The sequence below is a fragment of the Flavobacterium notoginsengisoli genome, assembly GCF_014207905.1.
GTDB lineage: Bacteria > Bacteroidota > Bacteroidia > Flavobacteriales > Flavobacteriaceae > Flavobacterium > Flavobacterium notoginsengisoli_A.
The window spans coordinates 173,015-230,685 of the sequence record NZ_JACHLB010000002.1 but is presented as its reverse complement, the minus strand read 5'-3'; the positions used below and the strand labels follow the sequence as shown (position 1 = coordinate 230,685).

The following is a 57,671-nucleotide window of genomic DNA, read 5'->3' as shown; positions in this document are numbered from 1 at the left end:
TAAATACGATTCTAAAAAAGAAAAAGACGAAAACGAAAAGCTTCGTTTAGAAAAAGCGGAGAATCAATTATCATTACAAAGAGCTAGCTATATGCGTATCGTATTTGCGATTGTTTTTGTTTTCTTGGTTATTTTAATTGCTATTCTAATTCGTTACTTTAAAAACAAAAACAAGGCAATAGAGTTAAAAACTTCATACGATACTGAAACCAGAATTGCCAAAAAAATTCATGACGAATTGGCTAACGACGTCTTTCAAGTAATTGCTTTCGCAGAATCACAGCCTTTGTCTACAGAAAACACTAAAGAAAACCTGCTTCAAAAATTAGATGATATTTACGGGCGTGTAAGAGGAATTTCGAGAGAAAACAATAGTATTGATACCGGAATAAATTTTACCCGTACGATAAAAGAAATGCTTTCTGCTTATAATACCAAAGAAAGAAACATTATGGTAACCAATTTAGAGCAAATAAATTGGGAAACTATTGATGATATGAAGAAGATAACGATCAGCCGTATTTTGCAGGAATTAATGGTTAATATGAAAAAACACAGTGGCGCCAATCTTGTCGTTATAAAATTTGAAAGCGATCAAAAATCAATCTTAATCAATTATATGGATAATGGCGTGGGTTGCGAAAAAAGTACGATTGTAAAAAATGGTCTTCAAAACATGTCAAACCGTATTCTCGCCGTCAACGGAACTTTTGATATTGAAACAGAAATCGGCAAAGGATTTAAAGTCAAAATAACAATGCCAGAACAGACACAAATTAAGGCTTAGAATTTTTCTTTTAATTATAAAAATTTAAAAAGCCTTTCAGGATTACTCCCGAAAGGCTTTTTCACTACAAATTAATTGGCAAAATTATTTCCATCCGCCGCCCAAGTCTCTGTAAACATGAACCGCAGCATTCAATTGCTCTTTTTTAGTATCTACTAATTCTAATTTCGCTTCTAATGCATCTCTTTGTGTCATTAAAACCTCGAAATAGTCAACTCTTGCCGATTTAAACAAATCGTTTGAAACATCTATAGAAGTATTTAACGCATCAACTTGTTTCGATTTCAAATCGTAACCTTTTTGCAAATTATCAATTTTAGACAATTGGTTTGAAACTTCTAAATACGCATTTAAAACCGTACGATCGTAATTGTATAATGCTTGCAATTGTCTCGCATTGGCACTTGCAAATTCTGCTTTGATTGCATTTCTGTTAATCAAAGGAGCAACAAGATCTCCAGCCAATGAATATAAAAGCGATTCTGGCATTGTAAACAAATAAGATGGTTTAAAAGCTTGTACTCCAATTGCAGCTGTAATATCCAATGACGGATAAAACTCTGCACGAGCTACTTTTACATCTAATTTTGCTGCTACTAACTCTAATTCAGCTTGTTTTATATCTGGACGATTCTCTAATAATTGAGAAGGAATTCCAGAACTAACAGCCGCTGGTAATAAGCTTAAGAAATTATTATTGTTTGTTCTTTTAATTTCCTGAGGATATCTACCCAACAAAAAGTTGATTTTATTCTCAGTTTCTTTTATTTGCTGTAAAATATCAAACTCCATGCTTTGTGAAGTTAGAACTTCAGCTTCAAACTTTTTAACTCCCAATTCGGTTGCTCTTGCAGCTTGTTTTTGAACTTTTACAATTTCTAAAGCGTTAGTTTGCAATTTGATTGTTTGTTTTACAATATCCAATTGATTATCTAAAGCTATTAATTCGTAATAAGAATCGGCAACTTCTGCGATGAGGTTTGTAATTACAAAGTTTTTACCTTCAACTGTAGCTAAATATCTGTTTAAAGCCGCTTTTTTAGAATTACGCAGTTTTTTCCATATATCTACTTCCCAATTTGCGTAAGCAGAAATAGTAAAATCTCCTAGTGGATCTGGAGTTTCTACACCAGGTTTAATTTCTGTCGTAGCATCACCAGCACCTTGACTCGTGTATCTTCCCACTTTTTCTACTCCAGCGCCAGCGCGTAAGCCTGCAGTTGGCAATAAAAGTCCTTTTTTTACACGAATATCATTCTTTGCAATTTCGATTTCCTGCAAAGTAATATTCAGTTCCTGATTATTTTTAAGAGCAATATCTATTAAATCTACAAGATTTTGATCTTTAAAGTAATCTTTCCAGTTTAATGCTGCTGTATTATTGTTTGCATCCTGAGTCTGAGTCATTCCAAACGAATCTGGAACTGGCGCAGTTGGCGTTATTGCTGCCTCAGGTGCAGGGGTTTTACACCCTGCAACTGTAAGACATACAGCCAATGCAATACTATATTGATATGTTTTGAATTTATACATGATTGTTGTCAATTTCTTCTGTTAATGGATTTTCTTCTTCATGTTTTACCAATTTGTATCGCTCAGCAATTTTGGCAAAAATGTAATACAATCCCGGAATTACAAATACTCCACAAATAGTTCCGATAAGCATACCTCCTGCTGCAGCAGTTCCGATTGTTCTGTTACCAATTTTACCAGGACCACTTGCAAAAACAAGCGGAATTAATCCGGCGATAAAGGCAAACGAAGTCATCAAGATAGGACGGAACCTTGCTTTTGCACCTTCCATTGCTGCCTCTAAAACAGTTCTTCCAGCTGCGTGCCTTTGTATCGCAAACTCTACAATCAGTACGGCATTTTTACCTAATAATCCAATAAGCATTACCATGGCAACCTGTGCGTAAATATTGTTTTCTAATCCTGCGATTTTCAATAAAAGGAACGCTCCGAAAATACCCGCTGGCAACGAAAAGATTACTGACAATGGCAAAATAAAACTTTCGTATTGCGCTGCTAAAACTAGATATACAAATCCTAAACAGATTAAGAATACCCAAATAGCTTGATTCCCTTGTGCTACCTCATCGGCAGAAATACCTGCCCAGTCAATGTCATAACCTCTTGGTAATTTTTTTGCTGCAATATCCTGAATCACTTTAATCGCTGTTCCAGAACTGTATCCTGCTGCTGGCGAACCACTAATTTGCGTTGAGGTATACATGTTGTGACGTGTAATCTCCGAAAGTCCGTATACTTTTTCTAATCTCATAAAAGCAGAGTAAGGTACCATTTCATCACGATCGTTTTTCACATACAATTTCAAAATATCGTCTGGCTGTGCACGATACTCTGGCGAAGCCTGCACAATTACTTTATAGTTGATACCGAATTTGATAAAACTAATTTCATAATTACTACCCACAAGAGTTGACAACGTATTCATCGCATTTTCGATAGAAACTCCTTTTTGCTGAGCCAAATCATTGTCTACTTTCATCATATACTGAGGGAAACTAGAGCTATAGAAACTAAATACGTTAGATAATTCTGGCTGTTTGTTTAATTCAGCAACAAAATCATTATTTACTTGCTCCATTCTCTTATAATCTCCAGAACCTGTTTTATCTAACAAACGAAGCTCAAATCCTCCAGCTGCTCCATATCCAGGTACCGCAGGCGGTTGGAAAAATTCGATATTTGCACCAGTGATATCTTTACATTTTTCCTCCATTTCATGCATGATCTCCACAACAGATTCTTTTCTGTCATTCCAATCTTTAAGGTTCACCAAACAAGTTCCTGAGTTTGCACCAGTTCCTTCAGACAGAATTTCGTAACCTGCCAACGAAGAAACAGATTTTACTCCATCAATCTCTTCAGCAATTTTTTGAACTCTCTCTGCAATATTATTTGTTCTTTCTAAAGACGAACCTGGAGGCGTCTGAATAACGGCATAAAACATTCCCTGATCCTCATTCGGAATAAATCCAGAAGGAACATTACTACTTATAATCCAAGTTCCTGCACAGAAAACTAAAAGCGCTACAATAGTAACAACTCTTCTGTTTACAATTTTACCTAATAGATTTTGGTATTTTCCTTGTGCTAAATTGAATTTTTCGTTGAAAGCATCAATAAATCTATTCGCAGGTGTAGTTTTTTTAGGTTGTCCGTGATTATTTTTTAACATCATTGCACAAAGCGCTGGTGTCAATGTTAAAGCCACAATACCAGAAAGAATAATCGCAGTTGCCATTGTTACAGAAAATTGTCTGTAGAATACTCCAACTGGACCAGACATAAAGGCTACTGGAATAAATACTGCCGCCATAAGAAAGGTAATTGCAATAATTGCCCCCGCGATTTCATGCATTGCTTTCTTAGTTGCTTTGAATGGCGACAGATGTTCTTCTTCCATCTTGGCGTGAACGGCCTCGATAACTACAATCGCGTCATCGACGACGACCCCAATGGCTAATACTAACGCAAATAGTGTAATTAAGTTCAACGAAATATCGAAGAATGTCATGAATACAAATGTTCCTACCAATGAAACGGGTACTGCAATTGCAGGAATAACAGTTGAACGCCAGTCTCCTAAGAAAAGGAATACTACCAAACCTACCAGAATAAATGCTTCAACTAAGGTGTGAATTACTTTTTCAATAGAAGCATCAAGGAATTTAGAAACGTCATATGAAATTTCGTAATCCATTCCTTTTGGAAATCTTTGTTTGATTTTTTCCAGTTTTGCTTTTACTTCTTCAATAACTTGATTCGCGTTACTTCCAAAAGATTGTTTCAATACAATTGCCGCAGAAGGTCTTCCATTCAAATTAGAATAGATATCATACATTGAACTTCCAAATTCAACTTTTGCAACATCTTTCAGTCTTAAAAGCTCACCATTTGCATTTGCTTTTACAACAATGTTTTCATATTGCTCTTTTGTTGTAAAACGTCCAGAATATTTCAATACATACTCAAATGCTTGAGAACGTTTACCAGAACTTTCTCCTGTTTTACCTGGAGAAGCCTCCAAACTCTGACTAGATAATGCTTCCATTATTTCGTCAGCAGAGATTTTATACGCTAACATACGATCTGGTTTCAACCAAATACGCATGGCATATTCACGTGTTCCTAAGATATCTCCAGAACCAATACCATTTACCCTTTTCAATTCAGAAAGAACGTTGATATCAGCATAGTTATACAAGAACTTCATGTCGGTATTTTTGTCTGTACTGTAAAGGTTTACATACATCAACATACTTGGAACTTCTCGTGTAATTTTAATACCTTCTCTAATTACTAAAGGTGGAAGTTTATTGGTTACCGAAGCCACACGGTTTTGAACGTTTACCGCAGCTTGATTAGGATCTGTTCCTAAGTTAAATACCACTTTAATTGTTGCTTCACCATCATTTCCGGCGTCAGAAGCCATATATTTCATTCCTGGAACTCCGTTTAAGGCTCTTTCCAAAGGAATAACAACCGCCTTAACCATCAATTCACCGTTAGATCCAGGATAATCTGCTGTAACATTCACCATTGGTGGTGAAATCGTAGGGAATTGAGTAATTGGTAAGCTTAATACCGACAATACCCCTAAAAAGACAATTATCAGCGATATTACTATCGACAGAACAGGTCTTTGAATAAATTTATTAAACATTTTAATATCTTTTAAATGATTAAACTTATTGAAGTTTAAAATTGTTTCACGTTTCACGTTTCAGGTTCTGTACGTAACTTGAAACCTTAAACTTGAAACTTTAGAAACAAAAAACTATTCTGCTTTTAAACGTAAATGATTGATTACCTCTTTTGGAGATTGGTACTCGTATTTAATTTTGTCGTTTTCTTTTACTTTCTGAACTCCTTCAAGCAAGATTCTGTCATTTTCAGAAATACCACTTTTAACTACGTATAAATCAGGAATTTCTCCAGTAATTGTAATTTCTCTTGAACTTACTTTGTCGTCTTTACCAACAATGAAAACATATTTTTTATCTTGAATTTCGTAAGTAGCTTTTTGTGGAATCACAATAGCATTTTTCAACGGAACATTCATCTGAACTTGTCCTGTTTCACCGTTTCTAAGTAGTTTTCCAGAATTTGGGAATCGTGCCCTAAAAGCGATATTTCCAGTTTCGTTGTTGAATTCACTTTCTATAACTTCAACATTTCCTTTTTCTTTGAAGATGTCTCCATTAGCCAAAACTAAATTCACTTTATTGTCAGCACGATCTTTAATATTCGTTTCATAACTAATGTATTCTGGTTCAGAAACATTGAAATAAGCAAACATCTGACTGTTGTCTGAAAGGCTTGTCAATAATTCTCCTTCATCGATTAAACTTCCTAATTTTAATGGAATTCTATCGATTGTTCCGTCAAACGGAGCTCTAATTTCTGTGAATGATAAATGTAATTTTGCCAATGCAACTTCAGCTTTTGCTGACTGTAATTTTGCTTGAGCTGAACTCAATTCGTTTTTAGAAACGATATTTTTATCTGCCAATAATTTTGAATTTTGCAATTCAATTTCTACTGATTTTTGTTCTGCCTGCGCTTTAAGCAATTCAGACTGATACATGTTTGGCATAATTTTAAACAACAGCTGCCCTTTTTTTACAAACTGTCCTTCATCGACATATATATTTTGTAGAAACCCTTTTTCTTGGGCACGCAGTTCAATATTTCGAACCGATCTTATTTGTGAAACATATTCTTTTGTGAATGAAGTATCAATTTTTATCGGATTAGTAACCGTAAATTTTTCAACTTCTTCTTTTTCTTCTTTTTTAGATGTACAGCTCGTTAAGCACACCAAGGCCATTAAGCCTGTGAAAACAATGATTTTTTTCATGATTTAGTTTGGAAATTAAGCTTATGAATGCTTTTGGAATAAAAATTCCTTTTGGATGTTAAAATGCATCAGTCAGCCTTAGTCCAGACCTTAAAAGTCATATAAGCGGAAGTAGAAAATATACAACAGCAGATACGCAGATCGAAACCCAGGTAACCGATGTATACTTTAAAATCAAATTCTTAATACTTGTTGAGTAATGTATAAAGGATTTGAATGCCCTAAAACAGGCGTAGAATTTTTAAAACGATTGAAATCATTCGCAGCAGACTGATCTGAAAGTGCCAGATATAAGGTGTCTACCAAACTATACGAAGCAGCAAAGAACTTGTTCGTAAGTACATTAGTATCATCATTTCCTAAAAGATCCTCTTCAAGATCGATATCTGTAGCATCTTCAATAGTTGAAGATCCACGATCCTGATTAGTGAATTTTACTCTATGTTTTTGAACATGATGATTTTTATGAGGACCAAAAGTATTTGCATTCAAATATTGGCCTCCGCCAAACAGAAGCATATTCATGAATACTAAAAATACTATTAACTTTCTCATTTCGGTGCGAAAGTAATAAAAGATTGGAACAAAAAAAATAAAATAAGAAAGTCTTAACATTGAATATCAAACGAAAACGTTTTCAATAAAAAACAAAATAAAACAAAGGACTCGAAATCCTAAAAACAAGTCACAACACTAAATATCAACAACTTATAACAAAATTTCCATTATAGTGTATTCTTGTCCTGCTTTGGTAAAAACCTCTTCAGTATCAACCATTCCGAATTTTTCGTAGAATTCTTTTTTTTCTTTTCTGGCGTTACACCATATTTTTTGCAGTTTTTTTTCTCTTGCAACCTCAAAAATATATTTCAATAAATGAGAAGCAATTCCTTTTCCTTGATAAGATTGTAATGTAGCTAATTTTCGAAACTGCATTTCATTATTCGAAATAAAACAGGAAACAATAGAAACTAATTTATCATTTTCAAAAACACCATAATGCAGTCCAAAATTATCTTCTTCTAGCTGAACAAATTCAAAAGGTTGGTCTGGCCACATTACTTCGTGTCTAATCTGCCAAGTATCTGATGCTTTGATGGCTTTAATTTCCATTTACAATTAATTTCAAGTTTTGCCAAAAATAAACTATTTCGTTGTGAGTTAGAAAGGCTAAATCTTTTTTATCCCTTTTTAATTCTTCACAAAAAAAGGGAATCAGCTGATTCCCTTTTTTTATATTTTAACGTAGTAACTTTCTTCGTTATCCATTTTTATTTTTTCGATTCCATTTTCGGTTTTAACCGCCACGTTAATAACGTGGAGTACATTTGCTTTTTCATCTAAAGTACAATTCCAGATTGTGCCGTCTGAAAGTATTATTTCCGAAAACAACGATACGGTACTATTCGCATCATTATAAATTAGATTTTCTGCTTTTAGAAGCTTCTTTTCTTTCGTTTTTTTATCTACTTCATAAAACAAAATCTGATCTTCTTTAATTTCAATTAGTTCTTCAACTGCAGATTGTTTTTCATCAGTTGCGGCAGTGCTTGCCCAAACTGGTTTATTTCCTGATTTTTTCCATGTACCAAGAGCTTGATCAAGCACTTCTTTTCTTAGAACTTGACGTAAAGTATCTACTTTGCTACTTGATTCTTGACCAATTTCATTTTCTGGTTTAATGTTAGCAGCTAAGGAAAATAAGTCAATAGCTTTAACAAAATCAGCTTTTTTGTAGTAGGACACAGCTAATTCGTATTTGCTTTTCTGAAACACTGTTTTTTGATCATTCTGTCCGAAAAACTTTAGAGTAATCAAAAAAACGATTAGGGGGAATGTTTTTTTCATTAAAATAGTGTTTGATTAGTTAATTTGCAAACCTACTTTTTTTGAATAAAGTTTCCTACTTTTTTTTGATATTTTAAATCACTTAAAGCAAAAAGAGAATCCAAAATATTGAATTCTCTTTTTGTTTTACTGTAATCTTTTATTAATTAGAAAATAAATTCAGGATTTCGATCGCTTTTTCTGCATCTTTTTTATTTACAAAAATATGATCGTGATAATAGGCCGCTACAACATTACAGCTAATTTCATTTTCTGAAAGTGCTTTCGAAAATGCCACTGTCAGTCCAACTGCTTCTAATGATGAATGCACTGTAAGTGTTATCCAAGACATTATAACCGAATAATCTAACTGTAGAGAATCTGCAATATCTTTTTTAAGGATTAAAGTTATTGCTTCTTTCTCCTTAAAAAACATTTCAATTTTATCTAAATCTATATTTTCAAGTTTTTCAACTTTACAAAAAACATAATCACCAGAGTTCAATTCAGGTTTCATGCTTTTTAGTAATTGTTGTAAATCTTTCTCTCCAGACATTTTAAATTATTTTACTGATAGTATATTATTACTTGGAGTTGCATCCATAAAAATACCTCCGTCAAGTTCTATCTGTTCGATTTTTTTAGTGCTCTTCAAAATAATTTTAGCATTTTTTGGACTCTTTTCCCAAATTGCTGGAGTCTGGTGTATTGTTGCTTTCGTATTATCAGCATAAGTAATAATTACATCAAAAGGAATAGCAAAACCACCAACATTTTCTACAGTAATCACTTTCTTGTCTGGAGAAATACCTTTTATAGCAATATCTAAATAATTATTAGTGAAAAACCAGTTGTTAAAAAACCAATTCAGATTTTTTCCTGTTGAGGTATTAAATGAATTAAAATAATCCCATGGAATTGGGTGTTTTCCATTCCAAGTTTCCATGTAATCATGAAGTGCTTTTTTGAATAAATCATCTCCTAATAAATCTTTTAAAGCTAAATAAGAAAGAGATGCTTTTCCATAAGAGTTATTTCCATAACCCGCTCCAGAAACTTGTGTAGACATTGAAATAATAGGCTGATCTTCTTCTGTAGAACGGTCATTTATATATCCTTTTACTCTAAAATCTTTATAAAACTTATCTGCAGCTTCTTTACCATGTTCAGCAATTCCGATTAAATATTCAAAAGTTGTTGCCCAACCTTCGTCCATAAAAGCGTAACGTGTTTCATTGATTCCCATATAAAAAGGAAAATAAGTATGAGCTACTTCATGATCTTGTACCAATTGCGCAAACACAGGATCTCCCATTTGCGAATCGTTACACATCATTGGATATTCCATATCTGCGAAACCTTGGAAAGCCGTCATTTTTGAAAATGGATACGGAACTCCAGGCCAATTGTTAGAAAACCAATCCAATGCATATTGATTATTTTTTACTGAATTTACGAAATCAGTTCCTGTAACATTGTACGCTGCCTGAACACTTGCGCGACGATTTGTTTTTTTGTCTACAACAACACTGCTGGCATCCCATAAATAATGATCGCTTAAACCAAATGTTACATCCGAAATATTTTTAGCTTCAAACTTCCAAACATTCCAATCGTATTGTTTAGTTACGATGCCGCTCTTCATTTCTTGTTCGTTTGCAATATGAAGAATTTCATCTGTAGTGTATGATTTTTTTAAACGTGAAGCAAATTCCGGTTGCAAAACCTCGTCTGGATTTAATAAATCTCCAGTCGCATATACCACGTAATTTTTTGGTGCTTTTACAGAAAAAACATAATCATTAAAATCATTATAAAACTCCTGACGATCTGTATGAGGCAATCTGTCCCAACCATTATAGTCATCAAAAACTGAAACACGAGGATAACTGTATGCTACAAAAAAGGTTGTTTCATCAATCTGTCCTTCTCTTCCACTCTCTTTAGACAAGGGATAATTCCACTGAATGTTTAAAGTTATTTTAGAATGCGGCGCGATTGGTTTTTTCAACTTTACATTTCCGAAAGTCCCCCATTTTCTTGCATCTTCTTTATAGATTTCATTTTCTATTTTTAATGAAGTAATGGTTAATCCGTCGCTTAAGAAATCGTCACTTACTTCACTTCCACGTGGTGAAGAAGGTTTATGAAGATTATTTACAAAACGAATCACTAAATTTCTTAATGTATCCTGGCTGTTATTTTCATAAATAATGGTTTCGGTTCCGCTTACTAATCTCGTTTTTGGATCAACTGAGATTTCCATGTTGTATTTTCCGCGATTCTGCCAGTAGTTTTTGCCTGGTTTTCCATCTTTAGAACGTGTTCCATTTGCATATGCTTGTTTTATATTTCTTGGCGTATAAAGTTCTTGTGCAAAGGTATTTTGAGTAAAAAGAACAAATGCTAGTACTGCAAATTGCAATATTTTCTTTTCCATAAGTAACTCTTAAGTATTTTAAATTAGTTTTTGATAACGTATTAGTGGATTTTTTTCTACGAATGTTACAAATTTAGTTATTAATTGTGAACTGTAAATTGTTAATGGTGAAATGTGAAAAGTTAGAGGAGAGATGGAAGAGGAAAGATGGAAGAGGAAAGATGGAAGAAGAAAGATGAAAGATGAAAGATGGAAGATGAAAGATGGAAGATGGGAAAAAGCTTCTGTTTAATTGAAGTCTTTGTTCTTTATTCTTTATTCTTATCTCTATCTCAACACACAGAAAAAAACTTAGAACCTCAGCACCTTAGAACCTTAGCATCTTAAAAAATAAAAAACCGTCTGCCACAAAAAGCGACAGACGGCATCTACAATTAATATATAACTTGAATTATTAAAGAATATAATCGGTATTAATAAAGTTCGATTCTTTGCTGTTTAGTAATTCTTGCAAAATCTCATTATTATAATCGATATCTTTTGAAGCTACAAACGTACGGATTGAGAAAGAACGCAAAGCATCTGGAATACTTAAAGTTCCTACAGCAGAATCTTTTCTTCCTGTAAAAGGGAATGCATCTGGCCCTCTCTGACAAGAACTGTTGAGGTTAACTCTGCACACTAAATTTACCAAAGCGTCAATAAGCGGTGCAAGCGTTTTGATGTCTTTACCAAACAAACTTACTTGCTGTCCGTAGTTTGATTCGGCCATATCTTTCAATGGTTCTTTAATATCTTTGAATGAAAGAACTGGAACAACTGGTCCGAATTGCTCTTCGTGATACACACGCATTTCTTTGTTTACTGGGAATAAAACGGCTGGAAAAATATAATTATCGGTATGCTTTCCTCCTTTTTCATTGATGATTTTTGCTCCTTTAGAAGTTGCGTCATCAATTAATCCCTGAATATAACTTGGTTTTTCCGTTTCTGGAAGCGGTGTCAAAGAAACTCCTTTTTCCCATGGATTTCCGAAAACTAAACTGTCTACTTTTTCAGCAAAACGTTTGTTGAATTCTTCTCTGATAGATTCGTGAACGTACAATACTTTTAAAGCCGTACAACGCTGACCATTGAAAGACAAACTTCCTGTAATACATTCTTGAATAGCCAAATCTAAATCGGCATCTGGAAGAATAATAGCTGGATTTTTAGCTTCTAAACCTAAAATCAAACGCAATCTGTTTTTGTTCGGATGCTGATCTTGTAAAGCAATTGCCGATTTACTGTTTCCAATTAATGCCAAAACATCAATTTTTCCAGATTTCATAATTGGCGAAGCCACTTCACGGCCTCTTCCGTAAACGATATTAATTACACCTTTTGGGAAACTGCTTCTAAACGCTTCCAATAATGGAGAAATACATAAAACACCATGTTTAGCTGGCTTGAAAATTACAGTATTACCCATAATCAAAGCTGGAATTAGCAACGAAAATGTTTCATTTAAAGGATAATTATATGGCCCAAGACACAACACAACTCCAAGAGGTCCGCGGCGAATCATGGCGTTTACACCTTGCACTTTTTCAAAATGCGAACTGCGTCCGTTTAATTCTTTGTAGCTTGCGATTGTATCGTAAATATATTCTACAGTTCTGTCGAATTCTTTTTGCGAATCTCCTAATGATTTTCCGATTTCCCACATCAAGTATTTTACTACTTCTTCGCGGGTTTCTTTCATTTGTTTCACAAAATTTTCCATGCTTTTAATACGATCAGCAACTTTCATAGTTGGCCATAATCCTTGCCCCATATCGTATGCATTGGTAGCAGCTTCGACAACTTCTGCCGCTTCTTTTTCTCCCATAAAAGGAATAGATCCTAATAAGGTTGGAGAATATTTCTCTGTAGAAGAAATAGTAGAAAACACAGGTGTGGTTTGCCCTGTCCATTGTTTCAATTCTCCGTTTACAAGATAAGTGTCTTGGTTTATCAGCGTATTAATCTGATATTCTTCTGGTATAAAACTCATAGTTTGGTTATTTAATGGTCTGGTAATTTTATATTCAAAAGAAAAAAGAGGCTTTTTTATGCCTCTTCTTCTTTTATGGTTGTACTGTTTCGCCTTCCCAATCCAGGATTCCTCCAAGCAGATTGTAAGCATTTTGTATACCCAATTCGTTCATAATCTGGCATGCTTTTGCACTTCTAGCTCCAGAACGGCAGTATACATAGTAATTTTTATTTTTATCTAATTCTTCAATTTCATAAATAAAACCTTGCCCTTTATTGATATCAATGTTTAAAGCATTCTCAATGTAGCCATCATTAAATTCGTCTTCAGTTCTTACGTCAAGTATAACTGCATTTTCGTCAGCTTCTAACTGAGCAACCCAATCTTCTTGTGATAAATTCATAATAAAATGTGTTTTTGTAAAATTACGACGTTTCTATATATAAAAAACGTACCAAATGCGATTTCGATTATTATTCTCAGAAAACGTTTTAGAGAAATAATTATAATCAGTGAATTACAAATTTAGTTACTATTTTTAAAAATTCAGTCCACAAAATCGATAGAAAATAGGATTTTTTCATTTACAGAAAATTGATATTAAATCTAGTTTTCTGATAATTAATCCCATTTCAATCTATTATCTTTGCAACAAATCGCAAGTTTTAATTTCTTTTTGACAAAATACTCTGCTACAAAATACACATATCTCTATTTACTGATTTGTTTAATTTCTGGCAAAAAAATATAGTCCATGCAACATTCATTAAAAAATATTTTTCCAAATTTCTCCAACGAACTTATCGAAACTATTGAAAAAAATGGAACTCTTCAGGATTTCAAAACTGGAACTATTTTGATGCGTACAGGGCAGTACATTAAAAATACAGCTCTAATCACTAAAGGTAAAATCAAAATTTATCGTCAGGGAGAAGATGGAGGCGAATTTTTATTGTATTATCTACAGCCAGGTCAGGCATGTGCGATTTCGATGATTTGTACAGCTAAAAGCGAAAAAAGCCAAATTATGGCCAAAGTTGTCGAAGATGTTTCTGTAATGATGATTCCGCTGCAATCAATGGATAAATGGATGATGGAACATAGAAGCTGGTACGAATTTGTAATTGAAACGTATAGAAGCCGTTTTGAAGAAGTCTTAGAAGTTGTTGATAATATCGCTTTCCGTTCTATGGATGAGCGATTAGAGTTTTACTTAAAAAGACATTCTGATGCTTGCGGATGTTCTGAAGTAAATCTTTCGCATCAAGAAATTGCTAGTGAATTAAACACTTCTCGTGAAGTAGTTTCCCGATTACTCAAAAAAATGGAACAGCGCGGTTTGGTCAAACTTAACCGAAACCAAATTGAATTATTAAAATAATTTTTTCAGCCACAGATTAAAAAGATTATTAGGATTTCTTTTTATTAAGAATAGAAAAATCCATCTAATCCTTTTAATCTGTGGCTAAAATATTTCTTTTTGTCAGGCTGAGCGAAGTCGAAGTCCACAAAGCATTTCGACTTCGCTCAATGTGACAGAATAATTCGTGCTAATTTGTAAAATCCGTGGCAAAAAATAAAAAAACCTTCTGTGATAAATGTTACTGTAGGATTCTAATTTCCGAAGCAACTTTGCATTAAAATAAATGCAATGGAATATTTAGGCTTTTTTGCGGCAATTATAATCGGAATTTCACTTGGCTTAATTGGCGGAGGCGGTTCTATTTTAACTATTCCAATTTTAGTTTATCTCTTCAAAGTAAATCCAGATCAAGCAACTTCTTACTCTCTTTTTATTGTTGGAATGACAGCTCTTTTCGGAAGTTACAGCCATTATAAAATGGGAAATCTTAAACTCAAATCGGCGCTTTATTTTGCAATTCCTTCTATTATTTCAATTCTTATTATTCGCGAAGTAATTTTTCCTCAAATTGCAAAAACCCTATTTTGCGTCGCATCATACAATGTTTCAAAAGATTTTCTAATCATGATTATCTTTTCTGTATTGATGATTACGGCTGCAATTTCGATGATTAAAAAAAATCAGCCTGAAATAAAAAATGCCGAAACCAATTATCTGCAACTTAGTATTATTGGCTTTTTGGTCGGAATTGTAACAGGTTTTTTAGGTGCTGGCGGCGGATTTTTAATTATTCCTGCTTTACTTTTTTTCGCCAATTTACCTATGAAACAAGCCGTTGGAACTTCATTATTAATTATTACGATTAATTCTTCAATAGGCTTTGCAGGCGATTTATACATCGGAACACCAATTAATTATAGTTTCCTCTTAAGTGTTTCTGCCATGGCTTTAATCGGAATGTTTATTGGAAGCCAGCTTTCTAAAAAAATAGACGGAGCAAAACTGAAACCCCTTTTTGGCTGGTTTGTTCTCGTAATGGGATTTTATATAATTACAAAAGAAGTTTTGTTTTAGAATTATCGCATCACACTGGTCGTGCAGATCTTTGTCGATTTTAATTTATATTTTGAATTTAGTTTTTACTTGTAGAGTAATCTTTGTCAAAGTTTGACACTTTGACAAAGATGAAACTAAAAATTTATCGCTTTTAAATTTCTCCAAATTTATCTTTATAGCGCTCCAACTCATTTTCGGTAATATTGAGAAGTTTTTCTAACAGCTGGATTTTGTCTTCGTAAAGTTCTTTTAATTCAGATGAATTATCGGCATTAATTAAAATACTTCCATTATTATTTCCAGTTATTTTATTGAAATTATTAAAGTATTTATCGTAGTCAAAACTAATAATATCTTCTACACTGACATCCAAAATTCTTCCTATTTCAACCAGTTTTTCATAACTCAGAGAAGTCTTTCCTTTTTCAATTTTGCTGTAACCAGCCTGCGTTACACCTAATCTTTCTGCCATATATTCTTGAGTGTAGTTCTTTAACTCTCTAATGTTTTTTATTTTGTTTTTAATTGTTGCGGCCATAATTTCGATATTTGGGGTCCGTATAGTTAAAACAGCCCGCCATTAAACTCATTAACAGCATAACTATACATATTCTTGGTATTCTAAAGCTACTTCATAATTTATAAAATATGACTTAGCGTTTCGTTAATTTTTTTCTTTTGGTTATAAAAAAACCATAAATCAGAGCTGACATTATGAATAAAACATCATAAAGGGAAATATCAAATACAAACATTTTTAATTCTTTTAAGCTGTTTTTTGAATATTTCTCTCGAACTGAAGGTCTAAATAGTAATCTATTTGTTTACCAACTAAAGCACGATCTTTTGATTCGATTTTGGTTTTGATTTCGTTTTGATAAATATCTTTCACAAAAACGAAATAAACAAATTCTGTCGGATCGCTAAATCTAACAGTTATAATAATCGTATAGCATAAAATTGCTGGAATGATATAATATAAATCCATTATATCGGAAAATAGCATACAATAATAAGTAATTGCTGTTACGACGGCAAAAGCTGCGTTTTCAAGATAGTATTTTTTTCTTTTTTTTAGGAGTCCAATTTCTTTAATTTCGTCAAAATCGTACTGCCAATTTTTAGATTTATAAGAAAATCTAATTTTGTTTGGTAAAATTGTTAAGGGCATATAATTGTAGGTGAAAATGATTTAAGCTTTTAATAAAAAAATCAATTTCTAAAAATTCATTTGGGGGGAAAAATTCTTAGATACGCAATATTACGCATTAACTTATTTTTTTTTCTTACAATAAAATTATACAATATAACTTTTGGTTGTAATTAAGTCTTTAATAAACAATTACACTTATAAAGTGTCCTCAATAAGGCTTTTTCTATAGTGTTTCCTACGTATTTTTACATTTACCAAATTGCCAATGAACATAAAATTAAGGCTAGAAAGCCTTGCTTTTCTAAATCGCGATGTACCACTTCTATCTCTAACGAATAATTAGGTAAAATGATGTTTTTGGATTTAAGTTGGCAAACTTATGCAAATAAAAAACTTTAGCCAAACTTATAGATTTTGGCTAAAGTCAAATTATCGATTAAAAAAAAACCTCCAGTTAAAACTGGAGGCAACTAAAATTTATGTAAAAAAATCTAATTTTCATCAGATTCTAGTAGTTTGAATTCCAAATTTCCAGAATCAGTTAATTTATAACTATATAGACTTTTTCCTTCCACATGTCCGTCTTCATAATCAGCAATTAGAAACTTGCTTCCTAATAGCTGGATTGTACCAAAAGCCATTTTACCTCCCAAAGTTGGCTGTAACGGAATTAAATCTGTTCTCTTTGCTAATTCTTGTTTTATAAATTTTTCCGGATCAACGATTCCTTTCTTTTTAAAATCGGCATTATCATATTCAGAATCGTACCAAACATTTCTATCTTGTAAAATAACGATAGCTTCTTTTGCAATTTCAAGTTTTCTGCTTAGCGAATCATTCTTTTTCTTTAATAATTCATTTTCAGATAAATTTTTATTCTGTTTTTCACAGCTTGCTAATAAAAGGCAAATAAATGTCAAAACTGTAATTAGTAAGTTTTTCATTTTAAAAGAGGTAAAAATTAGTGAATTGCTCTTTGTCTGTCTCGTCATTTTTATTTTAGAATGTGAAAGTAAAAATCTTTTTTATCTATAATTAATATTCCACTTTTCCTATTTGAAGGAATATAAAACGTTAAAAGCTTTTTTTTGTCTTCAAAGTTCTGTCTAGAATAAGAATAAAAATTGAAATTAAATTTATACTTCTGTTGCATTTTACCTTTCTCAACAACTCCAATAAAAACATTGTCTTTATAAGAATATAAATGAAACAACTGATCTTGAACTACAAATGAAGTTTCAATAGCTATTCCGTCGGCTTCAAAAACTATATCTACACCTTGATCAAATTCGCTGCTTTCGTTTTTACTAAAATCAAGAATACTTTTATGAAGTTTGCTTGGATCAGAAATTTTCAAAACATTAGACGAAAACATTCCTTTATTTGAAATGTAATATTCGTTCTTAATTTTATTTATAGCTACAGGAAAATTTGAATAGGCTTCAAAAACTTCTTTTGTTTCGTTGTTCTCAAAAAAAATTGTTCCGCCCCACTCTCCTTTAGTATCAGAATAAACATTGTAGATTTCATCTTTAAAAATGCAAAAATCTCTTGTTTTAACTTGCTCTAAATCGGCAACGTATTTTCCTAGAACAAAGTTTTCTTTTTCAAACTGAGATTCCTTAACATATAAATCGTCTTGATCAACTATTAAATCATAATGAGGCATCTTTTGAATTTTCTTCGGCACAAAAACATCTTCGACAAATTTACCTTTCTGGTTTAATACAACCATCTTAATAAACTGTTCGGAAGTATTTTTTCGTGAGGTTTCAAACATGCAGTAAAAATCATTTTTAAACAAAACTGCTTCAGTCAAATCGCCATGTATACCTGCGTTGAAAGTGTCGATTTTTACATTAAACTCATTATGTTTTAAATCATCTTTATTCTTATTTGAATCGTTTTTTTGACATGAAATCTGAATCAGAACAATAAATAGTATTACAAAATATTTTTTCATATTGAATATGATTCGTTTACAGAACAACTAAAAATCAATGTTCGCCGTATCCAATATCATCCATCTTTCCGCTGAAAACTCGATATTGAATTATAAAATAAATAATAACAAGAAATAATGCTACAAAAAACCAGCTCAATCCGGCATTTAAACCATATTCGTGTGCTGCAGTATTATAAATTGTTAAAGACGGATTTACTTTATTGGTTGAAGGCAACACATTTGGAAAAATGGAAACGGCTGTAGAAGCAAATCCTCCAACTAAAAATAGGGTTGAAAAAATAAATCCATGACCGTCTTTTTTGAAAGAACGAACCTTAAACAAGCCCAAAATTCCAACAAAAGTCATTAAAGGAAAAAACCAAAGAATCGGATTTTCTACAAAATTATGAAACGGTTTCGGCTCAATAAAATGCCAAATCTGCAACGAAATACAAACCAAAATCAGTAGAACAATATTCAAACCAAAAACCACTTTTTTTAACTTCGGATTCAGCGCCGAATTTGTTTTATAAATAATCCAGTTTGCACCGTGAATGGTCAGTGCGACAACACTTACAACTCCAAGAAAAAGCGTAAACCAGTCAATAATTCCCAATTCATTTGCTTGCGGACTAAAAGTTGGATTCCATAAAGGCAGAAAGAAATAATGTGCTTCTTGCGTTGAAACTCCATTTTGAACCATTCCGAGATTTACTCCACGAACAATATTTCCTAGTGCAATTCCAAAAAACAACGCCAAAAGCAGGCTTGCGATTCCGAAAGCTTTATCCCAAATACTTTCCCACATATGATTGTGCACTTGCCCGCGCATTTCTAAACCGATCGCACGGAAAATCAAAAGCCATAAAATCATTATTAAAGGCAAATAAAATCCGCTAAAAGATGAAGCATATAAAGTTGGAAAAGCAAAAAACAAAACACCTCCCGCTGCAATCAGCCAAACTTCGTTGGCATCCCAAAACGGACCGATTGCATTTGTAATTGCTTTTTTGTCTTTTTCTGTATCAGCAAAAAATAAATGAATAATTCCTGCACCAAAATCGTAACCGTCTAAAACCAGATAAACGGCTAGAATTCCCATTAAAACTACGTACCAAAAAAATTCCATACTTATATTTTTTCTGTTGAAAGTTCCACTTTGTGAGGTCCTTTATTGATAATTTTTCCAACTAAAAGCAAAAACAGCATTCCAAGCAAAAGATACAATCCGATAAATCCAAGCAATGTAAATAAGGTATTTCCTGAAGAAACCGTTGGCGATGCACCTGCCGCTGTTCGCAATAAATTATAAACCAGCCAAGGCTGTCTTCCTAATTCTGCCGTGTACCAGCCTGTTGTATTGGCGATGTAAGGAAATGGCATCATGAACATTAATGACCATAAAAGCCATTTGGTTTCAAATAATTTCCCTCTGATTAATTGAAAAAGAGAAAGCACCATTAAACCAATAAAAACTGTCCCAAGTCCCACCATAATATGATACGCGTAATACAAACCTGAAATATTGGTTGGATGCAAATCTTCTTCAAACTGATCTAAACCTTTAATTTCTTGATCCCAATTTCCGTAAGTCAGGAAACTTAAAATATTGGGAACGGCAATTTTATTATCGAGCTTTTTATCTTTCACATCGGGCTGACCAATTAAGACGATTTCAGAACCTTTCTTTTCGGTATGAAAAATTCCTTCCATGGCTGCAAAAGTTACCGGTTGATATTTGACAACGTTTTTAGCTGCTAAATCTCCCGTTGGAACGGCAACTATTATACTCGAAATCAATCCGAAGATTACACCTGTTTTAAGAAACAATTTCCCGAAAGTAACGTTCTTTTTACTTAAAATATAAAAAGCTCCAATTCCGGCAACTACAAAAGAACTCGTTACCAAAGAAGCCGCTTGATTATGCAAATAAGAAGGCCAAAGCCACGGATTTAAAAATAAAGCCTGAAAATTATTCAGAACAAATTTTCCGTTTTCCAGAATTTCATAACCAACAGGATTCTGCATCCACGAATGGGTGGCAATGATTAAGAATCCACTTGCCCAAGAACCAATCATAATTAATAATCCAGTTACAAAATGCCATTTATGTCCCAGTAGTTTTTCACCAAATAAAAACAAACCTAAAAATGAAGATTCGAGAAAGAAAGAAAACATTCCTTCCATTGCCAGCGTCTGTCCAATAATTCCACCTGTTAATTCGGAGAATTTGGCCCAGTTGGTTCCAAATTGAAATTCCATCGGAATTCCGGTTACAACGCCCATTGCAAAATTGAGAGCGAAGATTTTCATCCAGAAATGTGTGGCGTGATTGTAGTGTTCTTCTTTTGTTTTAAGATATTTCCATTTGAAGTAAACAATGATCAAAGAAAGACCCATTGTAAGTTGTGGAAAAAGATAATGAAAAGTAATGGTAAACGCGAATTGCATTCGATCATAAAAGAGCATTTCTTCCATAAGTGGTAATTTGTTTATGAAGTTCCACAAATTTAACCATTACAACCCGAATTAACGCCCTTTAAAAAAAGTTTATCGTCTGATATTTGTTAAACTTTTCAACAATTTTAAAAGTAGAAATGACACTTATACTTTTTACCGTTGACATACAGTTTGTCATTTCGTCGAAGGAGAAATCTCGACGAGAAACTCCACAAAGATTGGATTTTCGTTACGGAATTATTTACGAAGATTTCTCCTTCGTCGAAATGACAAAATTGTGTAGAGATTTGCGTGCTTAAACATAACCAGTGGTTCAAACCGCAGGCTATATTTTATTTATGTTGAAGCAACTTTGTCAAAGTTTGAAACTTTGACAAAGTTTTCGATATAAAATATTATTCTTTCTTCAAAATCCCTTTTTCAACGCTTTCATTAATCAAACCTTCGGCGTAATTCCATAAAGAAGTTGATCCATTTTTTATGACGCTTTTCTTCGCGTAAACTTTATCATAAGTAACGCCAAACTCTTTCCATGTTCCACCATTGTTAGACGTGTTTTGCAATAAAGGTTCTAATCTGTCCATAGATCTGGCAAATTTTGCTTCGTTGGTTTCTCCTGCTTCAAATTCTTCCCAGATTGCAATTAATTTTTCTGCTTGATTTTTAGGCAATAAACCAAAAATTCTATTGGCAGCTAATCTCTCTTCATCGGTATTATCATGACTTTTTACAGTATCATAAATGAAAACATCGCCAGCATCAATTTCTACAATATCATGAATCAAAACCATTTTTACCACTTTCAAAACATCAATCGGCTCATTCGAATGTTCAGCTAAAACAATAGCCATTAATGCGAGATGCCAACTATGTTCTGCGTCATTTTCGCATCGGTCGCTATTAAATAATTTCGTTTTACGCTGAATGTATTTTACTTTATCAATCTCTTTTATAAAAGCAATTTGATTTAATAAGTCTTGTGTGTTCATTTTTTTTTGTTTTGAAATGATATTCGTCATACGCAAAATTAAAGCTTAAAGCGTAATTGCTGTACTTTAAATTAATTTATATCATGAGAATATGAGAAAACCCATAATATTTTACACAAAAACCTAATTTCTGTAACATAAGTCACCTATTTTTTTAAAAAACAAAGTTACCTTTGTAACCCATCATTTTACAATATCTATCATGAAAATAGAGCAAATTTACACCGGATGCCTTGCGCAAGGTGCATACTATATTACTTCAAATGGCGAAGCGGCCATTATTGATCCGCTTAGAGAAACACAGCCTTACTTAGACCGTTTAGAACGTGACGGAGTAAAATTGAAATATATTTTTGAAACGCATTTTCACGCCGATTTCGTTTCTGGACACGTTGATTTAAGCAAAGAAACGGGAGCACCAATTGTTTACGGACCAAATGCAGCTTGCGAATTTGACTGTATTTCTGCAACTGACGGACAAGAATTTAAAATCGGAAAAGTAACTATTAAAGTTTTGCACACTCCAGGACATACTATGGAAAGCTCTACTTTTTTACTTATCGACGAAAACGGAAAAGATCACGCGATTTTTTCTGGAGATACTTTATTTATTGGAGACGTTGGCCGTCCCGATTTAGCTCAGAAAGCTGCAGGAATGACACAAGATCAATTGGCTGGAATTTTATTTCATTCTTTAAGAGATAAAATCATGACTTTGGCCGATGATGTAATCGTTTATCCAGCGCATGGTGCAGGAAGTGCTTGTGGAAAAAACATGAGTAAAGAAACTGTTTCCACGATTGGAAATCAGAAAGCAACCAATTATGCGCTTCGTGCCAATATGACCGAAGAAGAATTCATTAAAGAAGTTACTGATGGATTATTGCCTCCGCCAGCTTATTTCAGCATGAATGTCGCTATGAATAAACAAGGTTACGAAAGCTTTGAAACTGTTTTACACAACGGAATGAAAGCCATAAATGTAAGCGAATTTGAAGCTGTTGCAGAAGAAACTGGCGCTTTGATTTTGGATACAAGAAGTGCTGCTGATTTCAGTAAAGCATTTGTTCCGCAGTCTATCAATATCGGAATTAATGGCGATTTTGCTCCTTGGGTTGGAACTTTAATTGCTAATGTAAAACAGCCTATTATATTAATTACGACAACTGGAATGGAAGAAGAAACCGTAACACGTTTAAGCCGTGTAGGTTTCGATACTATTATAGGACATTTAGAAGGCGGTTTTGAAGCTTGGCAAAAAGCTGGTTTTGAAACAGATTCTGTTAACCGAATCACTGCTGAGCAATTTGCTAATGAAGTAGATATTCAAAAAAACAAAATAATCGACATTCGTAAAGAATCAGAATACGAAGCAGAACATATTGAAGATGCCTATAGCAAACCTTTGGCTTACATTAATGACTGGGTAAAAGACATTGATCCGAATGAACATTTTTATCTGCATTGTGCTGGTGGTTACAGAAGTATGATTGCCGCTTCTATTCTTCAAGCAAGAGGCTTTAGAAATTTCTCTGAAGTGGAAGGTGGTTTTGGAGCGATTTCAAAAACCAATGTTCCAAAATCAGATTTTGTTTGTCAAAGCAAGATTTTGAAAGCATAAACATTGAACATAAATTTTACCATATAAGTGATATAAGTTCATTTTAGTTTGGGGTGTTTTTAAGCCCGATCTTATATTTACTTAATTTTTATAAGTTATATAAGAAACTCTAACTTATAATTTCTTACACAACTTATATGGTGGAAAAAATACTTAATCTTTATTTTTTTTATGAGTTTACTAGAAATTATTCGTGAACCTTGGCCATGGTATATAGCTGGACCTTTAATTGGATTAACTGTTCCAATTTTATTGATTATCGGAAATAAATCTTTCGGGATTAGCTCGTCGCTTCGTCATATTTGCGCAGCTTGTATTCCTGCAAATATTTCATTTTTCAAATATGATTGGAAAAAAGAAAGCTGGAATTTATTTTTTGTTTTCGGAATTTTTCTTGGTGGTGTTATCGCTGCTTATTTCTTATCTAATCCTAATGCTGTTACAATAACTCCAGAACTTTCTGAGCAATTGGCAACTTACGGAATTACAGATCATACCGGTTTAGTGCCAGTACAATTATTTTCTTGGGAAAGTTTATTTACGCTTCGTGGATTTATTATGATGGTTGTCGGCGGATTTCTAGTTGGTTTCGGAACGCGTTATGCAGGCGGATGTACCAGCGGACATGCCATTATGGGATTATCAAACTTACAATGGCCATCTTTAGTAGCTACAATCTGTTTTATGATTGGCGGTTTTGTAATGTCACTTTTGATTCTTCCCTATATTCTTTCACTTTAAAATTTCAAAAATGAGTAATCTAGAAAATAAAAATACAGACAGCGAAGGAATCAACGCAAGCCATAAAAAAGAAAACGCTTTTGCTAACATTAAATATTTAATCGTTGGAATCTTTTTCGGAATTGTATTCGTAAAAGCTGAAATTATCAGTTGGTTTCGCATTCAGGAAATGTTTCACCTTGAATCGTTTCATATGTATGGCGTAATCGGAAGCGCAGTTGCAGTTGGTGTGATCTCTGTTTTTATCATAAAAAAATTCAACATCAAAACCCTTCAAGGCGAAAAAATAGAAATTCAGCCAAAGACTTTCAACAAAGGACAAATCTATGGCGGATTGATGTTTGGTTTTGGTTGGGCTATTACTGGAGCTTGTCCAGGTCCACTTTTTGCTCAAATTGGTACAGGTGCGACTGTTATTGTAGTTACTTTAGTAAGTGCTATTTTCGGAACTTGGGTTTATGGATTGATTAAGAATAAATTGCCGCATTAAAATTTGTTTCAAGTTTCAAGTTGATTTAACCGCAAAGAGCGCAAAGATATACGCAAAGTCCGCAAAGTTTTATCATAAAGCTTTGCGGACTTTGCGCTTTATAAAAAGCCTTAATAAAAAAACCTTGCGAACTTTGCGTTAAAAAATATTCGCCGTTAATCAATATTAAACTTTAAACCTTAAACTTGAAACAAAACAATTCTTCATCAATTTTTAATTTCATTTCGTTAAGTTTGTTTTAAACAAATATGTCTCGAAAAATATGAATCGTTCAGAGCTGTTATCCAAATTAAAAAACACCGAAAATTGGGACGTAATAATTATTGGCGGAGGAGCAAGCGGACTTGGAACTGCAATTGATGCTGCAAGTCGCGGTTATAAAACCATTTTATTAGAAGCCGTAGATTTTGCCAAAGGAACATCTAGCAGAAGCACAAAATTAGTTCATGGCGGAGTACGTTATTTAGCCCAAGGCGATATCCATTTGGTGAGAGAAGCTCTAAAAGAACGAGGATTATTAGCTCAAAACGCCAATCATTTAGTTAAAAATCAATCCTTTGTTATTCCAAATTATCATTGGTTTAGTGGTTACTTTTACACAATTGGACTAAAAGTTTACGATTTACTTTCGGGCTGTTTGAGTTTGGGGAGTTCTAAATACCTTTCAAAAAAGAAAACCATCGAAATGCTCCCAAACGTTGAAGAAAACGGATTGGTAAATGGCGTTATTTATCATGATGGTCAATTTGATGATTCGCGTTTAGCAGTTAATCTTGCCCAAACTGCTGTAGAGAATGGAGCTTGCGTTTTAAACTATACTAAAGTTGTCAATTTACTAAAAGACAAAAACAATCAAGTATTTGGCGTTCAGATAACCGATCAGGAAACTGGAATTACTTATGATCTAAAAGGTTCAGTTGTAATAAATGCAACAGGAGTGTTCACCAATGCCATAATGAAGCTAAATGATACCGTTTACAAAAAATACATAGTTCCAAGTCAAGGAATTCATTTGGTGTTTGATAAATCATTTCTTCCAGGCGAGCACGCATTAATGATTCCGAAAACAAAAGACGGAAGGGTTTTATTTGCTGTTCCGTGGCATAATCGAATTGTTGTCGGCACAACCGATACTTTAATAAAAAAACAAAGTTTAGAGCCAATTGCCTTAGAAAGCGAAATTGAATTTGTTTTGGAAACTGCACAGCGTTTTCTAGCTAAAAAGCCAACAAGAGCCGATGTATTATCTGTTTTCGCAGGTTTACGCCCGTTGGCAGCACCTAAAGAAGAAGGAAAAAGCACCAAAGAAGTTTCTAGAAGCCATAAAATTATAGTTTCTGAAACTGGTTTAATTACTATAACTGGCGGAAAATGGACAACTTACAGAAAAATGGCTGAAGAAATAATTGATAAAGCTATTTTAAAAGGTAAACTTCCTAAAAAACCTTGTGTTACAGAACACTTGTCTATTCACGGAAACAAACCAACAAATAATCTTGATCGTGAAAATCATCTCTATATATATGGTAGCGATATTCCTCAAATATTAAAATTACAGGAAAATGAACCTGACTTAAAAGAAAAACTCCATCCTGATTACGAATTTACTTTAGCTGAAGTTGTTTGGGCGGTACGTCATGAAATGGCAAGAACGGTTGATGACGTTTTAGCAAGACGGGTTCGATTACTATTTTTAGACGCCAGAGCCGCAATTCAATCTGCCGAAAAGACTGCTCGAATTATTGCTAAAGAACTTGACTACGATGAAAATTGGATTGCCAAAGAAATTGAAGGTTTTAATATGATTTCCAAAGGTTTTCTGCTCTCTGAATTCAGAAACAGCTCAAAAATAGATTTTCAAAATCTTTAATTTTCTAAAATAACTTAAAAAAAGTAGCGTTTTATACTTTTTGATGTATTCCTTTTTTTCAAATATTATCCCTGTTGAGATTTGTTCACCAAAACTTACAGCTAAAATTATTTTTAAGTTAAAATATTAAATATCAACATTTTAATTCAAAAAATAAATCTAAATTTATTCTCATTTCGCTCTAATCTGTTCTTTGAATTCTCACAAGTTTTTATAATTAACAAATTTTTAACATGACATTTGTATATACAACTATTAAAAGTTCTACATTTGTATATACAAATTATACACTTACGACTATGACAATTGAAGAGGTTATTAAGAGTACAGTTAAGATGGATAATGCGAAAAAAGTTATTCTGAATATCATGTACACACAGAATGTGATTCAGGATCATTTCAACGAGTTGATAAAACCGTATGATCTTTCTGGAGAACAATACAATGTGCTGCGTATATTAAGAGGACAAAAAGGAAATCCTGCTAATATGTGTGTCATACAAGAACGTATGTTAGCTAAAACGAGTAATACAACCCGATTAGTTGACAAATTATTATTGAAAGAATTCGTTACACGAAATGTCTGCCCTGACAATAGAAGAAAAATCGAAGTTTTGATTACACAAAAGGGATTAGATGTTTTAAAAGAATTAGATCCGAAAGTAGATGCTCACGAGCGCGCATTTGCTGAGAATATTAGCCCGGAAGAATTAGAATTATTAAACAAATTATTAGAAAAATATAGAACTCAACAAAATTAATATTATGAGCACATTTTTAGAAAGTCTTAATTGGAGATATGCAACAAAAAAGTTTGATGCAACAAAAAAAATATCTGCTGCTGACTTAAATACTTTAAAAGAAGCGGTAAGATTGGCGGCTTCATCATACGGATTGCAACCATTTAAAGTAGTAGTTGTAGAAAATCCAGAAATTAGAGAAAAATTAAAAGCTGCGGCTTACGGACAAACTCAAATTACTGATGCTTCTCAATTATTCGTTTTTGCAAATGACTTAAACGCAGGACCAGAATCTGTAGCTGCTTACATTAAAAACATTAGCGAAACAAGAGGTGTTCCTACTGAAGCTTTAGGCGGATTTGAAGATATGATGAATAATGTAATTTCAAACTTATCTCAAGAAAATAAAAACATCTGGACAGCAAAACAAACTTATATTGCTTTAGGAACTTTATTGGCAGCTGCAGCAGAATTAAAAATTGATGCTACACCAATGGAAGGTTTCAATCCAGCTCAATTCAACGAAATTTTAGGTTTCGATAAATTAGGTCTAAATGCTTCAGTTATCGCAACTGTGGGTTACAGACATGATGAGGACGACGCTCAGCATTACAAAAAAGTTAGAAAATCTCAAGAAGAATTATTTATCACACTATAATTATTTATTAATCAAATTCAATTTTTACAACATGAAAAATTTAAAAACAATTGCAATAGCATTATTCGTAGCAGCAGCTGGTATCTCAGTAAACGCTCAAACTAAAAAAATCGACGTAAAAGCGTCTACTATCAAATGGGTAGGTAAAAAAGTAACTGGAGAGCACTCTGGAACTGTAAACTTCAAAGATGGAGCTGTAGTTTTAAAAGGAAATAAATTAGTTGGTGGTAGCTTTACTGTTGACATGACTTCATTAACTTCTACAGATTTAACTGGAGAATACCAAGGAAAATTAAACGGTCACTTAAAAGCTGACGATTTCTTCGGAACTGACAAATACCCAACTTCAAAATTAGTTATCAAAAAAATCGGTTCAAAATCTGCTGATGTTTACACTGCAACTGCAGACTTAACTATCAAAGGAATTACTAAACCAGTTACTTTTGATATCACTGTAAAAGGAAACACTGCTACAACTGCTTTCAAAGTTGACAGAACTAAATATGACATTAAATACGGTTCAGGTAGTTTCTTTGAAGGTTTAGGAGACAAAACTATCAATGACGAATTCGAATTGGCTGTATCTTTAAAATTCTAATTTTATAGACTTACTAATTCAAAAAATATAAGAAACCCCGACAGTATTTAAACTGTCGGGGTTTCTTTTTTATAAAAACTTTTCATAAGCTTAACATTCTTAATATTAAACTAACGCATTCGTAATAAACATCAGGACTTTGATTAACATAGGGCTTCTACTTTTGGGACAATTAAAAAAATCAAAAACTAGAAATCCAAATCATAGTTATGAAAACAAAATTACACATTGCTCTTATTACCCTCACTTTCAGCTTTTTTGTACACGCCCAACAACAACCAAAAGGAATAATTGGCACCAATAACTGGATGAACAACTGGACCAATTTTAATCCTGCAAAATCAGAATATAACGAAGCAACAAATATTATTGCTGGAACAATTGATAAAGATACAAGATTGGTAAAAAGAAATACTTATCAATTAGTTGGAGTTGTATATGTTACCAATAATGCTACTTTAACTATTGAACCTGGAACTGTTATTCGCGGAGACGACAAAACTTGCGGAACTCTTGTGATTACTAACGGAGCAAAAATTCTTGCAGAAGGTTTAGAAACAGATCCAATCGTATTTACTTCAAACAAAGAAAAAAACATCAGAAAGCCTGGAGATTGGGGTGGAATTATCGTTTTAGGAAAAGCGCCAATAAATGCTCTTGGTGGTGTGCACACTTTACCTTTTGATCTTGAAGCAAATTTAAATCACTATGGAGGTCAAGATGCAGAAGATAATTCTGGAATTTTAAAATATGTTCGCATCGAATATGCCGGAAGAAAACTAAGTTCTACTAAAGAATTAAACGGTCTTTCTTTGGCTGGAGTTGGAAGAAAAACACAATTAAGCAACATTCAAATTAGTTTTTCAAATGATGATTCTTTCGAATGTTATGGCGGAGATTTAAATATGACTAATTTAATTTCATACCGCACAACAGATGATGATTTTGATTTCACTCAAGGTGCTCAAATCAACATTTCTAACAGTATCGCAGTTCGTCATCCTTTTTCGTCTGACATTTCAGGATCAAGATGTTTTGAAGTAGATTCTTATGAAAAAGTTGCTACTACAGATATGACTAAAAAAATGACTAAAATAAACGCTACTAATATTACTTTGGTCAATTTAGAAGAAAACAATCAAGGTCTAGTTAGAGAATCTATTTTTGTGAGAGAAAATACATTTTTTAATTTAAGTAACAGTATTGTTTCTGGTTTTGCTCCATTCGTTTTACTTGAAGGAAACATTGGAAATGGAGATGTAAATCTTTCCAAAATGAGTTTCAAAAACACAATTGTAAATAATTGTAACGGCGGAATTACAAGCGAATCAGCAAGTAGTAATGATTCTATTCAGAATTATTACAACCCAAATTCTGGCTTAGAATACACAAAAATGAAAAATACAGAGTTGTTTGCAACGCCAAGCATTAAAGGAAACCCAGATTTTAGAGCTAGCACAAACAATACAATAGCAATTGGAAATTAAGGCTTTACAACAGCCTTAGTATTTAAAATTTAACAAATTTTCAGTTTTAGAAAAGTTTTTTTTTAATTTTTATATACTACAATTCAAATTACATTTATATATTTGTCACAACAAAAACAGATATGAAAACATTATTAAACAATTCTTGGTGGTGGAACAATTTACGTCAGACGTCGTGAACAAAGCTTCCTATGGTATTGTAAAACTATAAATATAAAAGGCTTGTCATCACGACAAGCCTTTTTTTTTGGTCGAAATTGAAATTAAAAAAATAACGAAACAACATAAAACTAAATATTTTGAAACCTTTTATTCTTAATACACATTACAAGCAAATTCTGGCAGATACGGTTACACCGGTGAGCATTTACTTTAAAATCAGAGATAAATTTCCGAACAGCTTATTATTGGAAAGTAGTGATTATCACGGAAATGACAACAGTTTCTCTTATATCTGCTGTAACCCAATTGCAACTATAAAAATCGAAAATGAAGTTATCTCAAAAACTTTTCCTGACGGAACTTCAGAGAAAATCAACATTGATGCTTCAACAAATATTCCGCAGGTAATTCAGGAATTTTCAAGTCAGTTTCAATCTGAAAAAAATGATTTCAAATTCATTAATAACGGTTTATTTGGATATATTTCTTATGATGCCGTTCGTTATTTTGAAAAAGTTTCAATTGCAAAAAAAGACAATGCTACTTCAATTCCAGATGTTTTTTATGCTGTTTATCAAAACATTATTGCAATTAACCATTTCAAAAATGAAGCTTACATTTTCTGCCACAGCGTTGATGGGAAAAACAATATTGCAGAAATTGAACAATTGCTTCAATCTAGAAATATTGCTTCATATAAATTCTCAAAAGAAGGTGAAGGTTTTTCAAATTTGACAGATGAAGAATTTAAAGAAAATGTAGCTTTAGCTAAAAAACATTGTTTTAGAGGTGATGTTTTTCAATTAGTATTATCTCGTCGTTTTACACAAGGTTTCAAAGGTGACGAATTTAATGTTTACAGAGCTTTAAGAAGTATTAATCCTTCTCCGTATTTATTCTTTTTTGATTATGGAGATTTCAAAATATTTGGTTCTTCGCCAGAAGCACAAATTATTGTAAAAGATAGAAAAGCAGAAATTCATCCAATCGCTGGAACTTTCAAAAGAACTGGAAATGATGAGCAAGATGCACTTTTAGCCAAAGAACTTTCTGAAGATAAAAAAGAAAATAGCGAACACGTTATGTTGGTCGATTTGGCAAGAAATGATTTAAGCCGAAATGGTCACGATGTAAATGTAGAGAAATATAGAGAAGTTCAGTTTTTCTCGCACGTAATTCACTTAGTTTCTAAAGTTACAGGACATTTGCATGATAAAGCTACAACGATGCAAGTTGTTGCAGATACTTTTCCTGCAGGAACTTTGAGCGGTGCGCCAAAACACAGAGCCATGCAATTGATTGAAGATTGCGAAAAAACAAATCGTAATTTTTATGGCGGTGCAATTGGTTTCATGGATTTCAATGGCAATTTTAATCATGCGATTATGATTAGAACTTTTCTTTCTAAAAATCATCAATTGCATTGTCAAGCTGGAGCCGGAATTGTTGCTAGTTCAGATGAAGAAAGCGAAATGCAGGAAGTTTATAACAAGTTAAGAGCTTTGAATACGGCTTTAGAAATTGCAGAGAAAATATAAGTTTTTTTTGTTTCAAGTTTCAAGTTTCAAGTTGTTGAAACGTAAAGCAAACCTGAAACCTGAAACCTGAAACCTGAAACCTGAAACCTGAAACTTGAAATCTGAAACTTGAAACCTGAAACAATTAACTAACAAATCACAAAACCCATGAAAAAAGCATTATCCATTTTAGTTTTAATCATTACAATGACATCTTGCAATTCTGAAAAGAAAAATCCGATTGAAGGAACCTGGCGTCTTATATCAGCTGAAACGACCGAGCGAGATTCCACTTTTTCAACTTTCAATCGACATAATAAAATGATTAAAATTATTAATGAGACCCATTTTGCTTTTTTAAATCATGATTTGAAAAATGGAAAAGACTCAACAACAGCATTATATTTTGCTGGAGGTGGAAAATATACTTTGAAAGACAGTATTTATACTGAAAATCTAGAGTTTTTTAACAACCGCGATTGGGAAGACAATAAGTTTGAGTTTGTAGTAAAAGTTCAAAATGACACCTTAATCCAAAAAGGTATTGAAAGAGTAGAAAAATTAGGAATAGATCGAATTATAGTTGAAAAATACGTTCGAGAAAAATAAAATTTAGTTGGCAGTCTCAGTCTCAGTTTTCAGTAAAAACTTAGAATCTCAGAACCTTAGCAACTTAGAACCTTAGAAAAATGAAAAAAATATTAGTTATAGACAATTACGATAGTTTCACTTACAATTTAGTGCACTATTTAGAAGATTTAAACTGTGAAGTTACCGTTTACAGAAACGACGAATTTGATATTGATGAAATTGCTTCTTTCGAAAAAATATTACTTTCTCCAGGACCAGGAATTCCAGATGAAGCAGGTTTATTAAAAGCAGTAATCGAAAAATATAGTCCAACAAAAAGCATTTTGGGAGTTTGTTTAGGACAACAAGCTATCGGAGAAGTTTTTGGCGGAACACTTTCTAACCTTGATAAAGTATATCACGGAGTGGCTACAAATGTAAAAACGGTGGTAGATGATGAAATTCTTTTTGATGGTTTAGGAAAAGAATTTGAAGTTGGAAGATACCATTCTTGGGTTGTAGATACAAATCTTCCTGACGAACTTGAAGCAACTTCTTTTGATGAAAACGGACAAGTAATGTCTTTAAGACATAAAAATTATGATGTTCGAGGCGTTCAATTTCACCCTGAAAGCGTATTGACTCCAAACGGAAAAAAAATGTTAGAGAATTGGGTAAAGAGTTAGTATACAGTCGCAGTAAAAAACTCAGAACCTTAGTCTCTTAGCAACTTAGAATCTTAAAAAAAATGAAAACTATATTAAACAAATTAATCAACCACGAAGTGCTTTCAAAAGAAGAAGCAAAACAAGTATTGATTAATATTTCGAGCGGACAATATAATCCGAGTCAGATTTCGGCATTTTTGACCGTATTTATGATGCGAAGCATAACAATCGATGAACTTTCTGGCTTTCGCGAAGCTTTATTAGAATTATGCATTCGTGTCGATTTATCAGCCTATAACACCATCGATTTATGTGGAACGGGTGGTGACGGAAAAGATACTTTCAATATTTCGACTTTAGCGTCATTTGTTTCTGCGGGAGCAGGAATTAAAATTGCAAAACACGGAAATTACGGAGTTTCATCTATTTCAGGATCAAGCAACGTAATGGAAAAAATGGGAATTAAATTCAGTAATGAACCTGACTTTTTAGAAAAATGTATCTATCAGGCTGGAGTTTGTGTTTTACACGCTCCCCTATTCCACCCAGCCATGAAAAATGTTGGTCCAATCAGAAAAGAATTGGCGGTAAAAACATTCTTTAATATGTTGGGGCCCATGGTAAATCCTTCGTTTCCACAAAATCAATTGGTTGGGGTTTTCAACTTAGAATTAGCGAGAATGTACGCTTATTTATACCAAAATACAGATGTGAATTTCACGATTTTACATTCGCTTGACGGATATGATGAAATTTCATTAACTGGCCCGACAAAAACAATTTCTAATCATATGGAAGGAATGTTAAATCCGGAAGATTTTGGCGTTAATCTTTTATCACAAACTGAAATTGAAGGTGGAAAAACAATTGAAGAATCAGCTGAAATCTTCACCAACATCATTTCAGGAAAAGGAAACGAAGCTCAAAATAATGTAGTCTGCGCCAATGCTGCAATGGCAATTGCAACAGTTACAAAATGTTCTCCAAAAGAAGGTTTTGAATTAGCGAAAGAAAGTCTTCTATCTGGAAAAGGATTAAAGGCTTTACAAAAACTACAAGAATTAAGCAGATAAATAAATTGTTTCAAGTTTCAGGTTTAAAGTTTCAAGTTGTTGGAGCGAACCTGAAACTTGAAACCTGAAACAACATCAAAATGAATATCCTAGATAAAATAATAATAGACAAAAAAAGAGAAGTTATTCTGAAGAAATCAATCATTCCGGTTTCTCAGTTGGAAGCTTCTGTGTTTTTTGGAAAACAAACTATTTCTCTTAGTCAGAAATTAAAAGAAAGCAATTCTGGAATTATTGCAGAACACAAGCGCCGTTCTCCTTCAAAATCCATCATCAACAATAATTTTACAGTTGAAGAAGTAGTAAAAGGTTACGAAAATGCTGGCGCTTGTGGAATCTCAGTTTTAACCGATGGAAAATATTTCGGAGGATCTTTAGACGATTTATTATTAGCAAGAGCTTCGGTAAATATTCCGCTTCTGCGAAAAGAATTTATTGTAGACGAATATCAAATTTTAGAAGCCAAAGCACACGGAGCTGATTTAATTTTATTAATCGCGGCAGTTTTAACTCGTGAAGAAATAAAATCTTTATCTGAATTTGCTAAAAATTTAGGTTTAGAAGTTTTATTGGAAGTGCATAATCAAGAAGAATTAGAAAAATCGATTATGCCAAGTTTAGACATGATTGGCGTAAACAACAGAAACCTGAAAACATTCGAAGTGAGTCTGGATTTCAGTAAAGAACTAGCATCACAAATCCCGAATGATTTTGTGAAAGTTTCTGAAAGTGGAATTTCTTCTGTAGAAGCTATTCAAGAATTAAAACCTTACGGTTACAAAGGTTTCTTAATTGGAGAAAACTTCATGAAAACCGACAACGCAGGACAAGCCGCAACGGAATTTATTAATCAGCTATAGGCTTTAAGCTGTAAGCAATAAGCCTTCTTAACATTACTAATTTAGCCTAAAGCCTAAAGCTTAAAGCTTAAAGCATTTAAAAAAATGAAACTTAAAATATGCGGTATGAAATATCCTGAAAACATTCTAGAAGTAGGCGCACTTTTGCCTGACTATATGGGATTTATTTTCTGGGAAAAATCCGCGCGATATTTTGATGGGATAATTCCTGAACTTATAAAAACAGTCAAAAAAGTAGGTGTTTTTGTAGATCAGAGTCAGGACGAAATTCTGGAGAAAGTCGCAAAATACAATTTACAAGCCGTTCAATTACATGGAAATGAATCCGTTGAATTTTTATCAGAACTAAAAGAACAATTGCCTAAAAAAGTCGAAATTATAAAAGTGTTTTCAGCCGATGAACATTTTGATTTTGAAATTATAAAGCCTTTTGAGCCTGTCAGCGATTATTTTTTATTTGACACCAAAGGAAAATTACCAGGCGGAAACGGAACAACTTTCGACTGGACGATATTAAAAAAATACAATTCCAAGAAACCTTTCTTTTTAAGCGGAGGAATTGGAATGAAAGAATTAAAAGCTATTGAAGAAATTTCAAAAACCAATTTACCAATTTACGCTGTCGATGTAAATAGTAAATTTGAAATTGAACCAGGGCTAAAAAACAGAAATTTATTTAGCAATTTCAAACGCAAATTTGATGTTGCCAACTTTTAAAATTTAAAAAAATGAGTTTTAACGTTAATGAAAAAGGATATTACGGGGAATTTGGCGGAGCTTATATTCCAGAAATGTTATATCCAAATGTAGAAGAACTACGCCAGAAATACTTAAGCATTATGGACGAACCTGATTTTAAAGCAGAGTTCAATCAATTACTTAAAGATTATGTAGGACGCCCTAGCCCATTGTATTTTGCAAAACGTTTGTCTGAAAAATACAATACCAAAGTTTATCTAAAAAGAGAAGATCTAAATCATACTGGAGCTCATAAAGTAAACAATACAATCGGGCAGATTTTATTGGCAAAACGTTTAGGCAAAAAAAGAATTATTGCAGAAACTGGCGCTGGTCAACATGGTGTAGCAACAGCAACGGTTTGTGCTTTAATGGGAATTGAATGTATCGTTTATATGGGCGAAATCGACATTGCGCGTCAAGCTCCCAACGTGGCTCGTATGAAAATGTTAGGTGCCGAAGTTCGTCCGGCTCTTTCGGGATCAAGAACTTTAAAAGATGCTACAAACGAAGCAATTCGTGACTGGATCAATAATCCTGTAGATACGCATTACATTATCGGATCGGCAATTGGACCGCATCCTTATCCGGATATGGTAACTCGTTTTCAGAGTATTATTTCAGAAGAAATCAAATGGCAATTGAAAGAAAAAGAAGGTCGTCAAAATCCTGATTACGTTGTAGCTTGTATCGGTGGAGGAAGCAATGCAGCTGGAACTTATTATCATTTCTTGCACGAACCAAAAGTTGGAATTATTGCCGTTGAAGCAGCTGGAAAAGGTGTTGATAGCGGTCATAGCGCAGCAACAAGTAAATTAGGAAAAGTTGGAGTTATTCACGGTTGTAAAACACTTTTAATGCAAACGCCAGACGGACAAATTACAGAACCGTATTCTATTTCAGCTGGTTTGGATTATCCTGGAGTTGGACCTTTACATGCGCATTTAGCTCAAAGCGGACGCGGAGAATTTTTCTCTGTAACCGATGATGATGCCATGAATGCAGGTTTACAATTGACAAAATTAGAAGGAATTATTCCTGCCATCGAAAGTGCTCACGCATTTGCGGTTTTAGATCAGAAAAAATTTAAACCGACTGATGTTGTTGTAATAAGCCTTTCTGGTCGAGGTGATAAAGATTTAGATAATTATATTGATTATTTTAAATTGTAATAAAAGTTATACTTTTGAATAATCTACTTGTAACAAACAAAGTTTATTCAAAACCAAACTAATAATGAGAAAATAGTAATTATGGAAAAGTTATTCTCTTACGGAACATTGCGATCAAAACAAATTCAAATGCAGATTTTTAATAAAGTTTTGAACGGAACTCCAGATCAAATTCTGGGTTTTAAACTTAAAAGTTTACAAATCGAAGAAGAATTTGGAATGGCAGATTATGTTGTTGCGGTTCCAAGCGAAAATTTGGAAGATATTATACATGGTGTTGTTTTTGACGTTTCTAATGCAGAATTATTGAAGGTTGACCAATTCGAATCTAATTCATACAAAAGAGTTCAGGTTAAATTAAAATCTGGAATACTGGCGTGGGTTTATACAGAAAATAAATAATCAAAAAATGATTTTAGCTGCGGCGCAAACAAAACCTAAACGAGGAGACATATCTTCTAATTTATTAAATCATTATCAACTTATCGAATTGGCTGCTCAAAATGGCGCCAATTTGATAGTTTTTCCAGAATTATCTATTACGGGTTACGAAAGAGAAAATGCTGCATCGTTGGCTTTTACAGAAGATGATTATAGAATTGATCACCTAAAAGAATTAGCTGTTAGAAATAATATTATCATTATTGCTGGTGCGCCAATTCAAAAGGAATCTCAACTATTTATTGGCGAATTTATAATTTCTCCAGATAATTCGGTTTCGATTTACACCAAACAATTTTTGCATGAAGGAGAAGATGAATTCTTTGAATCTTCATTCGAAAACAATCCGATGGTTCGAATTGAAAATCAGAATATTTCTTTTGCCATTTGTGCCGATATTGACAATCCGTTACATCCAGAAAATGCTAAAAAGAAAGATACGGATATTTATATTGCGAGTATTTTCTTTTCGCCAAACGGAATTCCGAATGCGTATAGAAATTTGCAGAATTATGCTCAAAAACACGAAATGAATGTTTTAATGTCCAATTTTAGTGGAGAATCTTGGGGTTCGCCTTCAGCTGGTCAAAGTGCCTTTTGGAATAATAAAGGCGAATTAGTTGGACAGATGAACGATTCAGATTCGGGATTATTATTAGTTGAAAAACAAAATGATAGTTGGACAACTAGAATCATTTTCGATTAGCAGAATTTCCTGCAAGGTTTTCAAAACCTTGTAGGTCTAAAAACAATTAAACAAAAATACCTACAAGGTTTTGAAAACCTTTCAGGAGAAAAACATACTAAAAATGAACAGAATAACTCAAAAATTACAAGAAGATAAAAAGATCCTTTCGATCTATTTTTCTGCTGGATATCCAAGTTTAAACGATACTGTGCAGATTATTCAGGATTTAGAAAAAAACGGAGTTGATTTAATTGAAATCGGTCTTCCTTTTAGCGATCCTTTGGCTGATGGGCCAACAATTCAGGCGAGTTCTACACAAGCTCTTCATAACGGAATGACAACTCAAATTCTTTTTGACCAACTGAAAAACATCCGCGAAAGCGTAAAAATTCCATTAATTATTATGGGATATTTTAATCCGATGTTACAATATGGCGTTGAAGCTTTCTGTAAAAAATGTGCAGAAATTGGAATTGATGGTTTAATTATTCCAGATCTTCCAGTTGATGTTTATGCTGATGAATATAAAGCGATTTTCGAAAAATATGGTTTGATTAATGTGTTTTTAATTACACCTCAAACTTCAGAGGAAAGAATTCGTTTTATCGACAGCGTTTCAAACGGATTCATTTATATGGTAAGTTCTGCGAGTGTTACGGGATCACAATCTGGATTTGGAAATACTCAAGAAACCTATTTTGAAAGAATTGCCGAAATGAATTTGAAAAACCCTCAAATCGTTGGTTTCGGAATTTCGAATAAAGAAACTTTCAATCAGGCTACTAAATATGCTAAAGGTGCTATTATTGGAAGTGCTTTTATTAAACATTTAAGCGAAAGCGGAAGTGGAAAAATTGAAGAGTTTGTTGGAGAAATTCGATAAATACATCTTTCATGACAAAGAAAACTAAACGGCTGATAAACTCAATTATTGGAGGATTATTTTCCACATTATTTTTCTTTCTAGCTTATATAGGTAACGAAAAAAGAAACATTGACTTATCGAAACAAGATCAATTTGAAAGTATAATAATCGATAAAGGAATCGATATTCATTATGGAAGAAAAGGTCAAAAATCAGATGTATTTTTTATATCTCTAAAAAATCTAGATGAAGATTTAGGTGTATATAGAATGTCTAAAGACTATAATGATTTACTGCAAAAAATAAATATTGGAGACAAGGTTAAGGTGTATTATCAAGCAAATTCTAATGAAGATGAAAATATAAATATTGATCTAATTCAACTTGAGAAAGATGGAAAGATTATAATTAATAAAAGTGAATACGAGCAGAAAGAAGGCAGTCTTTTATATATTGGATTAATTGCTGGTTTTTTTATTCTTTATCTCTCATATCGAAATTACAAAAGATAATCTGAGAGCGCCAAAATTTGATAAAAGCTGAAATACCAAAGTATTTCAGCTTTTTTATTTTAACCAGTAAAGCATAATTTAACATAAATTACCGAAACCGTTTTATGTTAATATTATGTTAAAATAAAATTAAACAAGTGTTTAAATTAAACAAGTGTTTAATTTTGTATCCGATTAGAAACAATACCATGTCACAGATTGAATTGAACGACAAAAAAATTCAGATTCTAAACGTCGCTGAAAAGCTGTTTTCTGAGAAAGGATTTGAGGGTACATCTATACGGGACATTTCAAAAGAGGCAAAAATCAATATTGCCATGGTTTCGTATTATTTTGGTTCAAAAGAAAGACTACTTGAAGCTCTGATTTTTTACAAAACTGTTGATTTAAAACTACAGCTCGAAAATTTATTACAAGAAAATCTTCAACCTCTTGAAAAAGTCAATAAATTAATCGAAATTTACGTGAACAGAATTTGCCTTAACAAAGGGATTTACAGGGTTTTACATTTTGAACTATACAATAAGAAAAGAGAAAAAAGCCTTGAAGCTTTTACTGAACTTAAAAAAGGAAATTTAAAATCGGTAGAAAGCATTATTAAGCAAGGTCAGACTCAGGGAGTTTTTAGAAAAGATATTAATATCCAACTGATTACACCAACAATTATTGGAACCTTTTTTCACTTTCATATGAATCGCTCTTTCTTCGAGGAATTATTGGATTTAAAAACAGAAGAAATGTTTAACAATTACATTAAAAACGATCTTACAAAGCACATTCAACAAACTATAAAAGCGCTACTTGTTTATGAAAATTAGTCAATTAATGCTCTTTGGAGTTTTCTTTATCGGAATATCTTCAATGGAAGCACAAGAAAAAACAAGTTTAACTTTAGATGAAGCCGTAAAAATGGCTTGGGAAAAGAGTAACGAGGTTACACTTGCCAACACTAAGGTAAACACCAAAAAACACGAGTTAACAGCCGTAAAAAACAATCAGTATCCTGATCTTAAAATTTCTGGACAATATCAGCGACTTACAAAAGCTTCGATTGATATGCACAATGAAGGAGAAAGTGCTGCTACTCTAGCATCTCCAGACCGCGCTATGTTAGGAATGGCAAACTTAAGTTTACCAATTTTTGCCGGATTTAAAATCCAAAGCAGTATTGATGCTTACGATAATTTATACGAAGCTGAAACTGCAAATGCAGCAAAAACAAAAGAAGATGTAGCTCTAAAAGTAATTACTTATTACACTGCATTATACAAAGCGCAAAAAACTTTAGATGTTCTAAATGAAAATCAGAAAAGTGCTAAACAGCGTGTAACAGATTTTACAGAATTAGAAAAAAACGGAATTATTCCGAGAAATGATTTGTTGAAAGCGCAATTGTTAGTTTCAAAAACTCAATTATCTATTGATGAAGCAACTAACAATTTAAACAACATTAATTTTTATTTGACAACTTTATTGAAATTAGCTCCTGAAACAAAACTTCAGGTAAATGAAGATGATTTCTTTAATTTGAAAACAAATAATGCACCAACAACAGATGCATTGGCATTAGAAAGCAGAAAAGATTTGGAAGCGATTCGTTTACAATCTAAAGCTTCTGAGGCAAATGTTAAGATTGCAAAAGCGGGTTATTACCCAACCCTTTCTTTACTTGGAGGTTATACTGCTTTAGATCTTAAAGACATTATTACTGTAAAATATGCTATGAATTTTGGTTTAGGTCTTTCTTATGACTTATCTGGAATTCTAAAAAATAGTGCTCACGTAAAAGAAGCTGAAAGTAGAGCTCTAGAAGTAAAAAACACAGAAGCTATTATGACAGACCGCATTAAAGTTGAAGTTCAGAAATCTCTTGAAGATTATGACTTGGCAATTAATCAAAGCGTGGTTTATGAAGAAGCACTTCAACAAGCAGCTGAAAACTACAGACTTGTTAAAGACAAATTCGACAATGGATTAGCAGATACCAATGATTTGGTTGAAGCAGATGTTGAGCAATTAAGTGCTAAAATAAATACAGCGGTTGCAAAAGCAACAATCATTCAAAAATATTACGAATTACTTTCAGTATCAGGACAATTATCACAATCATTCAATCTTTCTAAAATATAATCGATAGCTCTCATGGAAAAGAAAAAGACAAATAAAAAATTCATCATCATATTAACCGTAATGGTTTTATTGGGAGGAACTTACGGAATTTCTAAATATCTACACTCTCAAGCACACGAAGAAACTGATGATGCTCAAATTGAGAAAAGAATGAATCCGATTATCCCGAGAGTTTCTGGATATATCAGCAAAGTTTATGTGAAAGATAATGATTATGTAAAAAAGGGAGATACTTTATTTACTATCGATAAGAGAGATTATCAATTGAAGATTGATGAAGCTAATGCTGCATTATTAGGAGCTGAAGGCCAGTTTGAAGCTGCAAAAGCTGATATTGGAAGTGCTTACGCAAGTATTTCAGTATCTGATGCTCAAATGAGATCTGCAAGCGGTTCTATTGAAAGTGCTAAAATTAGATTGAGACAGCTTACAAACGATTATAATCGTTACAACAACTTGTATAAAACACATACAATTACTAAACAACAGTATGAGCAGGCTTTAACAGCAAAAGAAGAAGCTGAAAATCAAGTGCGTGTTTTAGAACAACAGCAAAAAGCGACTTCTTACCAAAAATCGGTTATCCAATCAAAATCTAAAGTTTCTGACAAACAAACTGAAGTTGCTGCAGCAAACATCAAAAAAGCAAAAACTATGCTTGACGTTGCTCACCTAAATCTTTCTTACACTGTGGTTACTGCTGCAATTGATGGCCAGGTTTCTAAAGTAGATATTCAGCCAGGTCAATTGGTTCAGCCAGGTCAATCATTATTCTACATCATCAACAATAATGAAGCTTGGGTTGTAGCTAACTTTAAAGAAACACAATTGAACAAAATGGTTGTGGGACAAAAAGTAGGTTTAAAAGTTGATGCTTATCCTAATTACGAATTTCAAGGAACTGTATCATCTTTCTCTCCTGCAACAGGATCTCGTTTTTCTTTATTGCCTCCTGACAATGCAACAGGAAACTTCGTAAAAACAATTCAGAGATTACCAGTAAAAATTACAATTGACGCATCTAACGATCCTGAAAAAGTAAAACTTTTGAGACCAGGGATGAATGTTGATGTAGATGTACATTTGAAATAAAATAAATGGCAGCAGCAGTACAAGATGACGATTTAGTAGAATACGGTTTCAGACGTGTTATCATTACGATTACGGCAGTACTTTGTGCATTGCTAGAAATTGTAGATACGACGATTGTAAACGTAGCACTAACGGACATGCGAGGAAGTCTTGGGGCAACCCTGACTGACGTTGCATGGGTAATTACAGCATACGCAATTGCGAATGTTATTGTAATTCCGATGACGAGCTGGCTATCGCAGCAATTTGGACGACGTAATTACTTTGTGGCTTCCATTATAATATTTACAGTCTGTTCTTTTTTGTGTGGTAATGCCACCAATATTTGGGAACTTGTAGCCTTCCGATTCGTACAAGGTATGGGTGGTGGAGCGCTACTGGTAACAGCCCAAACGATTATCACAGAAAGTTACCCTGTAGCAAAACGTGGAATGGCTCAGGCTATTTACGGAATGGGGGTAATTGTTGGTCCAACTCTTGGTCCACCTTTGGGAGGATATTTAGTTGACAATTATTCTTGGCCTTATATATTTTACATCAATATTCCATTAGGAATTATTGCAACCATTTTGGCTTTAACTTTTGTTAGAAGCCCTAAATATGGAGAGAAATTAAAAGCTAATCAGGTTGACTGGTGGGGAATCATTTTATTGAGTGCCTTTATTGGATCTTTACAATTCGTTTTAGAACACGGTCAGCAAGACGACTGGTTTAATGACTCTCTTATTGTAACACTAAGTGTCGTAACTGTTTTAGGATTGGTTTTATTTATATGGAGAGAGCTTACCTATAAATATCCAATTGTAAATTTAAGTGTATTGAAAGACGGAAATTTAAGAATTGGAACTGTAATGTGTTTTATTCTTGGTTTTGGTTTATACGGTTCAACTTTAATTATCCCGATTTACACGCAATCTATTTTAGGATGGACAGCAACTGATGCCGGATTATTATTAATTCCGGGATCTATCACAACGGCGATTATGATGCCTTTTGTAGGTAATATGATTCAGAAAGGTGTTCCGCAAGCTTATATGGTGGGAGTTGGATTTTTAGTTTTCTTCTTCTTTACCTTTATGATGTATTCAAGAATGACGCCTGATACTGGGGTTGAACATATGTATTGGCCTTTAATATTGAGAGGAATTGGTTTAGGATTACTTTTCGTTCCTATTACAACTCTTTCGCTTTCGACTTTAAAAGGAAAACAAATTGGTGAAGGAGCAGCATTTACTGGAATGATGCGTCAGTTAGGTGGATCTTTTGGTATTGCAATTATTACCACTTTCATCACCCGTTTTAGTCAATCTCACAGAGTTGATTTAATTAAAAATTTAGATCCAGCAAAGTTTGATGTACAACAACGTATTGCAGGAATGCAACATGCTTTTATGGCAAAAGGATATAGCTCAGATGTTGCTTTGAAAAAAGCATATCAAGCCATAGAATATTCAATAATGAAACAAAGTACCGTAATGGCCTACATGGATATCTTTATGTATCTAGGTATTATGTTTTTATGCTGTATACCGATTATTCTCTTTATCAAAAAAGGGAAGAACAAAATTAATGCAGCCGACGCAATGCATTAATAATAATAATTTTATAATACGCAGAAACGCCGAATTCATCATTTAGAATTCGGCGTTTATTTTTTTTGTTTAATCGCAAAGGACGCAAAGAATTTTAATTCCGTGAATCGTTAAAACGCAAAGTTCGCAAAGCTTTGTGTAAAACCTTTGCGAACTTTGCGTAAACCTTGCGTCTTTGCGTAAACCTTGCGTCTTTGCGCTTAAAAAACTTAGTCCCTTAGCATCTTAGAACCTTAGTACCTTTACAAAATCTATCTTGTAAAAACCAAATGATTTCCTTTAGAAAGATTCGCATCAAACTGATATCCTTCATAATTAAAACCTTTTAAGTCATCAATCGTTTCTGCATTAGTATCTATAATATAACGAACCATCATACCTCTCGCCTTTTTAGCAAAGAAACTGATCATTTTTAATTTTCCGTCTTTGTAATCTTTAAAATCTGGCGTAATTACAGGAACTTTTAAAGCTTTTACATCTACAGCAGAAAAATATTCGTTACTCGCTAAATTCACAAATAATTCATCTTTTTTCAATTCTTTGTTTAAAGCTTTTGTAACGGTTGGTTTCCAGAATTCGTGCAGGTTTTTAGATTCTCCAACTGGCATTTTAGTTCCCATTTCTAAACGATACGCCTGCATTAAATCAAGAGGTTTTAAAAGTCCGTAAAGACCAGATAGAATTCTCAATTTATCCTGCAAAACATCTAATTTTTCTAACGGAATGGTATAAGCGTCTAAACCTGTATAGACATCGCCATCAAAAGTATAAACTGCCGGACGTGCATTTTCTGGTGTAAAAGGTGTTTTCCAGTCTTGATTTCTTTTCCAGTTTAAATCGGCTAGTTTGTCTGAGATCGACATTAGTTCTGATAATTCAGCTGGCTTTTTTGTTTTTACTACTTTATGAACCACTCTCGCTTCTTTCAAAAGTGAAGGTTCAGTATATTGTGGAGTTGGTAATTCTTTTTCGAAATTCAATGATTTCGCTGGAGATATAACAATTTTCATGTGTGCTTTTTTCTATGATTCAAAAATACAAATTGCAATTTTAAAAACTGATTATTGTAATTGATTTGTTTTATTGTGGTATATTTTTTTTAGCCACGAATTCACGAATTTATTTTTTACAATCTTTGAGTTTATTTTCTACATAAATTAGGGTAATGAATTACACGATTTTTTTTTAATTAATTAAAAATAATTCGTGAATTCGTGGCGGAAAAATTTTAGATCATGTAAAAATTCATGAATTTATTTTTTAAAATCTAACTATAATTTCGAATGAATTCGAGTAATTCATTATCCCGTTTTTTAAATCAATTAAAAATAATTTGTGAATTCGTGGCGGAAAATTTATATCAATTCGCATAGTACACCACCAATGATTTTTATTTCCATAAAATTCAATTGAAAAATTGTGAATTTATTCAAAAAAGTGACCGATAGATTATAATAGGCATTTTCTATGTTGTAAATTTGCAACCATAAAATTCCAAAAACATTTTCAATACAAAAATTGAAAGTTGTATTCTAAATAATAGCCAAAAATTCACGAATTAACTTTTTAAAAATTAATTAGAAAAAATCGTGAATTCGTGGCGGAAAAATTTAGATCATGACAAAAATATTGTATCAGCAGGAAAGTTATCAAATAATGGGAATTTTATTCGATGTTCATAGAAATTTAGGTGGAGGTTTTTCTGAAATTGTTTATAAAGATGCTTTAGAATATGAATTTAAGAAAGCCAATATTCCATTTGAAAGAGAAAAAGAATATTTGGTAAATTATAAAGACATAATATTGGATCACAGATTTTACGCTGATTTTGTTTTGTTTGATCAAATTATACTTGAAATAAAATCAAGTGATTTTTTGCATCCAAAATATATTTCACAATGTCTTAATTATCTAAAAGTTTCCAAAAATAAATTAGCAATTTTGGCAAACTTTAATTCAACCTCACTTGAACATAAACGTATTATTTTATAAAAATTAGTGAATTCGTGGCGATACAAACAAACTATAAAACTGCTTTACAAAACAAAATCTTCGATATCATTTCGAAAGCTTCTCAAGAATTAAAAGTTGACTCTTATGTGATCGGCGGATTTGTTCGTGATTTGCTTTTAAATCGAGGTTCTAAAAAAGATATTGATGTAGTTGCTGTTGGTAGCGGAATTGAATTGGCGCTTAAAGTTTCTGATTTACTACCGAACAAACCAAAAGTTCAGGTTTTTAAAACTTACGGAACAGCCATGCTACGTTTTGAAGACACGGATATCGAATTTGTTGGCGCTCGTAAAGAATCTTACACTCGTGACAGCCGAAATCCAATTGTAGAAAACGGAACTTTACAAGATGATCAAAATCGTCGTGATTTTACGATCAATGCACTGGCTTTATCATTAAACTCAACTAATTTTGGTGATCTTTTAGATCCATTTGACGGATTAACTGATTTAGAGAATAAAACAATCAAAACGCCTTTGGATCCAGATATTACGTATTCTGATGATCCTTTGCGAATGCTTCGTGCGATTCGTTTTGCTACACAATTGAATTTCGAAATTGAAGAAAATTCTCTGAATGCCATTACAAAAAATGCAGAGCGCATCAAGATTATTTCTGGCGAAAGAATTGTAGACGAATTGAACAAAATTCTTTCTACACCAAAACCTTCTACAGGATTCTTGCTTTTATACAAAACCGGACTTCTAGATTTAATCTTACCTGAATTAACCGCTTTGAATCAGGTGGAAGAAATTGAAGGTCATACACATAAAAACAACTTCTATCATACGCTTGAAGTTGTCGATAATATTTGTCCAAATACAGATGATGTTTGGTTACGATGGGCAGCATTATTGCACGATATCGGGAAAGCGCCAACAAAACGTTTCACTAAAAAACAAGGATGGACTTTTCACGGACATGAATTTTTAGGTGGAAAAATGGCAAAGAAAATCTTCGAACGTTTGCATATGCCTTTGAACCATAAAATGAAATTCGTACAGAAAATGGTCATTATGAGTTCGCGTCCGATTGTTTTGGCACAGGATATTGTGACTGACAGCGCAGTTCGTCGTTTGGTTTTTGATGCCGGCGAAGATGTAGAAGATTTAATGACTTTATGTGAAGCTGACATCACAACTAAAAACCCTGCAAAATTCAAGAAATATCATAAGAATTTTGAAGTTGTCCGCAAAAAAATTGTCGAGGTTGAAGAACGCGATCATGTACGTAATTTCCAGCCACCAATTACAGGAGAAGAAATTATGGAAATGTTTGATTTGAAACCTTCACGAGAAATCGGAATTTTAAAAGAAGCTGTAAAAGAAGCTATTTTGGAAGGAGATATCCCAAATGAATATCAGGCCGCTTATGATTTTGTGATTAAAAGAGCTGCGAAGTTAAATCTAACTCTTAAGAAATGAGAGATGTTATAGTTGTGATTTATTGGATTTTAATTGCATTCATTATAATACATCCAAACTATATGTTTTATAAAAAACTGAAAAATATTGCAACAAAATCTTTTATCCATAAATTAATATTTTTCTTAATGAGTATCTTTTTGCTTTTTATATATATGTGTTTTTTTTTGTTGATATTAATAAATCCATATATTAACCAAATACTGGGCTTCAAAATTGATCCCGAAGCTTATTCTGGAAGAATTATTTATGCAAGTTTGACCTTCCCTGTTGCTTATTTAACAAATATATCTATTGCAAAATTCTATATAAAAAGAATTTCCAAAACAAAAAACAAAAACGAAATCGAATTAATCGGAAAAGAATGAAAAAAGAGAATAAATCAGTAATCATTTGGTTACTATCGGGTTGTGTTTTATTATTTTTAATGGTTGTTGTAGGCGGAATTACTCGTCTAACCAATTCAGGTTTATCAATGACCGACTGGCATTTGGTAACTGACACATTTCCACCTTTAACAGAAGCCAAATGGCAGGCCGCTTTTGATGAATATAAAAAGTTTCCTGAATACCAAAAAATCAATATTCACAACGATTTCCAATTAGCCGATTATAAATTCATTTACTTCTGGGAATGGTTTCACCGTTTTATTGGTCGTATCATCGGATTGGTTTTCTTTGTGCCATTTGTTTACTTTTTAGCTAAAAAGAAATTAGATACACCAACCATTAAAAAATGCGTAGTTCTTTTGGCAATGGGAGGTTTCCAAGGATTTTTGGGTTGGTTTATGGTTCGTAGCGGATTAATCGACAATCCAGATGTAAGCCATTTTAGACTTTCTTTACACCTAACTTTTGCGTTTATCACATTTGCTTATACGCTTTGGGTAGCTTTAGATTTAATTTATCCTGAAAGGAATATCAATAAAATATTACCGCTTCGAAAAATTGCTCGTTTTGCTTTAGTAGCATTATTAATTCAGATTATTTATGGTGGTTTTGTTGCTGGACTAAATGCGGGATTAATTCACAATCACTGGCCTTTAATGAGCGATGGAGAATTTATTCATGAATCTGTTTTTATTGAGCAATCGTCTTTAATCAAAAATTTAATTGAAGGAAAAAGTGGTGTTCAGTTTGTACATAGAACTTTTGCCTACGTTGTTGTAGCGATTATTCTTTTTCTTTTCTTTAAAAGCAAAAAATATACACTTACAAGAACTCAAGCAAACGGAATAAACACTTTAGTTGTTTTTGTATTCATTCAATTTTTACTGGGAGTTTTTACTTTATTGTACAGCGTTCCTTTGGCTTTAGGTTTAATTCACCAGATTATGGCATTTTTCCTTTTAAGCGCCATGACATTTACATTACATAGATTGAGTAAATAAAAAAGAAATCAAATAGAAAAGAGCTTCAATATGAGGCTCTTTTTTTACATAAACACAAGATAATTCTCTCAAAAACACTATCTTGCATCATTAATGATTAACTAAATAATTATTAGATGAAAAAAATTTTCGCTGTTTTAACTGTATTTTTTACTTGTTTTATTTCTGGACAGACAAAAGACAATCCATTAGTTATTTTAGATTCAAAAAGTATTGGCTATATGGATCAAAATAAACTTAAGCATATTGATCCAAATGATATGCAGTTATTTATCTATAAAGGAACTCGAAGCGAGATTTTAGAAAAATTCGGCTCAAATTCAGGCGTGGTTATCTTTGCTACCAATAAATATATTTTGGAAACATTTTATAAAGATAACATCGAAAATTCTTCATTGAAAAAAGAAATTCCAACAGTTGATCGTTTATCTAAAATTGGTGTTATAGGAAGTAAAGCTGAAGTTAAAAATTTGCCTTATGCTGAACTTGTTAGATACATCAAAACCACTCCAAATAATGATGATGTACTTAAAATAACATCAATTGCTTTTATAGAGCCTTCTGTTGCGGTAAAAATGAATCCCGATTGGAAATTTGGAGCGATAGAAATTATGTCAACTCAGGATAGATAATTATCCTAGCCAAGCTTTAAAATCCTGCACTTTTTCACGACTTACAATTACCTCATCCTCTTTGTAACTTGGTAAAATTACTTTTAAACGTGAATTAGTGTAAACCTGAATTTCTTTAATCGCTTTTAGCGGAACAATAAATTTTCTGCTTACGCGAAAGAAATCCTTCTTGTCTAATTCTTGTTCTAAGATTTCTAAAGTCGAATCGATTAAGTAATCTCGATTATCGTATGTATGAATGTAAGTTCCTTTGTTTTCACTAAAAAAACATTCAATTTCTTCTGTAGTAATAACTTTTAGATGCTGACCAATTTTGACCGTAAATCTCTTTTTATATGATTTTTCGAAAGGATTTGAAAGCATCTGTCGAATCTGTTCAAAATCTAATTGCAGATTTGAAGTTTCTGCCGTTTTTGGAATTCGAGTTTTAAATTTAGAAACAGCGACTTCCAGATCATCTTCGTCAATTGGCTTTAATAAATAATCAATACTATTTAATTTAAACGCTTTTAAGGCATATTCATCGTACGCTGTTGTAAAAATGATAGCACTTTTGATTTCGATTTTCTCAAAAATTTCAAAAGACAAACCGTCAGATAGCTGAATATCCAGAAAAATTAAATCCGGATGTGGATTATTTTCAAACCATTGAACTGATTCTTCAACCGAATGAAGCATTGTTTCTACAGTTACCTCTAACTTTTCAAGTTTTCTTTGCAACAATCTCGCTGCCGGTTTTTCGTCTTCTATAATTAATGTGATCATTTACTATACTATGAAATTTGAAAGAATATTTAGGTCAAAGTTACTCCCATTTATTTTTATTTGAAGCGTCTCTATCCATGTATTTTTGAATTTTTCTTTGTTCCCAATCTGAGTTAAAGAACCATTCAGAAGCAAAAACAGACAATCCGTGCGCTACTAGACCAATTCCCCAAAAGAATGCTGTAGAATAAGTATGCCATTCGTATAAACTGCTGAAATCGATTCCGCTTCCTAAATGATTTCTACTTAAACTTGATACAATAATAATCATATTTACAATGAAATACACTTTTAAATGTGAATAAAAGCCTTTAATTTTTTTTACTTTTCTATATGCCGCATTGTAGTTTTCATCGTTAGTGTATTCTCCCGAATGTTGCTTAGCATATTCTTCGTACATCTCTCTTCTAAAACGTCCCATAACTATATTTTTATTTTAATAAATTATTTCCACTTGTTTTTGTTCTCTTTTTCTTTCTCCATAAATTCTTGGATTTTTCTTTCTTCCCACTCTTTACCCATTCCTGGGAAAACTTCGAAAACTTTTAATCCGTGAAAGATAACTCCAACTCCCCACCATAAAAGTGGCCAAAAAAACCATAAGTATTGTGGTGATGTATATAAATTGATAAAGATTAAAATTGCGTTTACCAGTATATAAGAAACTAGATTTCCATAAAATCCTTTGATATTTTCGACTTTCTTTTTAGCCGCAATATATCTTTCCTCTTCGCTTAAATTCCTTTCCATTACTATTCCCATTTTTGTTTTTTATATTTTTTTTCTAAAATGCTTTTCAGTTTTCGTTGTTCCCATTGTCTGCCAAAAATTTTATACGAAGCAAACATATCAATTGCAGAACCCAATATTACGGCCGACCAAATAATCATAACCACCCAATTGATATATTTAATTGGAAAAAATTGCAGTGGCAAATCGGTATATTCTTTAAGAAGAAATACAATCATCGAGATAACATAAACAAATAAATGATTGTAAAAAGACTTTAGCTGTGTTACCTTCTTACTTGCCATTTCTTTCAAAATAGCTTGTTCCTGATTATTACTCAAATTTGTTTCCATGATTACTTTCAAGTCTTCGTTTATTTTCTTTTTCTAGAAGTTCTTGTATTTTCTTATCCTCCCATTTTCTATTAAAAAAAGGCGGATATTCAAAAGCTTTCAATCCGTGTAAAACTATCGCAATTCCCCATCCCATCACCGACCAAATCCACCACAAATATTCTGGAGAAGTCATATAATTAACAATAATTACAATTGGGTTGCATAAAACATATACGGTAAGATGCTCATAAAACCCTCTTATTTCTTTTACTTTTTTCTGAGCATCATAATAACGGTCTGCTTCAGTAAAATCTTTTTCAGTCATTATTTCCATGTTTTTTGTTTATTATCTCTTTCTAAAATCTCTCTTATTTTACGTTCTTCCCAGTCTGAACTGTATCCAAAAACTTTGAAAGCATGCATAACTACGCCAAACCCCCATCCTAAAGCAGAGAACCAAAACCATTGAAATCCTGGCGAAAATCTTAAATTGATAAATACTAAAAACGGAATCACACAACAGTATGCAATAATATTTCCATAAAACCCTTTTAGTTCTTCAACTCTTTTTTTGGCTCTATAATAAGCTTTTGCTTCATCTGTATATTCTGTACTCATTTCCATAACTGTAATTTGTTTGGTTAAAATTGGAATTCTAACTGTGAAATTCTTTTCGTCCTGATCAATTTTTACTCTTCTGTCAGTTACAATTCCGTATCGGTTTACAATATTTTGCAATCCAACACCTTGTCTGTCTTGCAAAACTTCTTTTTTCTGAAGATCATTTTGAATTGCTAAATAATCTCCGTCAATGAATATTCTAATATGTAATGGCTTCTGTTCGCTTACAATATTGTGTTTCACTGTATTCTCTAACAAAAGCTGTAAAGAAAGCGGAACTACTTTTGCTTCTGGATTGGTGTTTTCTGTTGGCAATTCGTAAAACAAACTATTTTCGAAACGCATTTTAAGCAGATTCATGTAAGTTTTTGCGAATGATAATTCATCTTCAACAGAAACCAATTCTTTGTCTTTTTGTTCTAACACATATCTATAAATTTTAGATAAAGAAGTGGTAAAACGTTGCGCATTATCTGGATTTTCTTCAATCAATGAACTTAAAACATTCAAGCTATTAAAAAGAAAATGCGGGTCAATCTGGTTTTTTAAACTTTCAAATTTTGCACTTGCTGTTCCGGCTATGATTTTTTGTTGTGTGATTTCAACTTTCGAAGCTTTTTTCCATTTTACCATGAAACTTCTGGCTTGCAAAAAAGTCGAAACTCCTAAGGATAAAATGATATAAAAAAGATGTACCCATATCATTCTTGCTCCAAAAAACACCTCTAAACTCACATCTTGCAATACCACAAAAATGAAATAGTTTATGGCTAGTACTACAGGAACGGTGTACAAAACAGTTACCAGAATTCCGTAATAAACTCGGAGATTCGTTTGTTCTAGCCAATCCCATTTTCTATCTAAAAGCACATTTAGGAAACCGTTTCCAAAACCTAATCCGAAAGAATAAATACAGCTTATGAAAAAAGTCAAAAGAACATTTCTAACATTTAAATCGTCTCCTAAAGAAGCTGAAAATATTACAGCAAAGATCATAGAAATCTTCAAACAGACTATTGTTCCACTTTTCAGATCTGTAAATATTCTTCCATCTTCTTTCATTTTATACTGCTTAAATTAATTTATTACTTACAAGTTTTTTGGATTTCCAAAGCTCTTTCTAATCCCCATTTTGGAGAAAAAGGAGTTGCTGGCTTAAAAGTATTAAAAAGTTCAATAGATTTATCAACTTGCGCACATAAAGGTTTTGTATCAACTCCTGTCCATTTTGCGCCTCCTAACTGGTAATCTGCTTCTCCAAAAACAGCTCTCGGATTGTTTGGATCTAACGCTTTAGCTTTCGCGTAAGCTTCCATTACTTTTGCAGAATATTTCATTCCGTTTGTCATTGGATCAGCTACAACGTATCCAGTGTAGATTAAAGCCTGCATTACATATAATTCTGAATTGCTTTGGTCTTTTATCAATTCTACGTCTAAAGCATCTTGAGCTTTTGTTAACAACAAAGCAATTTTTGTTTTGTCTTTTTCTGTAAATACTGCCGTAGTATTAATCAAAGCGACGTAATAATTTGGCAAGTAACTGTTTTTTTCAGCGGCAGCAATTCTTTCAAATAATTGAGAAGCTTCTGTATTTTTTCCTTCTTTCCAAAGCCCAAAAGCTTTTGTCATTCCTTGCTCAAATTGTGTTTGTGCAGATAATAAACTGCAAACAAATAATGTAATAACGGTGATAATTTTGGTCATGATTTCTTTTTTTTAAAGTTTCTAAGTTACTAAGGTTCTGAGGTTCTAAGTTTTTATTTTAAAGATTCTGAGATTCTAAGTTGCTAAGCTTCTAAGTTTTTTTTCTTAGTATCTTATAATCTTAGCAATTTATTCTCTCAAATTTCATTGATGATTAAAACTCTTTTTTTTTAGTCTCCAAGTTTTTCAGAAATCTAAAATTCTAAGCTTTTTTACTTAGTCTCGTAGAATCTTAGTCTCTTAGCGACTTTTAATTTATACTTCAAAAGTATGTCGGTTTTTACTCTTTTAAAATTAAATGATACTGAGTTGTTGATTTTGGTTACTGAATTGTTTTTTTTAAAGATTCTGAGGTTCTGAGATGCTAAGGTTCTAAGTTTTTTTCCTTAGAACCTCAGAACCTTAATATCTTAGAACCTTTAACAAGAACTACAAGTTTTTCAACTGATTCTCATTTTTATTCTGGCTGATTGTCCAGAAGAAACCTACGAAGAAAAATCTGTCTGCTGTCGGAATTACAGCTTGTCTTTGATAAACTCCGCTTGCGTCTGGCGTTCTGGCATAATCGTATCCGAAAACGTTCTGTGTTCCTAAAAGGTTTGAAACTGAGAAATAAAGGATTTTTTGTGTTGTCAATAAGTACGCCCAGTTGAAACTCAAACTATTGTACGATTTTGTTTTTCCATTCATAAATTGTGTTTGATTCGGATCATTGTACGGACGTCCCGAACTGAAACTATTTGTAAATCCGATTTGTGATTTCCAATCTGTGATAAAATATTTGGTTACAACAGATAGATTATGATTGGCAACAAAACTCGGAGTTACCATACTTGGAAAGTTTTTATACTGTCTTTCTGAATCGATGTAAGAATATGAAATCCAATATTCTAAGTTTTTGTACAGATTACTGTCTCTCCAAAGCAAATCGAAACCTTTTGCATATCCCGATCCGTTGTTATTGAAAACCGAATTGTATTGAATATCTCTTGTATCGTACTGAACTAAATTGCTATAATCTTTATAATACAACTCTGTTCTAAGCAATTGTCCAGGTTTTGTAAACGTATAATTTAAAATATAATGTCTTGCTTTTTCACTTTCAAATTGATGGTATTTTGAATATTTAATATAATCTACAACCGGCGTCTGCGTAAAATCTCCGTAAGCAAAAGAGAATTGACTGCTTTTTGACACTTTATACCCCAATGAAGCTCTCGGCGCAATATTATTTTCATTTAATAAACTATTGTTTGAATATCTTAAACCAACTTTTAAAGCTAAATTTTTAGAAAATGCAATATCTCCTTCTGCATACGATGCGAAAATATTAGAGTCGTAACCGTTATTAACATTAAGAGAAGCATTGTCGGTAATATTTTCATTGAATTTTGTAATGAAATAATCGGCACCAAAAGAAAATTTAAAATAGTTTGATACTTTTTTTGACAATTTCAATTTTAGCTGTGCAGCATTTTCTTGACTGTCTATTCCAGTAATATCATATTTCAATTTATTTTTACTGTAACCATAACTAATTCCAGAAGTTAATTGCCATCCTGGTCCAATACTTCCTTTGTAAGACGAATTTAAATAGAAGTTATTGTTGTTCATATCCGTTCTAATCGGATTTTCAAAATTGATGTTTTTCTGATTTAAATCGAATCTTTCTGAATCAAAAGAAGCATATAATTTAAATACTCCGTTTGTAAATTTATATCTATAAACAGTCTCTCCTCCAAGCGATTGATACGGATTATTCCAATCTACGTTTTGCGGAATTACAGCTTGATAAGGCGCTAGATTTACATACATCGCATTAACACTCAATGAGCTTTTTTCCCATTTCTGAGTATTTCCTAAACTCAAACCAACCGTCATAAATCCGATATCTGTTTTTTCGTGATCTTCTTCGTCATTTGTATTCAAAAGCAAAACACTCGACAATGCTTCGCCGTATTCTGCAGAATAACCTCCTGTAGAAAATGCGATTCCGCTAAACAAGAAAGGAGAAAAACGGCTTCGAGTTGGTAAATTATTTGTAGTTGCACCGTATGGTTGCGCTACACGAATTCCGTCTACAAATGTTTGTGTTTCATTTGCTTCTCCTCCACGTACAAACAAACGTCCGTCTTCACCCACACTTTGAGTTCCTGGCAAAGTCTGCAAAGCTGCCACAATATTTCCAGCTGAACCTGCAGTTGTTACAATGTCAAGTGGTTTTAAAACAGAAACTCTTGCTTTCTCTCCAGATTCAAGAGTTCCAGCGGTAATAACAACTGCATCTAATGCATTTACGTTTTCTCTTAGTTTTACGGTTTGATCTTTATAATTCGCAACATCAATTTCTTGTTTGAATGTTTCAAAAAGTAAAAAACTAACCACTAAAAATTTATTTCCAGTTTCTGTAGTTTCAAAAGAAAAATCTCCTGTTTCAGAACTTGTTGCTCCGTCGTAAGTTCCGTCAATATAAATATTAGCGCCTGCAACTGGTTTCCCTTTTTGGTCTACAACTTTTCCCGAAATAGTATTCTGAGCAAAAATTAAAGCTGTAAAAAATAAAAAGCTAATGGTAAAAAATAATTTGGTTTTCATATCATCTTTGGTTTTGATGAGGCAAATATATTTTAACATTAAACGTTAAAAAATATATAATAACCCAATTGTAGAATTTCGAGGATGAGTTGTAAATGACTAATTTGTATCTTAGCTAGGAATTCCAAAAAATTACCATTTATGTCAGAAAGCACTAGAATTTCAAATTTATATCAATCCATTTATAATGGAAATCCTTGGTTAGAAGTAAACCTAGCCAACACTTTACAAAATGTAACCGCAGAACAAGCTTACAGAAAAATAAATCCAAATTTAAATACGATTTGGGAAATTGTAAATCATTTAATTCAATGGAGAAGAAATATTTTGGAGCGTATGCAGGGAGAAGTGATCAAAACTCCAGATCATAATTATTTCGTTCCTGTCTTAGATCCGTCTGAAGTTGCTTGGGAACAATCGCTTCAAACATTAGCAAAATCACAAGATTCTTGGACTGCTTTTTTTGAAAATTTTGATGATGCTGATTTAGCCAAAATCTATGTTAATAATGGTCATACTTATTATGAACACATTCACGGAATTATTCAGCATGATGTATATCATTTGGGACAGATTGTTATTTTGAAGAAATTACTTTAAACTTCATTTATGAAAAAACTACTTTTTGTTTTCAGTTTTTTATCTTTTACGTTAATCGGATTTTCTCAAGAAACCGAAGCAAAATACGACGAAGCTCTAGCAAAATCACTTCACGCCGACGAATACGGAATGAAGAAATATGTCTTTTGTCTTTTAAAATCTGGAAGTAATACAACCGTTTCGAAAGAAGAAAGCAAAAAGCTTTTTGAAGGCCATATGGCTAATATTAACAAACTTGCTAAAGAAGGGAAACTTTCTGTTGCTGGCCCTTTTATGAAAAATGACCGAAATTATCGTGGCATTTATATTTTTAATGTCGAAACGGTAGAAGAAGCCAAAAAACTTGTTGAAACTGATCCTGCTATAAAAGCCAATTTACTTGAAGCCGAGTTAACGCCTTGGTACTGCACAGCAGCATTGCAGGAGATTCCAAAAATGCACGATAAAATTGCTAAGACGAAAATGTAAATTTTATTCTATACTATCTATACATTCTTGATTTTCTTATGATAAACAAAATATCTATTCGTTGCTCTTTATTCAGTTTTCTTCTGATTGCTTTTTTTCAGTTAAGTTGTGCAGGAAAAAATAATACTGATATATCTGAGGAAACTAATCTAATTGTAAAAAAGATAGAAAAAATAAATGTTTTGATGGGATCTGCTGTAGGTTATGGCGGAAATAGACCTGAACAATATGATAATTTTGA

At 32.7% G+C, this 57,671-nt stretch carries 61 protein-coding genes (2 of these 61 running past the window's edge); 35 read left to right on the top strand and 26 right to left on the bottom strand.

What is annotated here, in order from left to right; all coding sequences use genetic code 11:
• On the top strand, nt 1-787 hold the 3' end of the coding sequence (locus HNP35_RS07930; RefSeq protein WP_184160118.1) for a tetratricopeptide repeat-containing sensor histidine kinase. It extends 974 nt beyond the left edge of the window; only the last 787 of its 1,761 coding nucleotides appear in the window; the start codon falls outside the window, past its left edge; its stop codon occupies nt 785-787.
• An 84-nt stretch (nt 788-871) separates the two neighbouring features.
• On the opposite strand, the gene HNP35_RS07925 is transcribed toward HNP35_RS07930, so the two are convergent.
• The 10 genes from HNP35_RS07925 to HNP35_RS07880 form a co-directional block, all read right to left on the bottom strand.
• Nucleotides 872-2,320, bottom strand: a complete 1,449-nt coding sequence (locus HNP35_RS07925; protein ID WP_184160116.1) for a TolC family protein — start codon at nt 2,318-2,320, stop codon at nt 872-874.
• Nucleotides 2,313-5,480, bottom strand: a complete 3,168-nt coding sequence (locus HNP35_RS07920; protein ID WP_184160114.1) for an efflux RND transporter permease subunit — start codon at nt 5,478-5,480, stop codon at nt 2,313-2,315. The genes HNP35_RS07925 and HNP35_RS07920 overlap by 8 nt, the downstream gene beginning before the upstream one ends.
• Nucleotides 5,481-5,594: 114 nt before the next feature.
• Entirely contained in the window at nt 5,595-6,677 is a 1,083-nt protein-coding gene (locus HNP35_RS07915; protein ID WP_184160112.1) for an efflux RND transporter periplasmic adaptor subunit, read from the bottom strand.
• A gap of 174 nt (nt 6,678-6,851) precedes the next feature.
• On the bottom strand, nt 6,852-7,232 hold the full coding sequence (locus tag HNP35_RS07910) for a hypothetical protein (RefSeq protein ID WP_184160110.1): 381 nt from the start codon (nt 7,230-7,232) through the stop codon (nt 6,852-6,854).
• A gap of 153 nt (nt 7,233-7,385) precedes the next feature.
• On the bottom strand, nt 7,386-7,790 hold the full coding sequence (locus HNP35_RS07905; protein ID WP_184160108.1) for a GNAT family N-acetyltransferase: 405 nt from the start codon (nt 7,788-7,790) through the stop codon (nt 7,386-7,388).
• 120 nt (nt 7,791-7,910) lie between these two features.
• Nucleotides 7,911-8,525: a tetratricopeptide repeat protein gene (locus HNP35_RS07900; protein WP_184160106.1), complete on the bottom strand. Its 615-nt coding sequence runs from the start codon at nt 8,523-8,525 to the stop codon at nt 7,911-7,913.
• Nucleotides 8,526-8,667: 142 nt separating this feature from the next.
• Nucleotides 8,668-9,060: an ACT domain-containing protein gene (locus HNP35_RS07895; protein ID WP_184160104.1), complete on the bottom strand. Its 393-nt coding sequence runs from the start codon at nt 9,058-9,060 to the stop codon at nt 8,668-8,670.
• Between the two features lie 6 nt (nt 9,061-9,066).
• Nucleotides 9,067-10,944, bottom strand: a complete 1,878-nt coding sequence (locus HNP35_RS07890; protein WP_184160102.1) for a M1 family metallopeptidase — start codon at nt 10,942-10,944, stop codon at nt 9,067-9,069.
• A gap of 394 nt (nt 10,945-11,338) precedes the next feature.
• Nucleotides 11,339-12,919: an NADP-dependent glyceraldehyde-3-phosphate dehydrogenase gene (locus tag HNP35_RS07885; RefSeq protein WP_184160100.1), complete on the bottom strand. Its 1,581-nt coding sequence runs from the start codon at nt 12,917-12,919 to the stop codon at nt 11,339-11,341.
• Between the two features lie 73 nt (nt 12,920-12,992).
• Nucleotides 12,993-13,304 (bottom strand): rhodanese-like domain-containing protein, encoded by a 312-nt coding sequence (locus HNP35_RS07880; RefSeq protein ID WP_091491996.1) that lies wholly within the window; start codon nt 13,302-13,304, stop codon nt 12,993-12,995.
• Nucleotides 13,305-13,655: 351 nt separating this feature from the next.
• On the opposite strand from HNP35_RS07880, the gene HNP35_RS07875 reads away from it, so the two are divergent.
• Nucleotides 13,656-14,282 carry a Crp/Fnr family transcriptional regulator gene (locus tag HNP35_RS07875; protein ID WP_184160098.1) on the top strand — a complete coding sequence of 209 codons (627 nt, stop codon included), beginning with the start codon at nt 13,656-13,658 and terminating at the stop codon, nt 14,280-14,282.
• Between the two features lie 270 nt (nt 14,283-14,552).
• Nucleotides 14,553-15,338: a sulfite exporter TauE/SafE family protein gene (locus HNP35_RS07870; protein WP_184160096.1), complete on the top strand. Its 786-nt coding sequence runs from the start codon at nt 14,553-14,555 to the stop codon at nt 15,336-15,338.
• A gap of 133 nt (nt 15,339-15,471) precedes the next feature.
• Here HNP35_RS07870 and HNP35_RS07865 read toward each other — a convergent pair whose 3' ends face one another.
• From HNP35_RS07865 to HNP35_RS07840, 6 genes are all read right to left on the bottom strand, one after another.
• The gene (locus HNP35_RS07865; protein WP_184160094.1) at nt 15,472-15,858 is read right to left on the bottom strand and encodes a helix-turn-helix transcriptional regulator; all 387 of its coding nucleotides are present in this window, start codon (nt 15,856-15,858) and stop codon (nt 15,472-15,474) included.
• Between the two features lie 228 nt (nt 15,859-16,086).
• Entirely contained in the window at nt 16,087-16,491 is a 405-nt protein-coding gene (locus HNP35_RS07860; protein ID WP_184160092.1) for a hypothetical protein, read from the bottom strand.
• Between the two features lie 473 nt (nt 16,492-16,964).
• Nucleotides 16,965-17,417, bottom strand: coding sequence for a hypothetical protein (locus HNP35_RS07855; protein ID WP_184160090.1), 453 nt, complete (start codon nt 17,415-17,417; stop codon nt 16,965-16,967).
• Nucleotides 17,418-17,467: 50 nt separating this feature from the next.
• A complete protein-coding gene (locus HNP35_RS07850; protein WP_184160088.1) occupies nt 17,468-18,436 on the bottom strand; it encodes a hypothetical protein in 969 nt (322 codons plus the stop codon).
• A 34-nt stretch (nt 18,437-18,470) separates the two neighbouring features.
• Nucleotides 18,471-19,547 carry a cytochrome d ubiquinol oxidase subunit II gene (gene cydB / locus HNP35_RS07845; protein ID WP_184160086.1) on the bottom strand — a complete coding sequence of 359 codons (1,077 nt, stop codon included), beginning with the start codon at nt 19,545-19,547 and terminating at the stop codon, nt 18,471-18,473.
• Between the two features lie 2 nt (nt 19,548-19,549).
• Complete coding sequence (locus tag HNP35_RS07840) at nt 19,550-20,896, bottom strand: cytochrome ubiquinol oxidase subunit I (protein ID WP_184160083.1); 1,347 nt, start codon at nt 20,894-20,896, stop codon at nt 19,550-19,552.
• 119 nt (nt 20,897-21,015) lie between these two features.
• On the opposite strand from HNP35_RS07840, the gene HNP35_RS07835 reads away from it, so the two are divergent.
• Nucleotides 21,016-21,177 carry a hypothetical protein gene (locus HNP35_RS07835; protein WP_184160081.1) on the top strand — a complete coding sequence of 54 codons (162 nt, stop codon included), beginning with the start codon at nt 21,016-21,018 and terminating at the stop codon, nt 21,175-21,177.
• Between the two features lie 96 nt (nt 21,178-21,273).
• On the opposite strand, the gene HNP35_RS07830 is transcribed toward HNP35_RS07835, so the two are convergent.
• Nucleotides 21,274-21,867, bottom strand: coding sequence for an HD domain-containing protein (locus tag HNP35_RS07830; RefSeq protein ID WP_184160079.1), 594 nt, complete (start codon nt 21,865-21,867; stop codon nt 21,274-21,276).
• Nucleotides 21,868-22,069: 202 nt separating this feature from the next.
• Here HNP35_RS07830 and HNP35_RS07825 point away from each other — a divergent pair, with 202 nt between their 5' ends.
• The 23 genes from HNP35_RS07825 to HNP35_RS07715 all read left to right on the top strand — a co-directional run bounded on the left by HNP35_RS07825 (nt 22,070) and on the right by HNP35_RS07715 (nt 44,152).
• Nucleotides 22,070-23,488, top strand: coding sequence for an MBL fold metallo-hydrolase (locus tag HNP35_RS07825; protein ID WP_184160077.1), 1,419 nt, complete (start codon nt 22,070-22,072; stop codon nt 23,486-23,488).
• 171 nt (nt 23,489-23,659) lie between these two features.
• The gene (locus HNP35_RS07820) at nt 23,660-24,229 is read left to right on the top strand and encodes a YeeE/YedE family protein (RefSeq protein ID WP_184160075.1); all 570 of its coding nucleotides are present in this window, start codon (nt 23,660-23,662) and stop codon (nt 24,227-24,229) included.
• Nucleotides 24,230-24,239: 10 nt separating this feature from the next.
• The gene (locus tag HNP35_RS07815; protein ID WP_184160073.1) at nt 24,240-24,719 is read left to right on the top strand and encodes a DUF6691 family protein; all 480 of its coding nucleotides are present in this window, start codon (nt 24,240-24,242) and stop codon (nt 24,717-24,719) included.
• 262 nt (nt 24,720-24,981) lie between these two features.
• Nucleotides 24,982-26,589 carry a glycerol-3-phosphate dehydrogenase/oxidase gene (locus HNP35_RS07810; protein WP_184160072.1) on the top strand — a complete coding sequence of 536 codons (1,608 nt, stop codon included), beginning with the start codon at nt 24,982-24,984 and terminating at the stop codon, nt 26,587-26,589.
• Between the two features lie 299 nt (nt 26,590-26,888).
• A complete protein-coding gene (locus HNP35_RS07805) occupies nt 26,889-27,350 on the top strand; it encodes a MarR family winged helix-turn-helix transcriptional regulator (protein ID WP_184161207.1) in 462 nt (153 codons plus the stop codon).
• A 4-nt stretch (nt 27,351-27,354) separates the two neighbouring features.
• The gene (locus HNP35_RS07800; RefSeq protein ID WP_184160070.1) at nt 27,355-27,987 is read left to right on the top strand and encodes an NAD(P)H-dependent oxidoreductase; all 633 of its coding nucleotides are present in this window, start codon (nt 27,355-27,357) and stop codon (nt 27,985-27,987) included.
• 31 nt (nt 27,988-28,018) lie between these two features.
• Nucleotides 28,019-28,585, top strand: a complete 567-nt coding sequence (locus HNP35_RS07795) for a YceI family protein (RefSeq protein WP_184160068.1) — start codon at nt 28,019-28,021, stop codon at nt 28,583-28,585.
• Nucleotides 28,586-28,794: 209 nt separating this feature from the next.
• Nucleotides 28,795-30,072, top strand: a complete 1,278-nt coding sequence (locus HNP35_RS07790) for a hypothetical protein (RefSeq protein ID WP_184160066.1) — start codon at nt 28,795-28,797, stop codon at nt 30,070-30,072.
• Between the two features lie 299 nt (nt 30,073-30,371).
• A complete protein-coding gene (locus HNP35_RS07785; protein ID WP_184160064.1) occupies nt 30,372-31,772 on the top strand; it encodes an anthranilate synthase component I family protein in 1,401 nt (466 codons plus the stop codon).
• Between the two features lie 147 nt (nt 31,773-31,919).
• Nucleotides 31,920-32,360, top strand: a complete 441-nt coding sequence (locus HNP35_RS07780) for a hypothetical protein (protein ID WP_184160062.1) — start codon at nt 31,920-31,922, stop codon at nt 32,358-32,360.
• Between the two features lie 80 nt (nt 32,361-32,440).
• The gene (locus HNP35_RS07775; protein ID WP_184160060.1) at nt 32,441-33,007 is read left to right on the top strand and encodes an anthranilate synthase component II; all 567 of its coding nucleotides are present in this window, start codon (nt 32,441-32,443) and stop codon (nt 33,005-33,007) included.
• Nucleotides 33,008-33,069: 62 nt separating this feature from the next.
• Nucleotides 33,070-34,062: an anthranilate phosphoribosyltransferase gene (trpD, locus tag HNP35_RS07770; RefSeq protein ID WP_184160058.1), complete on the top strand. Its 993-nt coding sequence runs from the start codon at nt 33,070-33,072 to the stop codon at nt 34,060-34,062.
• An 80-nt stretch (nt 34,063-34,142) separates the two neighbouring features.
• Nucleotides 34,143-34,922 carry an indole-3-glycerol phosphate synthase TrpC gene (trpC, locus tag HNP35_RS07765; RefSeq protein WP_184160056.1) on the top strand — a complete coding sequence of 260 codons (780 nt, stop codon included), beginning with the start codon at nt 34,143-34,145 and terminating at the stop codon, nt 34,920-34,922.
• Nucleotides 34,923-35,006: 84 nt separating this feature from the next.
• On the top strand, nt 35,007-35,639 hold the full coding sequence (locus tag HNP35_RS07760; protein ID WP_184160054.1) for a phosphoribosylanthranilate isomerase: 633 nt from the start codon (nt 35,007-35,009) through the stop codon (nt 35,637-35,639).
• Between the two features lie 11 nt (nt 35,640-35,650).
• The gene (gene trpB, locus HNP35_RS07755) at nt 35,651-36,832 is read left to right on the top strand and encodes a tryptophan synthase subunit beta (RefSeq protein WP_184160052.1); all 1,182 of its coding nucleotides are present in this window, start codon (nt 35,651-35,653) and stop codon (nt 36,830-36,832) included.
• Nucleotides 36,833-36,913: 81 nt separating this feature from the next.
• Nucleotides 36,914-37,234, top strand: coding sequence for a gamma-glutamylcyclotransferase family protein (locus HNP35_RS07750; RefSeq protein ID WP_184160050.1), 321 nt, complete (start codon nt 36,914-36,916; stop codon nt 37,232-37,234).
• A gap of 7 nt (nt 37,235-37,241) precedes the next feature.
• On the top strand, nt 37,242-37,979 hold the full coding sequence (locus HNP35_RS07745) for a carbon-nitrogen hydrolase family protein (RefSeq protein ID WP_184160048.1): 738 nt from the start codon (nt 37,242-37,244) through the stop codon (nt 37,977-37,979).
• A gap of 103 nt (nt 37,980-38,082) precedes the next feature.
• The gene (gene trpA / locus HNP35_RS07740) at nt 38,083-38,844 is read left to right on the top strand and encodes a tryptophan synthase subunit alpha (RefSeq protein WP_184160046.1); all 762 of its coding nucleotides are present in this window, start codon (nt 38,083-38,085) and stop codon (nt 38,842-38,844) included.
• A gap of 11 nt (nt 38,845-38,855) precedes the next feature.
• The gene (locus HNP35_RS07735; protein WP_184160044.1) at nt 38,856-39,338 is read left to right on the top strand and encodes a hypothetical protein; all 483 of its coding nucleotides are present in this window, start codon (nt 38,856-38,858) and stop codon (nt 39,336-39,338) included.
• A gap of 188 nt (nt 39,339-39,526) precedes the next feature.
• On the top strand, nt 39,527-40,156 hold the full coding sequence (locus tag HNP35_RS07730; protein WP_184160042.1) for a TetR/AcrR family transcriptional regulator: 630 nt from the start codon (nt 39,527-39,529) through the stop codon (nt 40,154-40,156).
• Nucleotides 40,146-41,468 (top strand): TolC family protein, encoded by a 1,323-nt coding sequence (locus tag HNP35_RS07725; RefSeq protein WP_184160040.1) that lies wholly within the window; start codon nt 40,146-40,148, stop codon nt 41,466-41,468. The genes HNP35_RS07730 and HNP35_RS07725 overlap by 11 nt, the downstream gene beginning before the upstream one ends.
• 12 nt (nt 41,469-41,480) lie before the next feature.
• The gene (locus HNP35_RS07720; protein ID WP_184160038.1) at nt 41,481-42,560 is read left to right on the top strand and encodes an HlyD family secretion protein; all 1,080 of its coding nucleotides are present in this window, start codon (nt 41,481-41,483) and stop codon (nt 42,558-42,560) included.
• 5 nt (nt 42,561-42,565) lie between these two features.
• Nucleotides 42,566-44,152 carry an MDR family MFS transporter gene (locus tag HNP35_RS07715; RefSeq protein WP_184160036.1) on the top strand — a complete coding sequence of 529 codons (1,587 nt, stop codon included), beginning with the start codon at nt 42,566-42,568 and terminating at the stop codon, nt 44,150-44,152.
• A gap of 251 nt (nt 44,153-44,403) precedes the next feature.
• Here HNP35_RS07715 and yaaA read toward each other — a convergent pair whose 3' ends face one another.
• Complete coding sequence (gene yaaA, locus HNP35_RS07710) at nt 44,404-45,162, bottom strand: peroxide stress protein YaaA (protein ID WP_184160034.1); 759 nt, start codon at nt 45,160-45,162, stop codon at nt 44,404-44,406.
• Nucleotides 45,163-45,769: 607 nt separating this feature from the next.
• Here yaaA and HNP35_RS07705 point away from each other — a divergent pair.
• From HNP35_RS07705 to HNP35_RS07685, 5 genes are all read left to right on the top strand, one after another.
• Nucleotides 45,770-46,144: a GxxExxY protein gene (locus HNP35_RS07705; protein ID WP_184160032.1), complete on the top strand. Its 375-nt coding sequence runs from the start codon at nt 45,770-45,772 to the stop codon at nt 46,142-46,144.
• A 14-nt stretch (nt 46,145-46,158) separates the two neighbouring features.
• The gene (locus HNP35_RS07700) at nt 46,159-47,589 is read left to right on the top strand and encodes a CCA tRNA nucleotidyltransferase (RefSeq protein WP_184160030.1); all 1,431 of its coding nucleotides are present in this window, start codon (nt 46,159-46,161) and stop codon (nt 47,587-47,589) included.
• The gene (locus tag HNP35_RS07695) at nt 47,586-47,957 is read left to right on the top strand and encodes a hypothetical protein (protein WP_184160028.1); all 372 of its coding nucleotides are present in this window, start codon (nt 47,586-47,588) and stop codon (nt 47,955-47,957) included. The genes HNP35_RS07700 and HNP35_RS07695 overlap by 4 nt, the downstream gene beginning before the upstream one ends.
• Nucleotides 47,954-48,979 carry a COX15/CtaA family protein gene (locus HNP35_RS07690; RefSeq protein ID WP_184160026.1) on the top strand — a complete coding sequence of 342 codons (1,026 nt, stop codon included), beginning with the start codon at nt 47,954-47,956 and terminating at the stop codon, nt 48,977-48,979. Before HNP35_RS07695 ends, HNP35_RS07690 begins: the two co-directional genes overlap by 4 nt.
• 116 nt (nt 48,980-49,095) lie before the next feature.
• The gene (locus HNP35_RS07685) at nt 49,096-49,611 is read left to right on the top strand and encodes a hypothetical protein (RefSeq protein ID WP_184160024.1); all 516 of its coding nucleotides are present in this window, start codon (nt 49,096-49,098) and stop codon (nt 49,609-49,611) included.
• On the opposite strand, the gene HNP35_RS07680 is transcribed toward HNP35_RS07685, so the two are convergent.
• The 8 genes from HNP35_RS07680 to HNP35_RS07645 all read right to left on the bottom strand — a co-directional run bounded on the left by HNP35_RS07680 (nt 49,612) and on the right by HNP35_RS07645 (nt 56,362).
• Nucleotides 49,612-50,376, bottom strand: coding sequence for a LytR/AlgR family response regulator transcription factor (locus HNP35_RS07680; RefSeq protein ID WP_184160022.1), 765 nt, complete (start codon nt 50,374-50,376; stop codon nt 49,612-49,614).
• Between the two features lie 40 nt (nt 50,377-50,416).
• A complete protein-coding gene (locus tag HNP35_RS07675) occupies nt 50,417-50,797 on the bottom strand; it encodes a 2TM domain-containing protein (RefSeq protein WP_184160020.1) in 381 nt (126 codons plus the stop codon).
• 23 nt (nt 50,798-50,820) lie between these two features.
• The gene (locus tag HNP35_RS07670) at nt 50,821-51,126 is read right to left on the bottom strand and encodes a 2TM domain-containing protein (protein ID WP_246453392.1); all 306 of its coding nucleotides are present in this window, start codon (nt 51,124-51,126) and stop codon (nt 50,821-50,823) included.
• A gap of 2 nt (nt 51,127-51,128) precedes the next feature.
• Complete coding sequence (locus tag HNP35_RS07665) at nt 51,129-51,458, bottom strand: 2TM domain-containing protein (protein WP_184160016.1); 330 nt, start codon at nt 51,456-51,458, stop codon at nt 51,129-51,131.
• Entirely contained in the window at nt 51,439-51,765 is a 327-nt protein-coding gene (locus tag HNP35_RS07660) for a 2TM domain-containing protein (RefSeq protein ID WP_184161204.1), read from the bottom strand. The genes HNP35_RS07665 and HNP35_RS07660 overlap by 20 nt, the downstream gene beginning before the upstream one ends.
• Complete coding sequence (locus tag HNP35_RS07655; RefSeq protein ID WP_184160014.1) at nt 51,765-53,123, bottom strand: 2TM domain-containing protein; 1,359 nt, start codon at nt 53,121-53,123, stop codon at nt 51,765-51,767. The genes HNP35_RS07660 and HNP35_RS07655 overlap by 1 nt, the downstream gene beginning before the upstream one ends.
• A 23-nt stretch (nt 53,124-53,146) precedes the next feature.
• Nucleotides 53,147-53,767 (bottom strand): hypothetical protein, encoded by a 621-nt coding sequence (locus HNP35_RS07650; RefSeq protein ID WP_184160012.1) that lies wholly within the window; start codon nt 53,765-53,767, stop codon nt 53,147-53,149.
• 429 nt (nt 53,768-54,196) lie between these two features.
• A complete protein-coding gene (locus HNP35_RS07645) occupies nt 54,197-56,362 on the bottom strand; it encodes a TonB-dependent receptor (RefSeq protein WP_184160010.1) in 2,166 nt (721 codons plus the stop codon).
• A gap of 141 nt (nt 56,363-56,503) precedes the next feature.
• Here HNP35_RS07645 and HNP35_RS07640 point away from each other — a divergent pair, with 141 nt between their 5' ends.
• The 3 genes in view from HNP35_RS07640 to HNP35_RS07630 are tightly spaced (at most 38 nt apart) and all read left to right on the top strand, a layout consistent with a single transcriptional unit that may run on beyond the window.
• Nucleotides 56,504-56,962 carry a DinB family protein gene (locus HNP35_RS07640; RefSeq protein ID WP_184160008.1) on the top strand — a complete coding sequence of 153 codons (459 nt, stop codon included), beginning with the start codon at nt 56,504-56,506 and terminating at the stop codon, nt 56,960-56,962.
• Between the two features lie 9 nt (nt 56,963-56,971).
• Nucleotides 56,972-57,430 carry a YciI family protein gene (locus tag HNP35_RS07635; protein WP_184160006.1) on the top strand — a complete coding sequence of 153 codons (459 nt, stop codon included), beginning with the start codon at nt 56,972-56,974 and terminating at the stop codon, nt 57,428-57,430.
• A gap of 38 nt (nt 57,431-57,468) precedes the next feature.
• A protein-coding gene (locus HNP35_RS07630; RefSeq protein WP_184160004.1) for a hypothetical protein crosses the window boundary here: on the top strand, nt 57,469-57,671 show its 5' portion. 1,291 nt of this gene lie beyond the right edge of the window; the window shows 203 of its 1,494 coding nt (coding positions 1-203); it begins with the start codon at nt 57,469-57,471; the stop codon falls past the right edge of the window.

What these genes read in the sequence shown, in the direction of transcription:
- HNP35_RS07925 (WP_184160116.1), bottom strand. Translation starts at nt 2,320, where the DNA reads ATGTATAAATTCAAAACATATCAATATAGTATTGCATTGGCTGTATGT.
- HNP35_RS07920 (WP_184160114.1), bottom strand. Translation starts at nt 5,480, where the DNA reads ATGTTTAATAAATTTATTCAAAGACCTGTTCTGTCGATAGTAATATCG.
- HNP35_RS07915 (WP_184160112.1), bottom strand. Translation starts at nt 6,677, where the DNA reads ATGAAAAAAATCATTGTTTTCACAGGCTTAATGGCCTTGGTGTGCTTA.
- HNP35_RS07910 (WP_184160110.1), bottom strand. Translation starts at nt 7,232, where the DNA reads ATGAGAAAGTTAATAGTATTTTTAGTATTCATGAATATGCTTCTGTTT.
- HNP35_RS07905 (WP_184160108.1), bottom strand. Translation starts at nt 7,790, where the DNA reads ATGGAAATTAAAGCCATCAAAGCATCAGATACTTGGCAGATTAGACAC.
- HNP35_RS07900 (WP_184160106.1), bottom strand. Translation starts at nt 8,525, where the DNA reads ATGAAAAAAACATTCCCCCTAATCGTTTTTTTGATTACTCTAAAGTTT.
- HNP35_RS07895 (WP_184160104.1), bottom strand. Translation starts at nt 9,060, where the DNA reads ATGTCTGGAGAGAAAGATTTACAACAATTACTAAAAAGCATGAAACCT.
- HNP35_RS07890 (WP_184160102.1), bottom strand. Translation starts at nt 10,944, where the DNA reads ATGGAAAAGAAAATATTGCAATTTGCAGTACTAGCATTTGTTCTTTTT.
- HNP35_RS07885 (WP_184160100.1), bottom strand. Translation starts at nt 12,919, where the DNA reads ATGAGTTTTATACCAGAAGAATATCAGATTAATACGCTGATAAACCAA.
- HNP35_RS07880 (WP_091491996.1), bottom strand. Translation starts at nt 13,304, where the DNA reads ATGAATTTATCACAAGAAGATTGGGTTGCTCAGTTAGAAGCTGACGAA.
- HNP35_RS07875 (WP_184160098.1), top strand. Translation starts at nt 13,656, where the DNA reads ATGCAACATTCATTAAAAAATATTTTTCCAAATTTCTCCAACGAACTT.
- HNP35_RS07870 (WP_184160096.1), top strand. Translation starts at nt 14,553, where the DNA reads ATGGAATATTTAGGCTTTTTTGCGGCAATTATAATCGGAATTTCACTT.
- HNP35_RS07865 (WP_184160094.1), bottom strand. Translation starts at nt 15,858, where the DNA reads ATGGCCGCAACAATTAAAAACAAAATAAAAAACATTAGAGAGTTAAAG.
- HNP35_RS07860 (WP_184160092.1), bottom strand. Translation starts at nt 16,491, where the DNA reads ATGCCCTTAACAATTTTACCAAACAAAATTAGATTTTCTTATAAATCT.
- HNP35_RS07855 (WP_184160090.1), bottom strand. Translation starts at nt 17,417, where the DNA reads ATGAAAAACTTACTAATTACAGTTTTGACATTTATTTGCCTTTTATTA.
- HNP35_RS07850 (WP_184160088.1), bottom strand. Translation starts at nt 18,436, where the DNA reads ATGAAAAAATATTTTGTAATACTATTTATTGTTCTGATTCAGATTTCA.
- cydB (WP_184160086.1), bottom strand. Translation starts at nt 19,547, where the DNA reads ATGGAATTTTTTTGGTACGTAGTTTTAATGGGAATTCTAGCCGTTTAT.
- HNP35_RS07840 (WP_184160083.1), bottom strand. Translation starts at nt 20,896, where the DNA reads ATGGAAGAAATGCTCTTTTATGATCGAATGCAATTCGCGTTTACCATT.
- HNP35_RS07835 (WP_184160081.1), top strand. Translation starts at nt 21,016, where the DNA reads ATGACACTTATACTTTTTACCGTTGACATACAGTTTGTCATTTCGTCG.
- HNP35_RS07830 (WP_184160079.1), bottom strand. Translation starts at nt 21,867, where the DNA reads ATGAACACACAAGACTTATTAAATCAAATTGCTTTTATAAAAGAGATT.
- HNP35_RS07825 (WP_184160077.1), top strand. Translation starts at nt 22,070, where the DNA reads ATGAAAATAGAGCAAATTTACACCGGATGCCTTGCGCAAGGTGCATAC.
- HNP35_RS07820 (WP_184160075.1), top strand. Translation starts at nt 23,660, where the DNA reads ATGAGTTTACTAGAAATTATTCGTGAACCTTGGCCATGGTATATAGCT.
- HNP35_RS07815 (WP_184160073.1), top strand. Translation starts at nt 24,240, where the DNA reads ATGAGTAATCTAGAAAATAAAAATACAGACAGCGAAGGAATCAACGCA.
- HNP35_RS07810 (WP_184160072.1), top strand. Translation starts at nt 24,982, where the DNA reads ATGAATCGTTCAGAGCTGTTATCCAAATTAAAAAACACCGAAAATTGG.
- HNP35_RS07805 (WP_184161207.1), top strand. Translation starts at nt 26,889, where the DNA reads ATGACAATTGAAGAGGTTATTAAGAGTACAGTTAAGATGGATAATGCG.
- HNP35_RS07800 (WP_184160070.1), top strand. Translation starts at nt 27,355, where the DNA reads ATGAGCACATTTTTAGAAAGTCTTAATTGGAGATATGCAACAAAAAAG.
- HNP35_RS07795 (WP_184160068.1), top strand. Translation starts at nt 28,019, where the DNA reads ATGAAAAATTTAAAAACAATTGCAATAGCATTATTCGTAGCAGCAGCT.
- HNP35_RS07790 (WP_184160066.1), top strand. Translation starts at nt 28,795, where the DNA reads ATGAAAACAAAATTACACATTGCTCTTATTACCCTCACTTTCAGCTTT.
- HNP35_RS07780 (WP_184160062.1), top strand. Translation starts at nt 31,920, where the DNA reads ATGAAAAAAGCATTATCCATTTTAGTTTTAATCATTACAATGACATCT.
- HNP35_RS07775 (WP_184160060.1), top strand. Translation starts at nt 32,441, where the DNA reads ATGAAAAAAATATTAGTTATAGACAATTACGATAGTTTCACTTACAAT.
- trpD (WP_184160058.1), top strand. Translation starts at nt 33,070, where the DNA reads ATGAAAACTATATTAAACAAATTAATCAACCACGAAGTGCTTTCAAAA.
- trpC (WP_184160056.1), top strand. Translation starts at nt 34,143, where the DNA reads ATGAATATCCTAGATAAAATAATAATAGACAAAAAAAGAGAAGTTATT.
- HNP35_RS07760 (WP_184160054.1), top strand. Translation starts at nt 35,007, where the DNA reads ATGAAACTTAAAATATGCGGTATGAAATATCCTGAAAACATTCTAGAA.
- trpB (WP_184160052.1), top strand. Translation starts at nt 35,651, where the DNA reads ATGAGTTTTAACGTTAATGAAAAAGGATATTACGGGGAATTTGGCGGA.
- HNP35_RS07750 (WP_184160050.1), top strand. Translation starts at nt 36,914, where the DNA reads ATGGAAAAGTTATTCTCTTACGGAACATTGCGATCAAAACAAATTCAA.
- HNP35_RS07745 (WP_184160048.1), top strand. Translation starts at nt 37,242, where the DNA reads ATGATTTTAGCTGCGGCGCAAACAAAACCTAAACGAGGAGACATATCT.
- trpA (WP_184160046.1), top strand. Translation starts at nt 38,083, where the DNA reads ATGAACAGAATAACTCAAAAATTACAAGAAGATAAAAAGATCCTTTCG.
- HNP35_RS07735 (WP_184160044.1), top strand. Translation starts at nt 38,856, where the DNA reads ATGACAAAGAAAACTAAACGGCTGATAAACTCAATTATTGGAGGATTA.
- HNP35_RS07730 (WP_184160042.1), top strand. Translation starts at nt 39,527, where the DNA reads ATGTCACAGATTGAATTGAACGACAAAAAAATTCAGATTCTAAACGTC.
- HNP35_RS07725 (WP_184160040.1), top strand. Translation starts at nt 40,146, where the DNA reads ATGAAAATTAGTCAATTAATGCTCTTTGGAGTTTTCTTTATCGGAATA.
- HNP35_RS07720 (WP_184160038.1), top strand. Translation starts at nt 41,481, where the DNA reads ATGGAAAAGAAAAAGACAAATAAAAAATTCATCATCATATTAACCGTA.
- HNP35_RS07715 (WP_184160036.1), top strand. Translation starts at nt 42,566, where the DNA reads ATGGCAGCAGCAGTACAAGATGACGATTTAGTAGAATACGGTTTCAGA.
- yaaA (WP_184160034.1), bottom strand. Translation starts at nt 45,162, where the DNA reads ATGAAAATTGTTATATCTCCAGCGAAATCATTGAATTTCGAAAAAGAA.
- HNP35_RS07705 (WP_184160032.1), top strand. Translation starts at nt 45,770, where the DNA reads ATGACAAAAATATTGTATCAGCAGGAAAGTTATCAAATAATGGGAATT.
- HNP35_RS07695 (WP_184160028.1), top strand. Translation starts at nt 47,586, where the DNA reads ATGAGAGATGTTATAGTTGTGATTTATTGGATTTTAATTGCATTCATT.
- HNP35_RS07690 (WP_184160026.1), top strand. Translation starts at nt 47,954, where the DNA reads ATGAAAAAAGAGAATAAATCAGTAATCATTTGGTTACTATCGGGTTGT.
- HNP35_RS07685 (WP_184160024.1), top strand. Translation starts at nt 49,096, where the DNA reads ATGAAAAAAATTTTCGCTGTTTTAACTGTATTTTTTACTTGTTTTATT.
- HNP35_RS07680 (WP_184160022.1), bottom strand. Translation starts at nt 50,376, where the DNA reads ATGATCACATTAATTATAGAAGACGAAAAACCGGCAGCGAGATTGTTG.
- HNP35_RS07675 (WP_184160020.1), bottom strand. Translation starts at nt 50,797, where the DNA reads ATGGGACGTTTTAGAAGAGAGATGTACGAAGAATATGCTAAGCAACAT.
- HNP35_RS07670 (WP_246453392.1), bottom strand. Translation starts at nt 51,126, where the DNA reads ATGGAAAGGAATTTAAGCGAAGAGGAAAGATATATTGCGGCTAAAAAG.
- HNP35_RS07665 (WP_184160016.1), bottom strand. Translation starts at nt 51,458, where the DNA reads ATGGAAACAAATTTGAGTAATAATCAGGAACAAGCTATTTTGAAAGAA.
- HNP35_RS07660 (WP_184161204.1), bottom strand. Translation starts at nt 51,765, where the DNA reads ATGACTGAAAAAGATTTTACTGAAGCAGACCGTTATTATGATGCTCAG.
- HNP35_RS07655 (WP_184160014.1), bottom strand. Translation starts at nt 53,123, where the DNA reads ATGAAAGAAGATGGAAGAATATTTACAGATCTGAAAAGTGGAACAATA.
- HNP35_RS07650 (WP_184160012.1), bottom strand. Translation starts at nt 53,767, where the DNA reads ATGACCAAAATTATCACCGTTATTACATTATTTGTTTGCAGTTTATTA.
- HNP35_RS07645 (WP_184160010.1), bottom strand. Translation starts at nt 56,362, where the DNA reads ATGAAAACCAAATTATTTTTTACCATTAGCTTTTTATTTTTTACAGCT.
- HNP35_RS07640 (WP_184160008.1), top strand. Translation starts at nt 56,504, where the DNA reads ATGTCAGAAAGCACTAGAATTTCAAATTTATATCAATCCATTTATAAT.
- HNP35_RS07635 (WP_184160006.1), top strand. Translation starts at nt 56,972, where the DNA reads ATGAAAAAACTACTTTTTGTTTTCAGTTTTTTATCTTTTACGTTAATC.